The 55221-nt window shown below is 65.7% G+C and carries 55 protein-coding genes (1 of these 55 only partly in view); 18 read left to right on the plus strand and 37 right to left on the minus strand.

What is annotated here, in order from left to right:
- The 11 genes from AC07Z7_RS11895 to AC07Z7_RS11945 form a co-directional block, all read right to left on the minus strand.
- Nucleotides 1–1297: phosphoethanolamine transferase (locus AC07Z7_RS11895; protein ID WP_494766353.1), on the minus strand; the 1297-nt coding region annotated here is incomplete at its 3' end.
- Between the two features lie 35 nt (nucleotides 1298–1332).
- Nucleotides 1333–2250, minus strand: coding sequence for an S-formylglutathione hydrolase (gene fghA / locus AC07Z7_RS11900; protein ID WP_494766354.1), 918 nt, complete (start codon nucleotides 2248–2250; stop codon nucleotides 1333–1335).
- A 202-nt stretch (nucleotides 2251–2452) separates the two neighbouring features.
- Nucleotides 2453–3568 carry an S-(hydroxymethyl)glutathione dehydrogenase/class III alcohol dehydrogenase gene (locus tag AC07Z7_RS11905; RefSeq protein ID WP_494766355.1) on the minus strand — a complete coding sequence of 372 codons (1116 nt, stop codon included), beginning with the start codon at nucleotides 3566–3568 and terminating at the stop codon, nucleotides 2453–2455.
- Between the two features lie 47 nt (nucleotides 3569–3615).
- The gene (locus tag AC07Z7_RS11910; protein WP_063462852.1) at nucleotides 3616–3882 is read right to left on the minus strand and encodes a metal/formaldehyde-sensitive transcriptional repressor; all 267 of its coding nucleotides are present in this window, start codon (nucleotides 3880–3882) and stop codon (nucleotides 3616–3618) included.
- A 227-nt stretch (nucleotides 3883–4109) separates the two neighbouring features.
- Nucleotides 4110–5420 carry a citrate synthase gene (locus tag AC07Z7_RS11915; RefSeq protein ID WP_094287176.1) on the minus strand — a complete coding sequence of 437 codons (1311 nt, stop codon included), beginning with the start codon at nucleotides 5418–5420 and terminating at the stop codon, nucleotides 4110–4112.
- Nucleotides 5421–5482: 62 nt separating this feature from the next.
- Nucleotides 5483–5809 (minus strand): FAD assembly factor SdhE, encoded by a 327-nt coding sequence (locus tag AC07Z7_RS11920; RefSeq protein WP_094287178.1) that lies wholly within the window; start codon nucleotides 5807–5809, stop codon nucleotides 5483–5485.
- A 29-nt stretch (nucleotides 5810–5838) separates the two neighbouring features.
- Nucleotides 5839–6543: a succinate dehydrogenase iron-sulfur subunit gene (locus tag AC07Z7_RS11925; RefSeq protein ID WP_094287180.1), complete on the minus strand. Its 705-nt coding sequence runs from the start codon at nucleotides 6541–6543 to the stop codon at nucleotides 5839–5841.
- Nucleotides 6544–6568: 25 nt separating this feature from the next.
- Entirely contained in the window at nucleotides 6569–8374 is a 1806-nt protein-coding gene (sdhA, locus tag AC07Z7_RS11930; protein ID WP_094287182.1) for a succinate dehydrogenase flavoprotein subunit, read from the minus strand.
- Nucleotides 8375–8403: 29 nt separating this feature from the next.
- On the minus strand, nucleotides 8404–8769 hold the full coding sequence (sdhD, locus tag AC07Z7_RS11935; RefSeq protein ID WP_094287184.1) for a succinate dehydrogenase, hydrophobic membrane anchor protein: 366 nt from the start codon (nucleotides 8767–8769) through the stop codon (nucleotides 8404–8406).
- A gap of 65 nt (nucleotides 8770–8834) precedes the next feature.
- On the minus strand, nucleotides 8835–9269 hold the full coding sequence (sdhC, locus tag AC07Z7_RS11940) for a succinate dehydrogenase, cytochrome b556 subunit (protein WP_094287186.1): 435 nt from the start codon (nucleotides 9267–9269) through the stop codon (nucleotides 8835–8837).
- Nucleotides 9270–9403: 134 nt separating this feature from the next.
- On the minus strand, nucleotides 9404–10192 hold the full coding sequence (locus AC07Z7_RS11945; RefSeq protein WP_094288033.1) for a GntR family transcriptional regulator: 789 nt from the start codon (nucleotides 10190–10192) through the stop codon (nucleotides 9404–9406).
- 226 nt (nucleotides 10193–10418) lie between these two features.
- Here AC07Z7_RS11945 and AC07Z7_RS11950 point away from each other — a divergent pair, with 226 nt between their 5' ends.
- The 6 genes from AC07Z7_RS11950 (at nucleotide 10419) to sbmA (ending at nucleotide 19984) form a co-directional block, all read left to right on the plus strand.
- Nucleotides 10419–11405: a malate dehydrogenase gene (locus AC07Z7_RS11950; RefSeq protein WP_252658449.1), complete on the plus strand. Its 987-nt coding sequence runs from the start codon at nucleotides 10419–10421 to the stop codon at nucleotides 11403–11405.
- Between the two features lie 33 nt (nucleotides 11406–11438).
- Complete coding sequence (locus AC07Z7_RS11955) at nucleotides 11439–12515, plus strand: HpcH/HpaI aldolase/citrate lyase family protein (RefSeq protein ID WP_494766356.1); 1077 nt, start codon at nucleotides 11439–11441, stop codon at nucleotides 12513–12515.
- A gap of 35 nt (nucleotides 12516–12550) precedes the next feature.
- Nucleotides 12551–13207 carry a hypothetical protein gene (locus AC07Z7_RS11960; protein WP_094287192.1) on the plus strand — a complete coding sequence of 219 codons (657 nt, stop codon included), beginning with the start codon at nucleotides 12551–12553 and terminating at the stop codon, nucleotides 13205–13207.
- Between the two features lie 129 nt (nucleotides 13208–13336).
- On the plus strand, nucleotides 13337–15937 hold the full coding sequence (gene acnB / locus AC07Z7_RS11965; protein ID WP_252658448.1) for a bifunctional aconitate hydratase 2/2-methylisocitrate dehydratase: 2601 nt from the start codon (nucleotides 13337–13339) through the stop codon (nucleotides 15935–15937).
- Between the two features lie 195 nt (nucleotides 15938–16132).
- The gene (locus AC07Z7_RS11970) at nucleotides 16133–18685 is read left to right on the plus strand and encodes an ankyrin repeat domain-containing protein (protein WP_494766357.1); all 2553 of its coding nucleotides are present in this window, start codon (nucleotides 16133–16135) and stop codon (nucleotides 18683–18685) included.
- A gap of 309 nt (nucleotides 18686–18994) precedes the next feature.
- Complete coding sequence (gene sbmA / locus AC07Z7_RS11975; protein WP_494766358.1) at nucleotides 18995–19984, plus strand: peptide antibiotic transporter SbmA; 990 nt, start codon at nucleotides 18995–18997, stop codon at nucleotides 19982–19984.
- 13 nt (nucleotides 19985–19997) lie between these two features.
- Here the strand turns inward: sbmA and AC07Z7_RS11980 are convergent, their stop codons facing one another.
- The 7 genes from AC07Z7_RS11980 to cyoA are packed head-to-tail and all read right to left on the minus strand — an operon-like array spanning nucleotide 19998 to nucleotide 26926.
- The gene (locus AC07Z7_RS11980; RefSeq protein WP_494766359.1) at nucleotides 19998–20558 is read right to left on the minus strand and encodes a response regulator transcription factor; all 561 of its coding nucleotides are present in this window, start codon (nucleotides 20556–20558) and stop codon (nucleotides 19998–20000) included.
- Between the two features lie 30 nt (nucleotides 20559–20588).
- On the minus strand, nucleotides 20589–21929 hold the full coding sequence (locus AC07Z7_RS11985) for an ATP-binding protein (RefSeq protein WP_296021966.1): 1341 nt from the start codon (nucleotides 21927–21929) through the stop codon (nucleotides 20589–20591).
- Between the two features lie 17 nt (nucleotides 21930–21946).
- Nucleotides 21947–22744 carry an SURF1 family protein gene (locus tag AC07Z7_RS11990; RefSeq protein ID WP_494766360.1) on the minus strand — a complete coding sequence of 266 codons (798 nt, stop codon included), beginning with the start codon at nucleotides 22742–22744 and terminating at the stop codon, nucleotides 21947–21949.
- A complete protein-coding gene (gene cyoD, locus AC07Z7_RS11995) occupies nucleotides 22744–23190 on the minus strand; it encodes a cytochrome o ubiquinol oxidase subunit IV (protein ID WP_494766361.1) in 447 nt (148 codons plus the stop codon). Before cyoD ends, AC07Z7_RS11990 begins: the two co-directional genes overlap by 1 nt.
- Complete coding sequence (gene cyoC / locus AC07Z7_RS12000; protein WP_063462836.1) at nucleotides 23191–23835, minus strand: cytochrome o ubiquinol oxidase subunit III; 645 nt, start codon at nucleotides 23833–23835, stop codon at nucleotides 23191–23193. It abuts the gene before it with no gap.
- The gene (cyoB, locus tag AC07Z7_RS12005; protein WP_094287205.1) at nucleotides 23828–25837 is read right to left on the minus strand and encodes a cytochrome o ubiquinol oxidase subunit I; all 2010 of its coding nucleotides are present in this window, start codon (nucleotides 25835–25837) and stop codon (nucleotides 23828–23830) included. The genes cyoC and cyoB overlap by 8 nt, the downstream gene beginning before the upstream one ends.
- A gap of 24 nt (nucleotides 25838–25861) precedes the next feature.
- Nucleotides 25862–26926 (minus strand): ubiquinol oxidase subunit II, encoded by a 1065-nt coding sequence (gene cyoA, locus AC07Z7_RS12010; protein ID WP_494766362.1) that lies wholly within the window; start codon nucleotides 26924–26926, stop codon nucleotides 25862–25864.
- Nucleotides 26927–27168: 242 nt separating this feature from the next.
- Between cyoA and AC07Z7_RS12015 the strand changes: the two genes are divergently transcribed.
- The gene (locus AC07Z7_RS12015) at nucleotides 27169–28509 is read left to right on the plus strand and encodes an MFS transporter (RefSeq protein WP_094288037.1); all 1341 of its coding nucleotides are present in this window, start codon (nucleotides 27169–27171) and stop codon (nucleotides 28507–28509) included.
- 216 nt (nucleotides 28510–28725) lie between these two features.
- Here the strand turns inward: AC07Z7_RS12015 and tolA are convergent, their stop codons facing one another.
- The 11 genes from tolA to AC07Z7_RS12070 all read right to left on the minus strand — a co-directional run bounded on the left by tolA (nucleotide 28726) and on the right by AC07Z7_RS12070 (nucleotide 36723).
- Entirely contained in the window at nucleotides 28726–29694 is a 969-nt protein-coding gene (tolA, locus tag AC07Z7_RS12020; protein WP_494766363.1) for a cell envelope integrity protein TolA, read from the minus strand.
- Between the two features lie 30 nt (nucleotides 29695–29724).
- Nucleotides 29725–30153 carry an ExbD/TolR family protein gene (locus AC07Z7_RS12025; RefSeq protein WP_063462831.1) on the minus strand — a complete coding sequence of 143 codons (429 nt, stop codon included), beginning with the start codon at nucleotides 30151–30153 and terminating at the stop codon, nucleotides 29725–29727.
- Nucleotides 30154–30168: 15 nt separating this feature from the next.
- Complete coding sequence (tolQ, locus tag AC07Z7_RS12030; protein WP_494766364.1) at nucleotides 30169–30882, minus strand: protein TolQ; 714 nt, start codon at nucleotides 30880–30882, stop codon at nucleotides 30169–30171.
- Complete coding sequence (gene ybgC / locus AC07Z7_RS12035; protein ID WP_494766365.1) at nucleotides 30879–31298, minus strand: tol-pal system-associated acyl-CoA thioesterase; 420 nt, start codon at nucleotides 31296–31298, stop codon at nucleotides 30879–30881. Before ybgC ends, tolQ begins: the two co-directional genes overlap by 4 nt.
- Nucleotides 31299–31302: 4 nt before the next feature.
- A complete protein-coding gene (locus AC07Z7_RS12040) occupies nucleotides 31303–32487 on the minus strand; it encodes a pyridoxal phosphate-dependent aminotransferase (RefSeq protein WP_494766366.1) in 1185 nt (394 codons plus the stop codon).
- Nucleotides 32488–32578: 91 nt separating this feature from the next.
- Nucleotides 32579–33121 (minus strand): transcription antitermination factor NusB, encoded by a 543-nt coding sequence (gene nusB / locus AC07Z7_RS12045; RefSeq protein ID WP_494766367.1) that lies wholly within the window; start codon nucleotides 33119–33121, stop codon nucleotides 32579–32581.
- Nucleotides 33118–33582 (minus strand): 6,7-dimethyl-8-ribityllumazine synthase, encoded by a 465-nt coding sequence (ribH, locus tag AC07Z7_RS12050; protein ID WP_063462826.1) that lies wholly within the window; start codon nucleotides 33580–33582, stop codon nucleotides 33118–33120. Before ribH ends, nusB begins: the two co-directional genes overlap by 4 nt.
- 18 nt (nucleotides 33583–33600) lie before the next feature.
- Nucleotides 33601–34722: a bifunctional 3,4-dihydroxy-2-butanone-4-phosphate synthase/GTP cyclohydrolase II gene (gene ribBA, locus AC07Z7_RS12055; protein WP_252658435.1), complete on the minus strand. Its 1122-nt coding sequence runs from the start codon at nucleotides 34720–34722 to the stop codon at nucleotides 33601–33603.
- Between the two features lie 226 nt (nucleotides 34723–34948).
- Nucleotides 34949–35245, minus strand: coding sequence for a 2Fe-2S iron-sulfur cluster-binding protein (locus AC07Z7_RS12060; RefSeq protein ID WP_056064834.1), 297 nt, complete (start codon nucleotides 35243–35245; stop codon nucleotides 34949–34951).
- Between the two features lie 12 nt (nucleotides 35246–35257).
- On the minus strand, nucleotides 35258–35896 hold the full coding sequence (locus tag AC07Z7_RS12065; protein WP_494766368.1) for a DUF938 domain-containing protein: 639 nt from the start codon (nucleotides 35894–35896) through the stop codon (nucleotides 35258–35260).
- Nucleotides 35897–36441: 545 nt separating this feature from the next.
- A complete protein-coding gene (locus tag AC07Z7_RS12070) occupies nucleotides 36442–36723 on the minus strand; it encodes a DUF427 domain-containing protein (RefSeq protein WP_094287224.1) in 282 nt (93 codons plus the stop codon).
- Nucleotides 36724–37016: 293 nt separating this feature from the next.
- On the opposite strand from AC07Z7_RS12070, the gene AC07Z7_RS12075 reads away from it, so the two are divergent.
- Nucleotides 37017–37925, plus strand: coding sequence for an SDR family NAD(P)-dependent oxidoreductase (locus tag AC07Z7_RS12075; protein ID WP_494766369.1), 909 nt, complete (start codon nucleotides 37017–37019; stop codon nucleotides 37923–37925).
- 71 nt (nucleotides 37926–37996) lie between these two features.
- Complete coding sequence (gshA, locus tag AC07Z7_RS12080; protein ID WP_494766370.1) at nucleotides 37997–39523, plus strand: glutamate--cysteine ligase; 1527 nt, start codon at nucleotides 37997–37999, stop codon at nucleotides 39521–39523.
- A gap of 115 nt (nucleotides 39524–39638) precedes the next feature.
- Here gshA and AC07Z7_RS12085 read toward each other — a convergent pair whose 3' ends face one another.
- Nucleotides 39639–39869 (minus strand): oxidoreductase-like domain-containing protein, encoded by a 231-nt coding sequence (locus AC07Z7_RS12085; RefSeq protein WP_494766371.1) that lies wholly within the window; start codon nucleotides 39867–39869, stop codon nucleotides 39639–39641.
- Between the two features lie 8 nt (nucleotides 39870–39877).
- The gene (locus tag AC07Z7_RS12090) at nucleotides 39878–40129 is read right to left on the minus strand and encodes a hypothetical protein (RefSeq protein ID WP_494766372.1); all 252 of its coding nucleotides are present in this window, start codon (nucleotides 40127–40129) and stop codon (nucleotides 39878–39880) included.
- 95 nt (nucleotides 40130–40224) lie between these two features.
- Between AC07Z7_RS12090 and ylqF the strand changes: the two genes are divergently transcribed.
- Together ylqF and AC07Z7_RS12100 are read left to right on the plus strand one after the other, a co-directional pair.
- Nucleotides 40225–41202 (plus strand): ribosome biogenesis GTPase YlqF, encoded by a 978-nt coding sequence (gene ylqF / locus AC07Z7_RS12095; protein WP_494766373.1) that lies wholly within the window; start codon nucleotides 40225–40227, stop codon nucleotides 41200–41202.
- Between the two features lie 127 nt (nucleotides 41203–41329).
- A complete protein-coding gene (locus AC07Z7_RS12100; protein WP_252658429.1) occupies nucleotides 41330–43615 on the plus strand; it encodes a putative bifunctional diguanylate cyclase/phosphodiesterase in 2286 nt (761 codons plus the stop codon).
- A gap of 131 nt (nucleotides 43616–43746) precedes the next feature.
- Here AC07Z7_RS12100 and AC07Z7_RS12105 read toward each other — a convergent pair whose 3' ends face one another.
- Both AC07Z7_RS12105 and AC07Z7_RS12110 read right to left on the minus strand, forming a co-directional pair.
- Entirely contained in the window at nucleotides 43747–43890 is a 144-nt protein-coding gene (locus tag AC07Z7_RS12105; protein WP_494766374.1) for a hypothetical protein, read from the minus strand.
- 97 nt (nucleotides 43891–43987) lie between these two features.
- On the minus strand, nucleotides 43988–44425 hold the full coding sequence (locus AC07Z7_RS12110) for a RidA family protein (RefSeq protein WP_494766375.1): 438 nt from the start codon (nucleotides 44423–44425) through the stop codon (nucleotides 43988–43990).
- A gap of 156 nt (nucleotides 44426–44581) precedes the next feature.
- On the opposite strand from AC07Z7_RS12110, the gene soxR reads away from it, so the two are divergent.
- The gene (gene soxR / locus AC07Z7_RS12115) at nucleotides 44582–45088 is read left to right on the plus strand and encodes a redox-sensitive transcriptional activator SoxR (protein WP_494766376.1); all 507 of its coding nucleotides are present in this window, start codon (nucleotides 44582–44584) and stop codon (nucleotides 45086–45088) included.
- Nucleotides 45089–45249: 161 nt separating this feature from the next.
- Entirely contained in the window at nucleotides 45250–46272 is a 1023-nt protein-coding gene (locus AC07Z7_RS12120; protein ID WP_494766377.1) for an OmpA family protein, read from the plus strand.
- A 767-nt stretch (nucleotides 46273–47039) separates the two neighbouring features.
- On the opposite strand, the gene AC07Z7_RS12125 is transcribed toward AC07Z7_RS12120, so the two are convergent.
- Nucleotides 47040–50213: a WD40 repeat domain-containing protein gene (locus AC07Z7_RS12125; RefSeq protein WP_494766378.1), complete on the minus strand. Its 3174-nt coding sequence runs from the start codon at nucleotides 50211–50213 to the stop codon at nucleotides 47040–47042.
- Between the two features lie 103 nt (nucleotides 50214–50316).
- On the opposite strand from AC07Z7_RS12125, the gene AC07Z7_RS12130 reads away from it, so the two are divergent.
- Nucleotides 50317–51252 (plus strand): M14 family metallopeptidase, encoded by a 936-nt coding sequence (locus tag AC07Z7_RS12130; RefSeq protein ID WP_494766379.1) that lies wholly within the window; start codon nucleotides 50317–50319, stop codon nucleotides 51250–51252.
- Between the two features lie 24 nt (nucleotides 51253–51276).
- Here the strand turns inward: AC07Z7_RS12130 and AC07Z7_RS12135 are convergent, their stop codons facing one another.
- A complete protein-coding gene (locus AC07Z7_RS12135; RefSeq protein WP_494766380.1) occupies nucleotides 51277–51816 on the minus strand; it encodes a DUF924 family protein in 540 nt (179 codons plus the stop codon).
- 119 nt (nucleotides 51817–51935) lie between these two features.
- Complete coding sequence (locus tag AC07Z7_RS12140; RefSeq protein ID WP_494766381.1) at nucleotides 51936–52817, minus strand: DMT family transporter; 882 nt, start codon at nucleotides 52815–52817, stop codon at nucleotides 51936–51938.
- A gap of 265 nt (nucleotides 52818–53082) precedes the next feature.
- Here AC07Z7_RS12140 and AC07Z7_RS12145 point away from each other — a divergent pair, with 265 nt between their 5' ends.
- Both AC07Z7_RS12145 and AC07Z7_RS12150 read left to right on the plus strand, forming a co-directional pair.
- Nucleotides 53083–53406 (plus strand): DUF6916 family protein, encoded by a 324-nt coding sequence (locus tag AC07Z7_RS12145; RefSeq protein ID WP_494766382.1) that lies wholly within the window; start codon nucleotides 53083–53085, stop codon nucleotides 53404–53406.
- A 76-nt stretch (nucleotides 53407–53482) separates the two neighbouring features.
- Nucleotides 53483–53965, plus strand: coding sequence for a GNAT family N-acetyltransferase (locus AC07Z7_RS12150; protein ID WP_494766383.1), 483 nt, complete (start codon nucleotides 53483–53485; stop codon nucleotides 53963–53965).
- A gap of 70 nt (nucleotides 53966–54035) precedes the next feature.
- Here the strand turns inward: AC07Z7_RS12150 and AC07Z7_RS12155 are convergent, their stop codons facing one another.
- On the minus strand, nucleotides 54036–54305 hold the full coding sequence (locus AC07Z7_RS12155; RefSeq protein WP_205734093.1) for a DUF6916 family protein: 270 nt from the start codon (nucleotides 54303–54305) through the stop codon (nucleotides 54036–54038).
- A gap of 371 nt (nucleotides 54306–54676) precedes the next feature.
- On the opposite strand from AC07Z7_RS12155, the gene AC07Z7_RS12160 reads away from it, so the two are divergent.
- Nucleotides 54677–55183: a phage tail protein gene (locus AC07Z7_RS12160; protein ID WP_494766384.1), complete on the plus strand. Its 507-nt coding sequence runs from the start codon at nucleotides 54677–54679 to the stop codon at nucleotides 55181–55183.
- 4 nt (nucleotides 55184–55187) lie between these two features.
- Nucleotides 55188–55221 carry the 5' portion of a phage tail protein gene (locus AC07Z7_RS12165; RefSeq protein ID WP_494766385.1) on the plus strand. Its footprint extends 461 nt past the window's final position, so the window shows 34 of its 495 coding nt (coding positions 1–34); its start codon is at nucleotides 55188–55190; its stop codon lies beyond the right edge, outside the window.

The raw sequence follows: 55221 nt of genomic DNA on the forward strand, positions 1-55221 counted from the left end.
ATTCGGGCAGGAACCGCTTGTGCTCGGGGGCCGAGCGTTTGGAATACGCCGGGCCGTGGCTGCCCATCTGGTGCAGCACGACCACGGTGCCGCGCTGGCGCTGCTCGGCGGGCAGGGCGTCGATGCGTGCGTCCAGGTCTTTCAGCATCACGCGGTCCAGGCATTCGCCCGGGGTGGGGCACAGGGCGGGGTCGCTCCAGCTGGCGGTGCTGGTCTGGCCCGCGCGGTCGCACACGCCTTTGCAGCCGGATTGGTTGTCTACCCACAGCACGGCCAAGCCTGCGTGCTGCAGCACGTCGATCAGGCTTTCGAAATTGGCGGCGCGTGCTTCGTAGCCCGTGCGGCCCAGGTGCGAGAACATGCAGGGCACCGATGCGGCGGTGCTGGTACCGCAGGACCAGGCGTTGCCTGCACTCGCCAGGTCGGTGCGGGCCGAGAGCAGCGGCGTGGTGTTGCGTGCATAGCCGTTGATGCCGAAGTTGCCGCTGCGGCCGGTTTCGCCCAGCACCAGCACCAACAGAGGCGGCTGGGCCTGGCCCGCGTAGCTGGCGCCCAGCTGGGCGTCGCGCCCCACGGGCAGCAGGGTGCGGGTGTTGATGCGCAGGGGCTGGGTGGCGATGTGGCCCAGGGCGTACACGCTGTTGAGCGGGTTGATGAGGTAACGCAGGCGCGTGTGGTTGCGCATGGTGGAGGCAAAGTCCTGGAACACCGCCAGCACACACACCACGATGAGCGCCACCGCGCCCACCAGCAGCAGGCCGTTGTGGGCGGCGTGGCGCCAGGCGCCCAGGCGGCGCACGGGGCGGCGATACAGCCACACCAGCGGCGGCGCGGCCAGGGCCAGCACGGTGGCGGCCATGCGCCAGCTCAGCAGGTCGGTGGCTTCGTGGGCGTCGGTCTGCAGCACGTTGGTGAGCATGCTGGCGTCGATGGCAATGCCGTAGGCGAGCATGAAGTAGGCGCCGAAGGCGGCCATCACCACCATCAGCGCTGCGGCGGGCTTGAGCGTCCAGCGCCAGGCCAGCAGGCTCAGCAGCGCGGCATTGCCTGCGGCCACGATCACGGCAAACGCCATGGCAAACCCCCAGCCGCGCAGGCTGCCGTGGCCGGGCAGTTGGGCCACCTCGCGCCACAACGGCACGTTGCAGGCCGTGGCCAGCCATGTGCTGATGAGCACCACCACCCACACGGGGTGCAAGTGCGCGGGTGGCGCAGGTCGGCGGGCGGTGGACGGGGCTTGCGGCGCTGCGCCTGCAGCCGGGTGGGGGTGCAGCAGGCGCTGCAGGATCAGAGGCATGGGGCGCACTGTGGCGCCCCAGACTTAAGGGCGCATTAACGTGTGGAAGCCCCTGCGGAGGGGGGCGCCATGAGCTGCCGCGCGTGGTGCTGCAGATGGTCGGCCATGAAGCTCTGCACAAAGTAGTAGCCGTGGTCGTAGCCCGCATGGCGGCGCAGCTTAAGCGGCTGGCCGATGGCGGCGCAGGCGGCTTCAAGCAGGTGGGGGTGCAGCTGGTCGGGCAGGAACTTGTCGGCCAGGCCCTGGTCGATGAGGATGCCCGCCGGGTAGGGGGCGACGGGCTGGTGCTGCATGAGCACGGTTGCGTCGTGTTCGATCCAGGTGCTGCGGTCCGGGCCCAGGTAGCCGGTGAAGGCCTTGTCGCCCCAGGGGCACTGGGTGGGGGCACAGATGGGCGCAAAGGCCGACAGCGACTGGAACCGGCCCGGGTGGCGCAGCGCCAGCGTGAGCGCTCCATGCCCGCCCATCGAGTGGCCGGTGATGCCCAGGCGGCTGCCGTCGATGGGCAACTGGGCGGCCACCTGGGGCAGCAGCTCGTCCAGCAGATAGCTTTCCATGCGCCAGTGGGTGCGCCAGGGCGCCTGGGTGGCGTCCAGGTAGAAGCCTGCGCCCACGCCAAAGTCCCAGCTGTCGGCCTCTCCCGGCACATTGGCGCCGCGCGGGCTGGTGTCGGGCGCGATCAGGGCCAGGCCCAGCTCGGCGGCCAGGCGCTGGGCTCCGGCTTTGACCATAAAGGTCTCTTCGGTGCAGGTGAGGCCCGCCAGGTACACCACGGCGGGCACGGGGCCCTGCTGCGCCTGGGGCGGCAGGTAGACCGCAAACTTCATCGGCAGGCCGATGGTGGTGGAGGCGTGCTGGTAGAAGCGCTGTTCGCCGCCGAAGCAGGCGTGGCTGCTGAGTAGTTCCAAAGAGGTGGTGGAAGGGCTCGTCATGATGTCCGGTGTCTTTGTCATGGGGCAGCGCGTTGCACTGCCATCTTGGAACTGAGCGCTGGCCTTCGAAACTGGCACGCACGAAGCCAGCGTCCCCGTGCAAGGGCCGCCAAGCCGCTCTGACGGCGCTTCACTTGCGTGCACCGGGGGCGTCCCCCTCCCGCCTTGCGCAGCAAGGCGAGAGAGGGGGAAGGCGCGAAGCGACTCAGGGGGGGGCTTCATTTCAAGTTGCGTATTTGACGACTGAGCGGATGGATTTGCCTTCGTGCATCAGGTCAAACGCCTCGTTGATGTCCTTCAGGCCCATGGTGTGGGTCACGAAGGGTTCGAGCTGGATCTTGCCGGCCATCGCGTCTTCGACCATGCCGGGCAGCTCGCTGCGGCCCTTGACGCCGCCGAACGCCGTGCCCATCCATTTGCGGCCGGTGACGAGCTGGAAGGGGCGGGTGCTGATCTCTTGCCCGGCTCCGGCCACGCCGATGATCACGCTCTGGCCCCAGCCCCGGTGCGCGCACTCGAGTGCGGCGCGCATCACGTTGACGTTGCCGATGCACTCAAAGCTGTGGTCCACGCCCCAGGTGGTCATCTCCACAATGACCTGCTGGATCGGTTTGTCGAAATCCTTGGGGTTGATGCAGTCGGTAGCGCCAAAGGTGCGGGCCAGGTCGAATTTGCTGGGGTTGGTGTCGATGGCGATGATGCGCCCCGCCTTGGCTATTTTTGCCCCCTGGATCACGGCCAGGCCAATGCCACCCAGGCCAAACACGGCCACGGTGTCGCCCTCCTGCACCTTGGCGGTGTTCTTGACGGCGCCCAGGCCTGTGGTCACGCCGCAGCCCAGCAGGCAGACCTGCTCGGGGTTGGCTTGGGGGTTGACCTTGGCGAGCGAGACCTCGGCCACTACGGTGTATTCGCTGAAGGTGCTGCAGCCCATGTAGTGGTAGATGGGCTGGCCGTTATAGCTGAAGCGCGTGGTGCCGTCGGGCATCACGCCCTTGCCCTGCGTGGCGCGCACGCTCACGCACAGGTTGGTCTTGCCGCTCTTGCAGAACAGGCATTCGCCGCATTCAGCGGTGTAAAGCGGGATCACATGGTCGCCGGGCTTCACGCTGGTCACGCCTTCGCCCACTTCCACCACGATGCCCGCGCCTTCATGGCCCAGCACGACGGGAAACAGGCCCTCGGGGTCGTCACCGCTCAGGGTGAAGGCGTCGGTGTGGCACACGCCGGTGTCGGTGATGCGGATGAGCACTTCGCCCTTTTTGGGCGGGGCTACGTCGATCTCGACGATCTGCAGGGGTTCTCCGGCTTTGAAGGCGACGGCGGCGCGGGATTTCATGGGGTGGTCCTTTTGGTCAATCGGGTGAATGGGAGTGGGCGGTCTGTCTATTTGAGGTACGAGCGCAGCAGGGCCAGGGTTTCGTCGATCGCTGCCTGGGATGGCGCGGGTTTCTCGGCCAGCGTCTCGCGCACATGGCTGTCGAGCAGGTCGGCCATCAGCCCGTGCACGGCGCCGCGCATGGCGGCCAGCTGCTGCAGGATGGGAGCGCAGTCGCTGCCTGCCTCCACGGCGCGCTCCAGTGCCTCGGCCTGGCCCTTGATGCGGCGCAGGCGGGTGATGGCGCGTTGCTTGTCTTCGGGGGTGTGGGGCATGGGCTGCGGGTGTGGGGCGGGGGTGCTGTCTGTGTACTGGGTGGCAGTATAAAAGATGGCTCCATGCTGGTCGCGCGGTAGGCCGTTAAAAAACCTTTTAACTAGGGGGGAGTATGTGCATCCAGCAGATGGTTGGCCTGTGTGGGGCGCCCATGAAAAAAGCCCGCAGGCACAAGGCCTGCGGGCTTGGGGAGGGGCGGACGGCGCGCTGGGCGCCGTGCCAGCGGTCAGCGGCTGGCCAGTGGGGGCACGTCGCGGCGCACGGAGCCGGTGAACAGCTGGCGGGGGCGGCCGATCTTGTACTCGGGGTCGCCAATCATTTCGTTCAGCTGGGCGATCCAGCCGACGGTGCGGGCCAGGCTGAAGATGCCGGTGAACAGGTTCACGGGGATGCCGATGGCGCGCTGCACGATACCGGAGTAGAAGTCCACGTTCGGGTAGAGCTTGCGCTGCACGAAGTAGTCGTCTTCCAGGGCGATCTTTTCCAGTTCCTTGGCCAGCTTGAACAACGGGTCGTTTTCCAGGCCCAGCTCGGCCAGCACTTCGTTGCAGGTTTCCTGCATGAGCTTGGCGCGCGGGTCGTAGTTCTTGTACACGCGGTGGCCAAAGCCCATGAGCTTGACGCCGGAGTTCTTGTCCTTGACCTGCTTGATGAAGTCGCCGATCTTTTCCACGCCGCCTTGGGCCTGGATGTCGTACAGCATGTTCAGGGCAGCTTCGTTGGCGCCGCCGTGGGCAGGGCCCCAGAGGCAGGCCACGCCCGCAGCGATGGCAGCGAACGGGTTGGTGCCCGACGAGCCGCACAGGCGCACGGTGGAGGTCGAGGCGTTCTGCTCGTGGTCGGCGTGCAGGATGAAGATGCGGTCGAGTGCGCGTTCCAGCACGGGGTTGACCTTGTACTCTTCGCAGGGCGTGCCGAACATCATGCGCAGGAAGTTGCCTGCGTAGGACAGGTTGTTCTGCGGGTACATGTAGGGCTGGCCCATGCCGTACTTGTAGGCCATGGCGACGAGGGTGGGCATCTTGGCGATCAGGCGGATCGCGGCGATCTCACGGTGCTGCGGATTGTTGATGTCGGTGCTGTCGTGGTAGAAGGCCGACAGGGCGCCCACCAGGCCGGTCAGCACGGCCATGGGGTGCGCGTCGCGGCGGAAGCCACGCAGGAAGAACTGCATCTGCTCGTTGACCATGGTGTGGTTGGTCACGCGGCTGGTGAAGTCGGCTTTTTGTGCCACGTTCGGCAGGTCACCGTACAGCAGCAGGTGGCAGGTTTCCAGGAAGTCGCAGTTTTCAGCCAGCTGCTCAATGGGGTAGCCGCGGTACAGCAGCTCGCCCTTGTCGCCGTCGATGTAGGTGATGGCGGACTGGGTGGCTGCCGTAGACAGGAAGCCGGGGTCATAGGTGAACATGCCCGTCTGCGCGTACAGCTTGCGGATGTCGATGACATCCGGGCCAATGCTGCCCTGGTAGACCGGCAGGTCCACGCTGGGGCTGCCATTGCTGAAGGACAGGGTGGCTTTGTTGTCAGCTAGCTTCATTGTTACTTTCCTTGGGTAGGTTGCCGATAGTGATCCGGTCTTGGGCGTGCTTGTGTGTGGTGTCAGGCCTGCAGGGCCGTGGGGGTGCCACCACTTTGTCTCAGCATGCCGAGCACTTCGCGTGCTTCTTCTGTGTCTTGCTCGCCTGCTGGCTCGCGCCGCTGCAGCAGCAGGTCCAGGAGGTCGTTGTCCGCCAGGTCCATCAGTGCGCGCATGCCCTGTGCGTGGCGCTGGGTCAGCGACGACTCGTAGCGGGTGAAGAACTGTTCGATGAACAGGTCGTTCTCCAGCAGGCCGCGCCGGCAGCGCCAGTGCAGCTTGCTCAGTTCACGCGCGTCCAGCAGCGGCGAAGCCGCCGCTGGCGTGGTGGTGGTGGACGTGGATTCCATGGCCTGGTGCTCAGCAGGAGTGGGCTGGCTCAGACGGCGCGGCGCACCATCAGTTCCTTGATCTTGCCAATGGCCTTCGTGGGGTTCAAGCCCTTGGGGCACACGTCCACGCAGTTCATGATGGTGTGGCAGCGGAACAGGCGGTACGGATCTTCCAGGTTGTCGAGGCGCGCACCGGTGGCGTCGTCGCGGCTGTCGGCGATGAAGCGGTAGGCCTGCAGCAGACCGGCCGGGCCCACGAACTTGTCGGGGTTCCACCAGAAGCTGGGGCAGCTGGTGGAGCAGCTGGCGCACAGGATGCACTCATACAGGCCGTTGAGTTCTTCGCGCTCTTCGGGGCTTTGCAGGCGTTCCTTCTCGGGCAGCAGGCCTTCGTTGATCAGGTAGGGCTTGATCGAGTTGTACTGCTTGAAGAACTGCGTCATGTCCACGATCAGGTCGCGGATCACCGGCAGGCCGGGCAGGGGCTTCAGAACAATCGTGCCCTTGAGGGTGTTCATGTTCGTGAGGCAGGCCAGGCCATTCTTGCCGTTGATGTTCATGGCGTCGGAGCCACACACGCCTTCGCGGCAGGAGCGGCGGAACGACAGCGTGGGGTCTTGTTCCTTGAGCTTGACCAGGGCGTCCAGCAGCATGCGTTCGTGGCCGTCGAGTTCGATCTCGATGGTCTGCATGTAGGGCTTGGCGTCCTTGTCCGGATCGTAGCGGTAGATTTGGAATGTGCGCTTTTGCATGGTTCTGCTCTCGTGGGGCTACTGTTTAGAACGTCCGGACCTTGGGCGGCACGCTGTCCACCGTCAGGGGCTTGAGGTTCACTGGCTTGTAGGTCAGGCTGTTGTCGGCGCTGTGCCAGAGGGTGTGCTTCATCCACTCGGCGTCGTTGCGGCCCAGCGGTGCCGTGGGGTGGTCGGCAGGCTGTTCGTAGTCGTACACCGTGTGGGCGCCACGGCATTCCTTGCGGGCAGCGGCCGACACCATCGTGGCCTGGGCCACTTCGATCAGGTTGTCCACTTCCAGCGCTTCGATGCGCGCGGTGTTGAACACCTTGGACTTGTCCTGCAGCGTGACACCGGCCACGCGGGTGCGCAGCTCGGCAATCTTCTTGACGCCTTCGTCCATGCTGGCCTGGGTGCGAAACACGCCAGCGTGTTGCTGCATGGTGGAGCGAATGTCACCTGCCAGGGCCTGCGAATAGGTGCCGCCGGTAGATTTGTCGAGCTGGTTCAGGCGCTCCAGCGTGCGGTCGGCCGCATCGGCTGGCAGGGGCTTGTGCTCCTTGTTCTTGTTGTTGAACTCGACGATGTGGCGGCCAGCGGCCTTGCCGAACACCAGCAGGTCCAGCAGCGAGTTGGTGCCCAGGCGGTTGGCGCCGTGCACACTCACGCAGGAGCATTCGCCCACCGCGTACAGGCCGTTGACGACCTGATTGCTGGTGCCGTCGTGCGTGACGACCTGGCCGTTGATGTTGGTGGGCACGCCACCCATCTGGTAGTGGATGGTGGGCACCACAGGGATCGGTTCCTTGGTGATGTCCACGTTGGCGAAGTTGACGCCGATCTCATACACCGAGGGCAGGCGCTTGTGGATGGTGTCGGCGCCCAGGTGGTCGAGCTTGAGCAGCACGTAGTCCTTGTTGGGGCCGCAGCCACGGCCTTCCTTGATTTCCTGGTCCATCGAGCGGGACACGAAATCGCGGGGGGCCAGGTCCTTCAGCGTGGGCGCGTAGCGCTCCATGAAGCGTTCGCCGTTGCTGTTGAGCAGGATTGCGCCTTCGCCACGGCAGCCTTCGGTCAGCAGCACGCCCGCGCCGGCCACGCCGGTGGGGTGGAACTGCCAGAACTCCATGTCCTGCAGCGGGATGCCGGCGCGCGCTGCCATGCCCAGGCCGTCACCGGTGTTGATGAAGGCGTTGGTCGAGGCGGCGAAGATGCGGCCTGCACCACCAGTGGCCAGCAGCACGGTCTTGGCTTCCAGGATGTACAGGTCGCCGGTTTCCATTTCGAGGGCGGTCACGCCCACCACGTCGCCGTCGGCGTCGCGGATCAGGTCCAGGGCCATCCATTCGACGAAGAAGTTCGTCTTGGCCTTCACGTTTTGCTGGTACAGCGTGTGCAGCATGGCGTGGCCGGTGCGGTCGGCTGCAGCGCAGGCGCGTTGCACGGGCTTTTCGCCGTAGTTGGCGGTGTGGCCGCCAAAGGGGCGCTGGTAGATGGTGCCGTCGGGGTTGCGGTCGAACGGCATGCCGAAGTGTTCCAGCTCCACCACCACGTTCGGTGCTTCGCGGCACATGAACTCGATGGCGTCCTGGTCGCCCAGCCAGTCAGAGCCCTTGATGGTGTCGTAGAAGTGGTAGTGCCAGTTGTCCTCGCTCATGTTGCCCAGCGATGCGGACACGCCACCCTGGGCTGCCACGGTGTGCGAGCGGGTGGGGAACACCTTGGACAGCGAGGCCACGTTCAGGCCTGCGCGGGAGAGTTCAAGCGCGGCGCGCATGCCGGAGCCGCCGGCCCCGACGATGACGACGTCGAATTTGCGCTTGGTGATGTTAGCGTTGGTGTAGCTCATTGTTGTTTGCCTTCAGTCGCGGGGATCAATCAGAGACGCCACAGAACCTGGATGCCCCAGCCGGCGCAGCCGACCAGCCAGACGATGGTGAACACCTGCAGTGCCAGGCGCAGACCCACGGGCTTGATGTAGTCCATCAGGATTTCGCGCACGCCGACCCAGGCGTGCCAGGCCAGCGAAATGATCACGGTGAAGGTGAGCACCTTCATCCACTGGGCCGAGAAGATGCCGGCCCATTTGTCATAGCCGATGGGGCCCTTGGAGAAGATCACCTGGGCGAGCAGCGCCAGGGTGAAGAGAGCCATCAGGACTGCCGTGACGCGCTGGCTGAGCCAGTCGCGCAGGCCGTAGTGGGCGCCGACGACGACGCGCTTGGAACCGTAATTGACGGACATGGATGTATTCCTCTTGTTGTGTGGGGCACTGGGAGGCAGCGGCCGCTGCCTTGTATGGAGACCGATCAGTACAGGCCGAACAGCTTGGCGCCCAGCACCAGGGCCAGGGCGATGCTCACCGCAAACACGGAGAGGGCCGAGGTCTTGCCGAACTGCTTGTTCACGGCGCTGTGGCTCACATCCATCCACAGGTGGCGCAGGCCTGCGCAGAAGTGGTGCAGGTACGACCAGATCAGCGCCAGGGCCACGAGCTTGATGAACCAGCCGGGGACGAAGCCGATGCCGATGTTGAAGGCCGCCGAGAATTTGGCGAACGAGATTTCGGACGACACCGAGGTGTCAAACATCCAGATGATGAAAGGCAACAGCAGGAACATGATCAGCCCGCTGGCGCGGTGCAGGATCGAGACCCATGCCGCAGGGGTCATGCGGTAGGTGGTGAGGTCCTTGAAGGCATTGATGTTGCGGAATTCAGGCCGTTTTTTGGCAAGCTCGGTCATGTTGAGTGCTTTCGTGGATGTAACTTCTTTGTAATTCGGAGATGCAAAGAACGCAAAATTCTATTGCAACGCAACAATGGGGCGTCTGACACCTTCGGAATTTTCGACGTGTTTGCTCGGGTGCCAGCCTGCTGTCAGCTCAATTCATTACGGTAGTGGTGGGTATCGGTGAGGTAGAGGCCCCGGCGTAACTCCATCGGAACATCGTTGTAGGTGTAGGCAATCCGCTCCACGCTCAAAAGCGGCGTGGCGGGGGTGATCTGCAGCAGTTGGGCCTGCTCTGCGTCGGGCAGCACGGCACGGATTTTTTCTTCAGCACGCACCATGCGCACCCCGAAATCCAGCTCGAACATGGCGTAGGTGGGGCCCTGGTAGTTGGCCAGCTGCTCGGCCGTGAGGCCCTTGAAGGCCTGCCCGGGCAGCCAGATGTCTTCGAGGATGGTGGGCACCCCGGCAAACGACAGGATGCGCTTGGCCTGCATCACGGGGTCGCCGCTGCGCAGCGCCAGGGTGCGCGCCACGTCTGCGCTGGCGCGCACGCGGCGGCAGTCGATCACGCGGCGCTGGGCCGGGCCCTCGACCCGGGCGTCGCCGGTGTCGGGCAGCAGCTTCAGGAAGCGGTATTGCACATGCTGCTCGGCATGGGTGGCCACGAAGGTGCCCTTGCCCTGGCGGCGCATGACCAGGTTCTCTGCCGCCAGCTCGTCGATGGCCTTGCGCACCGTGCCCTGGCTCACCCGAAAGCGTGCGGCCAGCTCCATTTCGCTGGGGATGGCTTCGCCGGGCTTCCACTCGCCCTGTTGCAGGCTCTGCAGGATCAGGCCCTTGATCTGCTGGTACAGCGGGCTGAACGCCGGCGTGGTGGCGCCCGCAGCGCCCGGGGGCGTGGCGGGGTTGTCGGCGGCGAACGGCAGGGATGACATGGCGGGTGGCGCGTGGTTGGTGGTGTGGCGCACCGGTTGCCACATGACAGCCGGACGACAAACGGGTTGCAATCATATCTTATATAAGACATAAGACAAATTGACCGAGGCGTCCAATCGGGGGTAAACTCCAAGGCTGTTTTGCGGGGCACGGGCTGCTGGTAACAGGCGCTGGTGCTTGCGTTGCACACACACCTGTTTTCCTTACTTCCCTGGAGTTCTCATCATGAGCAAGAAGCCTGTTCGCGTAGCCGTCACCGGTGCCGCTGGTCAAATCGGTTACGCCCTGCTGTTCCGTATCGCCTCCGGCGAAATGCTGGGCAAGGACCAGCCGGTCATTCTTCAGCTGCTCGAAATCCCTGACGAAAAGGCCCAGAACGCGCTCAAGGGCGTGATCATGGAACTGGAAGACTGCGCTTTCCCCCTGCTGGCCGGCATCGAAGCCCACAGCGATCCGCTGCAGGCCTTCAAGGACACCGACTACGCCCTGCTGGTGGGTGCCCGTCCCCGCGGCCCCGGCATGGAACGCGCCGATCTGCTGGCTGCCAACGCCCAGATCTTCACGGCCCAGGGCAAGGCCCTGAACGCTGTGGCTTCGCGCAATGTGAAGGTGCTGGTGGTCGGCAACCCCGCCAACACCAACGCCTACATCGCCATGAAGTCGGCGCCTGACCTGCCAGCCAAGAACTTCACCGCCATGCTGCGCCTGGACCACAACCGCGCTGCCTCGCAACTGGCCGCCAAGACCGGCACCAAGGTCGGCGACATCAAGAAGCTGACCGTGTGGGGTAACCACTCGCCCACCATGTACGCCGACTACCGCTTCGCCACCACGAACGGCCAGTCCATCAAGGCCCTGATCAACGACCAGGTCTGGAACGCTGAAACCTTCCTGCCCACCGTGGGCAAGCGTGGTGCTGCCATCATCGCCGCACGTGGCCTGTCGTCGGCCGCTTCGGCCGCCAACGCCGCCATCGACCACATGCGTGACTGGGCCCTGGGCTCCAACGGCGAATGGGTCACGATGGGCGTGCCCTCGAATGGCGAGTACGGCATTCCTGCCGGCATCGTGTTCGGCTTCCCCGTCACCACGCAAAACGGCGAGTACAAGATCGTCGAAGGCCTGGAGATCGATGCCTTCTCGCAAGAGTGCATCAACAAAACGCTGGCCGAACTGCAAGGCGAGCAAGACGGCGTCAAGCACCTGCTGTAAACAAGCCTGGTGAACCCCATGCAGCCGACGCCCATGGCATCGGGCCTTCGGGCCGCCCCGGTCCCCGCGCAGGGGCAGGGCGCTGCGCTTTCTTCTGCCCCGCCTTCCGGCAGCGCGCATCCTCGGGATGTGCTGCTGGGGGCGCAGGCGCAGACCGGATTTCTGCCCGTGTGCGACCACTACAGTGGTGTGGAAGCACGCATGCGCAAAAGCCTGCAGCTGCAGGCCGAGATGGCGCAGGAGCTGGGCACCTGCGTCTTTGACGTGACCCTGGATTGTGAAGACGGTGCCCCGGTTGGTTTCGAGGCCGACCATGCGCGGCTGGTCGCCAGCTTGGCGCTGGAAGCCGCGCCCACGGCCCGCGTCGCCGCCCGTGTGCATGCGGTGGACCACCCGGCATTTGCCAATGATGTCGCCATGATCGCAGGCGAGGCAGGCCACAGGCTCTGCCACATCATGGTGCCCAAGGTCGAGTCCGTGGACGACGTGCTGCAGGTAGAGCGTGCGCTGGAGCGCGCCTCGGCACCGGGGCTTCCCATCCACGTGCTGATCGAGTCCCCCGCTGCCGTGCACCGGGCCTTCGAGATTGCCGCCCACCCCCGGGTGCAGAGCCTGAGCTTTGGTCTTATGGACTTTGTGTCGGCCCATGGCGGTGCGATCCCGGCTCAGGGCATGACCTCGGCCGGGCAGTTTGCCCACCCGCTGGTGGTGCGCGCCAAGCTGGAGATTGCCGCCGCCTGCCATGCCCACGGCAAGGTGCCTTCGCATTGTGTGGTGACCGAGTTCTCTGACACCGTGGCCATGCAGGGTGCGGCCCGCCGTGCTGCCCAGGAACTGGGCTACACCCGCATGTGGAGCATCCACCCCGCGCAGATACGTCCCATCCTGCAGGCCTTTGCGCCACAGCAGGACGATATCGAAAATGCTTCAAAAATAATAGCGGCTGCCGCTCAGGCTGATTGGGCTCCGATCAGTTTTGAAGGTGTGCTGCATGACCGTGCCAGTTACCGTTTCTACTGGCAGACCCTTGAGCGCGCCCACCACACCGGGCGCGCGCTTCCCCCGTCTGTGCGCCCCTGGTTTGGCGCATCGGCGGTTGTTCCATCGTGAACCACCTTCCTGAACACCCCTACGCAGGACCCTCCATGAAATCCATCATTGCCTCCGCTCTCCTGTTGCTGGCCCCGGCCATCGCCCTGGCGCAAACCGCGTCGGCCCAGCCAGCCGCCAAGTCCGAAAGCAAGGCCGCAGCAGCCAAGCCCGCCGCAAAAACTGCTCCCAAGACGGCAGCCAAGTCCGAGGCCAAGCCTGCCAAGACTGCGGCCAAGGAACCAGCGGCCAAGAAGGCCGCAGTGGCCAAGGCCGAGCCCACCAGCAGCCGCACCCAGCTGAAAAGCGCCACCAACCAGGTGGCAGCGGGCATCATTGCCGCAGAAGCGGCCCTCTCGCCCGCCGAGCTGGCCATCGCCGAACGCGTGCACACGGGCCGCATGCCCTGCGAGCTGGGCGCTTTTGTCACGGTGACGGCCGACCCCGCCACGCCCGGCCACTTCCATGTGGAAGGCAAGGGCTTCAAGTACTTCATGTCCCCCGTGGCCACGACCACCGGCACGGTGCGCCTGGAAGACCAGAAGGGCGGTGCCGTCTGGCTGCAGATCGCCAACAAGTCCATGCTGATGAATCAGAAGCTCGGCCAGCGCCTGGCCGACGAGTGCATGAGCGCCGAGCAGGTGGTGGTGGCCGAAGCCATCAAGAAGAACCCCCCTGTGAGCGTTCTGGAACCCCTGCCTGCGGCCAAGTAGTCCGCTTGGTTTTTTGCGCCAACGCCCCCGAGAAACCCACGAACCCCTTGTGTGTGCTGGCGTGAGGGTCTTTGATGCCCTTGCAGCCCGGCACACCGCCCCACTTTAGAACGCAACCGGAGAAAAATGATGTTGAAAGCCTACCGTGACCATGTGGCCGAGCGTGCCGCCCTGGGCATCCCGCCGCTGCCGCTGGATGCCAAGCAAGTGGCCGAACTGATCGAACTGATCAAGAACCCACCCGCGGGTGAAGACGCCTTCCTGCTGGACCTGCTCACGCACCGCGTGCCTCCGGGTGTGGACGACGCCGCCAAGGTCAAGGCCAGCTTCCTGGCTGCCGTGGCGCATGGCGATGTGAAGGTGGGCCTGATCTCCAAGTCCAAGGCCACCGAATTGCTGGGCACCATGGTGGGCGGCTACAACGTTCACCCTCTGATCGAGCTGCTGGACGATGCCGAAGTGGCGGGTGTGGCCGCCGATGCGCTCAAGAAGACTCTGCTGATGTTTGACTTCTTCAACGACGTCGCCACCAAGGCCAAGGCGGGCAACGCCAAGGCCCAGGAAGTGATGAAGAGCTGGGCCGACGCCGAGTGGTTCACCTCGCGCCCCGAAGTCGAGAAGAAGATCACCGTCACCGTCTTCAAGGTGCCTGGCGAGACCAATACCGACGACCTGTCGCCCGCACCCGATGCCTGGAGCCGCCCTGACATCCCGCTGCACTACCTGGCCATGCTCAAGAACACCCGTCCCGACGCGGCGTTCAAGCCCGAGGAAGACGGCAAGCGAGGCCCCATGCAGTTCATCGACGACCTGAAGAAGAAGGGCCACCTGGTCGCCTACGTGGGCGACGTGGTGGGCACCGGTTCGTCGCGCAAGTCGGCCACCAACTCCATCGTCTGGGCCACCGGCCAGGACATTCCCTTTGTGCCGAACAAGCGCTTTGGTGGCGTCACGCTGGGCGGCAAGATCGCGCCCATCTTCTTCAACACGCAGGAAGACTCCGGTTCGCTGCCGATCGAAGTGGACGTGTCCAAGCTGGAAATGGGTGACGTGATCGACGTGATGCCCTACGACGGCAAGATCGTCAAGAACGGCGAGACCGTGGCCGAGTTCCAGCTCAAGAGCGACGTGCTGTTCGACGAAGTGCGCGCCGGCGGCCGCATCAACCTCATCATCGGCCGCTCGCTGACCGGCAAGGCCCGTGAGTTCCTGGGCCTGCCTGCATCCACCGTGTTCCGCCTGCCTACTGCTCCCGCAGCCAGCAATGCGGGCTTCACCCTGGCGCAGAAGATGGTCGGCCGCGCTGTAGGCCTGCCTGAAGGCCAGGGCGTGCGCCCCGGTACCTACTGCGAACCCAAGATGACCACCGTGGGCTCGCAAGACACCACCGGCCCCATGACCCGCGACGAGCTGAAGGACCTGGCCTGCCTGGGCTTCTCCGCCGACCTCGTGATGCAATCGTTCTGCCACACGGCTGCCTACCCCAAGCCCGTGGACGTGAAGACGCACCGCGAACTGCCTGCGTTCATCTCCAACCGTGGTGGTGTGGCCCTGCGTCCTGGCGATGGCGTGATCCACAGCTGGCTGAACCGCCTGCTGCTGCCCGACACCGTGGGAACCGGCGGCGATTCGCACACGCGTTTCCCCATCGGCATTTCCTTCCCCGCAGGCTCCGGCCTCGTGGCCTTCGGCGCCGCCACGGGCGTGATGCCCCTGGACATGCCTGAGTCCATCCTGGTGCGCTTCAAGGGTGAAATGCAGCCCGGCGTGACCCTGCGCGACCTGGTGCACGCGATTCCGCTGTACGCCATCAAGCAGGGCCTGCTGACAGTGGCCAAGGCTGGCAAGATCAACGCCTTCTCCGGCCGCATCCTGGAAATCGAAGGCCTGCCAGACCTGAAGGTCGAGCAGGCGTTCGAGCTGTCCGATGCGTCGGCCGAGCGCTCGGCCGCTGGCTGCACGATCAAGCTCAACCCCGAGCCGATCAAGGAGTACCTGACCTCGAACATCGTTCTGATGAAGAACATGATCGCCGATGGCTATGCCGACGCCAAGACGCTGCAGCGCCGCATCGAGAAGGTCGAAGCCTGGCTGGCCAAGCCCGATCTGCTCGAAGCCGACAAGAACGCTGAATACGCCGCCGTGATCGAGATCGACCTGGCCGACATCAAGGAACCCATCGTCTGCTGCCCCAACGACCCGGACGACGCCAAGTTCCTGTCCGAAGTGGCTGGCACCAAGATCGATGAAGCCTTCATCGGCTCGTGCATGACCAACATCGGCCACTTCCGCGCAGCCGCCAAGCTGCTGGGTGGCCAGCGCGACATCCCCGTCAAGCTGTGGGTGGCACCCCCCACCAAGATGGACGAGAGCGAACTGATCAAGGAAGGCCACTACGCAGCTTTCGGCACGGCCGGTGCACGCACCGAAATGCCCGGCTGCTCGCTGTGCATGGGCAACCAGGCACAGGTGCGCGAAGGCGCGACGGTGATCTCCACCTCCACCCGCAACTTCCCCAACCGCCTGGGCAAGAACACCAACGTGTTCCTGGGCTCGGCCGAACTGGCCGCCATCGCCTCGCGCCTGGGCTACCTGCCTTCGCGGGAGGAGTACCTCAAGGAAATGGGCGTGATCGATGCCGACAAGGCGAGCGTGTACCGCTACATGAACTTCGACCAGATCGAAGAGTACGCAGAAGCCGCCAAGGGGACGGCGGTCGCGTCCTGCTGACGCACTGCGGATGCCCGGACGGCGGTGCAGACCGCCTCCAGCCTCAAAAAACGGCCCTTCGGGGCCGTTTTTTTTTGCTTCTTGGGTCGTGTTCGTCTCTTGGCCCTGAAGGCAAAAATGTGACAGTCACGGTTTTGTCATGAAACCGTTCCTATGCTGCGGCCACAACAACAATAAAAAGAAAGAGAGGCTGGCATGGCATCCATGGTGGGTCGGGCGGGGGCGCTGCTTTTCAGTGCCGTGTTTGCGATCGGCTTTGGCCTCGGGGGTTACTGGGCGGGCTTGCGACCGCTGGCGCAGACCCTGCAGGCGGCGTGGCAGGTGCGCAGCTGGGTGGCCGTGCCAGCGCAGGTGCTCCAGGCGGACCTGCGGCAGCGGCGGGGCAGTGAAGGGGGCATCACCTACGAGCTGCAGGCACGCTACCGCTATGAATTCGACGGTGCCCGCTACGAGGGCACGCAGGTGGGGCTCGACGCGCAAGGCGGAGCCGACAACCTGGGCGACTGGCAGCAGCAATGGCACCGGCGGCTGCAGGAGGCTCAATCGCGCAAGCAGGCCATCACGGTCTGGGTGAGCCCGGCCCAGCCGTCCCGCGCCCTGATCGACCCGCACATCCGCTGGCCGCTGTTGATGGTGCGGCTGCCGTTTGCATTTGTTTTCACCGGGGTGGGGTTGGTGGCAGCCTGGGCCTTTGTGTGGGTGCTGCTCGGGCGTGGTGGGGTGGCTGCGGCCCAGCAGCCGCCGGAGAGTGGCACCGCGCAGGGGCCGAGCCTGGATACCGGTGCGCGCAGCTCCTTGCAGGGCACGGCCGCCACCGCCTGGTTTTTTGCCTTGTTCTGGGGGGGCATCGCGTTCCCCATGGCGGGGGCTCTCTGGTCCGACCGGGGCGCGTCGGGGTGGGCCAAGGCCTTCATGGGGGTGTTTGTGGGGGTGGGGCTGATGCTGCTGTGCCTGGCCGCAGCCCAGACGCGCAAGGTGTGGCGCTACCGGGGCTCGGCGTTCACGGCGCTGCCGCACCGGCCCCTCGCGGGGCGGGCGGTGGCCGTCACCCTGCGGTTGCCCGGCCGGGCGGCGAGGCAAGACGGTGCGCAAGCCCTGCGCCTGCGTCTGGCGCAGTACCGGGTGGACGAGTCCAGCTCGGGATCGCCCGAGCGGCTGGTGGAAGTGGTGGCGGCCAGCACCTCCCTGCAACCCACCCCTGAAGGGGGCCTGCGCCTGTCGGCCCGTTTTGAACTGCCGGAGGACGCGCCCACCCACGGCGCGCAGCGGTCGGGTGAGCGTGTGTACTGGCGGGTGGAGCTGCAGCGGCCCGACGGCACCCTGGAGCTTTCGTACGACCTGCAGGTGCAGGCCGATGCATCAGCCCTGGCAGTATCTGCCCCCGATCGGTTTGATCGCCGCACGGCTTGGGGGCAGGAATTGCCTGTGGTGCCGCCGGACAGGGCCCCCGCCGGAGGTGACCACGGCACCGCGCTGTGGCCGCAGGGTGTGCGGGTGCACGAGACGCCCGATGCCTGGCAACTGCACTTTGCGCAGACAGGATGGCGCTGGGCCGCCGGGGTCGCACTGGTTTTGCTGGGGCTGGAATGGGTCCTGCAGGGCCGTGTGGGCATGCAGGGCCTGGTGTTGCCACGCTCCCCCGGGGGGCTGGGCGTGATGGTGGTGCTGGTGGCGTTTGCGCTGCATGCCGCCACCCGCCGCTGGACGCTGTGGGTGCAGTACGATGGTGTGCGTGTGCAGCGCTGTTCCTGGCTGTGGTCCTCGGTGCAGTCCGTTCCGGGAGAGGCCAGCCAGGCGCTGCTGCACAAGTTGCTGTATTCGACAGGCAGCGGGAGCAGCGAGCAGCGCTACCACGCGGTGTATGCGCGGCATGCCGGTGGGGGGCGGGTGCGGCTCACGCCGGGGCTTCGTGGCGCCGATGCTGCCGACATGGTAGGGCGCGCCATCGCGCAGGCTTGGCAGGACCGGCGCGGCCGCTTTGCGCCCGGGGTGCTGCGGCACACCGCCAGCGACCACGCACGCCCCGCCTGGGGCTGGCTCGTGGTGGCGGCCCTGCTGGCGGCGGCGCTGTGGGCGCCACAGGGTGCGCTGGAGGTGGGTGGCCCCCGCAGGGGCGCAGCGCCAGCGCGGGTCTGGGCCCCAGCGGATGCACAGCTGCTGGATGCGCAGAACGCGGGCGATGCCACCGCGCTGGAGCAGGCCCTGCGCGCTGGCGCCAACCCCAACCTGCTGGCCGACAACGGCTCGTCGGTGCTCATGCTCGCCGCGCACCGGGGGCAGATGGCGCACGTGGAGCTGCTTTTGCAGGCGGGCGCCACGCCAGACCTGCGCCAGACCCAGAAAGACAGCGAGCGCGGCGACACGGCCCTGCTGCGGGCCTTCTATGGCGGCCACCTGGCCGTGGCACAGCGGCTGGTGCAGGCCGGGGCCAGTCTGCAGGTGCGCAACCGCTGGGACTGGGGGCCCGTGCACATGGCGGCGCAAAGCGGCTGTGTGCCGTGCCTGCAATGGCTGGTCGAACAGGGGCAGGCCCTGGACGACCCTGCGCCCGCAAGCCGGGGCGAAACCCCGGCCATGCTGGCGGCGGCCAAGGGCCGGGTGGAGGTGCTGCAGTGGATGCAGGTGCGTGGCCTGGACTTTGCCCGGCGGGACCAGCATGGCAAGAACGCGCAGGACTGGGCACAGTGGCGTGGGCAGGCTGAAGCCGAGCGCTGGCTGGCGCGGCGGCACCTGGGGCCCCAGCCGTAGCAGGCCGGGGCGCCCCGCACGAATGAAGCCCCCCTCTGCACGAGCCTGGTTGCCCTGCGATGGCTGGGGGAAGACCCGGGGGCATTGGCACCTCCTGGGTACCATTTGCTATTATTTTTGAAGTAATGCTTGAGGACCAACGCGCGGTAGCGGCCATTTTGCTCTATTTTTTCTTTGGTGTGCCGTGCAGAACCAGGCCGCCACGCGTGTGCTCTTCGCTCCACCTGGCGGTGAGCGGCTGCGGAACGTTCAGACTCGGCGGCTGTCAGAGCCGGGCGATCCCTTTCACCACAACAACACCCTTCCGCGATGTTCAAGTCCTTCTTTTTTGCCCGCCGCTGGTGGGCCTGGTCTGTTCTGGGTTCTGCCGTGATCCTGCTGGCCACGGCCTACCGCGTGCAGCTGGATGTGCAGATCAACGAGTGGTTTGGCAGCTTCTACGACCTGATCCAGGAGGCGCTGGGCAAGCCCGGCAGCATCACGGCCGAGCAGTTCTGGGGCCAGCTCTCCACCTTTGCACGCATCGCCATGATTTACGTGACGACGGCGGTGCTGGTGGACTTCTTCAGCAAGCACTACATCTTCCGCTGGCGGCAGGCGATGAACGAGCACTACATGGCTGCCTGGCCCCGGCTGCGCCACATCGAGGGTGCGGCCCAGCGTGTGCAGGAAGACACCATGCGCTTTGCCCGCACCATGGAAGACCTGGGCCTGAGCTTCATGCGCAGCCTCATGACGCTGGCGGCCTTTTTGCCCGTGTTGTGGACGCTGTCAGACAAGGTCACGGCCTTGCCGCTGATCGGTGCCGTGCCCCACGCGCTGGTGTGGGTGGCGCTGGCCTGGTCGCTGGGTGGCACGCTGCTGCTGGCCTGTGTGGGGGTGAAGCTCCCGGGGTTGGAGTTTCACAACCAGCGCGTGGAGGCGGCCTATCGCAAGGAACTGGTGCTGGGCGAGGACGACCCTGCGCGCGCCGCGCCGCCCACGGCGGCTGAACTGTTTGCGGCCGTGCGGCGCAACTACTTCCGGCTGTTCTTCCACTACCTGTATTTCGACGTGGTGAAGTGGTCGTACCTGCAGGTGAGCGTGCTGGTGCCGCTGATCGCACTCGGCCCCACGCTGATCGCAGGTGCCATCACGCTGGGGGTGATGCAGCAGATTGCGCGGGCGTTCGACAAGGTGCTGGAGTCGTTCCAGTTCCTGGTGCTCAACTGGAGCACGGTGGTGGAGCAGATATCGATCTACAAGCGCCTGCGGGCGTTTGAGCGGCAGATGCAGGAGGCCGCACCGGCCTCTGCCTAGGGCCGGTGGCGCGCTACCGCACCTGCTTCTTTTCGAGCTTGCGGGTGAGCGTGCGCCGGTGCATGCCCAGGCGCCGGGCTGCTTCGGACAGGTTGAAGCCCGTCTCGGCCAGCACCTCGTTGATGCGTTCCCACTCCAGCGTCTTGATGGAGCTGGAGCGGTTCGTCAGCTCCACCTCGGTGTTGCCTTCCTTGAGCCCGAAGGCCGCCTCAATGTCGTCGGTGTTGGAGGGCTTGGCCAGGTAGTGGCAGGCGCCCAGCTTCACGGCCTCGACCGCCGTGGCGATGCTGGCAAACCCCGTGAGCACCACGATGAGCATGTCGGCATCGGCCGCGTGCAGCCGCTGCACGCAGGCCAGGCCCGAGGCATCGCCCTTGAGTTTCAGGTCCACCACCGCATAGCCCGGCGTGTGGTCGGCCAGCAGGGCTTCCACCTCGGGCAGGCTGGTGGCCTGCAGCACGCGGTAGCCGCGCCGCTCAAACGAGCGGGTGAGCGTGCGCGCAAAGGCCTCGTCGTCTTCCACGATCAGCAGCAGGCGCCCATCGTCATCGTGTGCGTTGTCTTCGGTGTGCATGGCGGGTTGGAGCAAAAGACTCTCAGCCTCTCAGGTCTTGGTGCCGGGCAGGGCAACGGCTGCCAGCGGCAGCTCTATGGTCACTTGCGCCCCGCCCTCGGGCAGGTTGCGTGCCGCCACGCTGCCGCCCAGCGTGCGGGCCACATTGAGCACCAGGTACAGGCCCAGCCCGTGGCCGGGGCGGTTCTTGGTGGACTGGTACGGGGTTCCCAATTTGGCCAGCATGTCGGGTGCAAAACCAGGGCCCCGGTCCGTCACGGTGATGTTCAGCACATCGGCATTGCGCGTGACGGCCAAGCGCACCCAGTCGGGCGAGGCGTCGCGGGCATTGTCCAGCACGTTGAAAACCATCTGCTGCAGTGTGGTGTCCGACACCATGGGCGTGTCGGCGCCGAACTGGTTGTCGTATTCGAACGTGGGCATCGAGCGTGTGCCGCGCCATTCGCGTGCCAGCGCATCGACAAAGGTGCACACGGTGGTCTGCACCGACTCCTCGCCACGCGCCTCGCCCGCCGACAGCAGGATGCCGCTCACGATGCTCTTGCAGCGCTGCACCTGGGCCTGCATCTCGCGGATGTCCTCTTGCAGCGGGGTGTTGTCGGCTAGGCGCTTGTCGTGCTGCCAGTCGCCCAGGATCACGGCCAAGGTGGACAGCGGCGTGCCCAGCTCGTGCGCTGCGCCCGAGGCCAGCAGCCCCATGCGCACGATGTGTTCTTCTTCCACGCGGCGGCGGCGTGCGGCGGCCAGGCGCGCGTCGCGCTCGCGCAGGTTCAGGTTGATGCGGGTAATGAACACCACCACCAGTGTGGCGTTGAGCACAAAACACACCAGCAGGCCCAGCACATACAGGCTGGAAAGCCCCTGGTGCAGGTCCTGCGGCAGATCCAGCGGCAGGTGGTGCGTGGCCAGCACTGCAAAACACAGCAGCGTGATGACGACGATGGACCAGATGTAGGCCCCGCGCAGCAGCACGGCGCCGATGGTGATCTGCAGCAGGTACAGGAACACAAAGGGGTTGGTGGTGCCGCCGCTCAGGTACAGCTGCACGGTGAGCACGGCCACGTCGATCAGCAGGGCCAGGAACAGCTCGATGGTCCGCACCATGACCCCCGTGCGCAGCCGCAGCAGGCTCACCACGTTGAACATGGCCAGGCAGCCCACCACCAGCAGCATCTCGCGCAGCGGCAGGGTCAGGTTCAGGCTGTAGTGCGCCATCTCGATGGTGAACACCTGGCCCACCACGGCAATCCAGCGCAGCTCGATGAGCTGCTGCAGGTTCTTGATGCCCGCTGCTGCGTCGGCCGCACGCGGGCTGCGCTGCTGTTGCTGCGGCGGCGTGGCGGTGGGTTCTGCGCGCGGGGTGGGGGTCATGGGTGGTGGCTGGCGGGCTATGGGGCGCTGCGGGCATCGCGCAGGCGGCGCTCGTAGCGTGCCACATACCAGCCTGCGCCCGCAACCATGAGGGCCAGGCCATACCAGGTCAGTGCATAGACCAGATGGCTGTTGGAGAAGCGGACCACCGTCATGCCCGCGCGCGGCCAAGTGGACTCAGTCACCGGGGTGGGAGCGCTGCCCGGCGGTGGTGGCAACCCTGCATCGATGAAGAACGGGGCGGCCTGGGGCAGCTGCAGCGCGCGGCCCATGGCGGCAATATCGCGCGAATACCAGCGCTGCTCCGCCGGGGCATTGGTGCGCAGGAAGCCGCCGTCCGGCTCGCTCATGCGCAGCAGGCCCTGAATGGTTGCTGTGGTGGGAGCGGAGGCGGACAGGGGCGTGGCCAGCCACTTTGCGCGCTGCTCCTGCGGCACAAACCCCCGGTTCACCAGCACCTGGGTGCCATCGGCCAGCTGCAGGGGCGTCATCACCCAGAAGCCCGAGCCCAGATCGGTCAGGGCCTGGGCGAGCACGGTTTTCTCGGGCAGCCACTGGCCCTGTGCGGTGACGGGCAGGTATTCGTGGCTGGCTGCGCTGACCTGGGGCCACTCGGGGCTGGGGGGCATGGCCACGGGGGCCGCATGCACGCGCTGCTCCACGCGCTCGATCAGTGCAAGCTTCCAGGCGCGGCGCTGCACCTGCCAGGTGCCCAGCGCGGTGAAACCCAAAAACAAGGCGATGCCCACAACCGCGAGCACCGCCTGGCGAAGCCGCCGGGCCTGGGGCTTCGGGGCTGTGGGGTGGGACGGCATCAGGGCGTCGAGTGGCCCGGCGCCTCGTGCGTCGGTGGTGTGGGGGTGGGGTGCTCGGGCATCATGTTGGCGTTCATGTGGAACATCACCCACAGCGTGCCAGCGATGGCGATGGCCACGAACACCACGGTGAAGATGGTGGACAGCATGGTCCAGCCGCCTTCGACCTTGCCGTTCATGTGCAGGAAGTACACCATGTGCACCAGGATCTGCACCACGGCAAAGGCGCCCAGCACCAGCACGGCGGTGTTGCGGTCGGCAATCACCTTGGCCATGACCAGCCAGAAGGGGATGGCGGTGAGGATGACCGACAGCACAAAGCCGATCGTGTAGTCGCGCAGGCTGCTGTGGGGGCCCACGTCGCCATGTTGGTCGCCGTGGTCGCCATGGCCGTGGTGGTGGTGGTGGTCATGTCCGGCATGTGCCGTGTGTTGTGCGGCGCTCATTTACAGCACTCCCATCAGGTAGACAAAGGTAAAGACGCCAATCCAGACCACGTCCAGAAAGTGCCAGAACATCGACAGGCACATCAGGCGGCGCTTGTTTTCGTGGATCAGGCCGTGTTTGCCGATCTGCACCATCAGCACTACCAGCCAGATCAGGCCAAAGGTCACGTGCAGACCGTGGGTGCCCACCAGCGTGAAGAAGGCTGACAGGAAGGCGCTGCGCTGGGGCGTGGCGCCCTGGTGGATCAGGTGGGCGAATTCATAGAGTTCGAGGCCCAGGAAGCACAGGCCAAAAAAGCCCGTCACGGCCAGCCACACCAGCGTGCCCTTCACGTCGTTCTGCTGCTTGCGCAGCATGGCAAAGCCGAAGGTGATGGACGACAGCAGCAGGAAGGCCGTGTTGATGGCCACCAGCGTCAGGTCGAACAGCTGCGCACCGGTGGGGCCCGCCGCATAGCTGCGGCCCAGCACGCCATAGGTGGCAAACAGGGCGGCAAAGATGAGGCAGTCGCTCATCAGGTAGAGCCAGAAGCCCAGGGCCGTGCCGTTTTCGGGGTGAGGCTCGTGCGCGGGGTGGTACTGGCGCAGCGGCAGGGCTGCGCTTGCGGCGCCTGCCGCGCCAGGGGTGTAACGGATATCAGACATGGCTGGCGCGCAGTTGTTGGGTGCGGAGGTTTTCCGTCTCTGTCACTTCAGAGGCGGGAATGTAGAAGTCGCGCTTGTAGTTGAAGGTGTGGATGATGGACGCCAGGATCACGCCGACGAACGACACACCGGCCAGCAGCCACATGTGCCAGATCAGCGCAAAACCCAGCACCAGCGACAGCGCCGAGATGACCGCACCCGAGCCGGTGTTGGCGGGCATGTGGATGGGCGCAAAGCCGGTGAGCGGGCGCTGGTAGCCGTGTTTCTTCATGTCCCACCAGGCGTCGATTTCATGCACCACGGGTGTGAAGGCGAAGTTGTAGTTGGGCGGGGGCGACGAGGTGGCCCATTCCAGCGTGCGGGCGTCCCAGGGGTCGCCAGTCACGTCGCGCAGCTGGTCGCGTTTGAGGTAGCTCACCACCAGCTGGATCAGGAAGCAGGCGATGCCCGCAGCAATCATCGCGGCGCCGATGGCGGCGATCACGAACCAGATCTGCAGCGACGGGTCTTCAAAGTGGTTGGCACGGCGCGTGACGCCCATGAGGCCCAGCACATACAGCGGACCGAACGCCACCCAGAAGCCCACCACCCACAGCCAGAAGGAGCGCAGGCCCCAGGTGCGGTCGAGCTTGTAGCCGAAGGCCTTGGGATACCAGTAGTTGATGCCCGCGAACAGGCCGAACAACACACCGCCAATGATCACGTTGTGGAAGTGGGCGATCAGGAACAGGCTGTTGTGCAGCACGAAGTCGGCCGGGGGTACGGCCAGCAGCACGCCGGTCATGCCGCCGATGGCAAAGGTCACCATGAAGGCCACGGTCCACATCATGGGCAGCTCGAAGCGGATGCGGCCCTTGTACATGGTGAACAGCCAGTTGAAGATCTTCGCGCCCGTGGGGATCGAGATGATCATCGTGGTGATGCCGAAGAACGTGTTCACGCTCGCACCCGAGCCCATGGTGAAGAAGTGGTGCAGCCACACCAGATACGACAGGATGGTGATCACCACCGTGGCATAGACCATGGAGGTATAGCCGAACAGGCGCTTGCGGCAGAACGTGGCCACCACTTCAGAGAAGATGCCGAAGCAAGGCAGGATCAGGATGTAGACCTCGGGGTGGCCCCAGATCCAGATCAGGTTCACGTACAGCATGGGGTTGCCGCCCAGGTCGTTCGTGAAGAAGTTGGTGCCCGCGTAGCGGTCCAGCGACATCAGCACCAGGGCAGCCGTCAGCACGGGGAAGGACGCCACGATCAGCGCGTTGGTGCACAGGGCCGTCCAGGTGAACACGGGCATGCGCATCAGGTTCATGCCGGGGGCGCGCATCTTGATGATGGTGACGATCAGGTTGATGCCCGACAGCGTCGTGCCCACCCCTGCGATCTGCAGCGCCCAGATGTAGTAGTCCAGCCCCACGCCCGGGTTCTGCGCCCCCAGGTTCGACAGCGCCAGCCAGCCCGCGGTGGAGAACTCGCCCAGGAACAGCGACACCATCACCAGCACGGCACCGGCCGTGGTCATCCAGAAGCTGAAGTTGTTCAGGAACGGGAAGGACACGTCGCGCGCGCCGATCTGCAGCGGCACGAGGTAGTTCATCAGGCCCGTGACCAGTGGCATCGCCACGAAGAAGATCATGATCACGCCGTGGGCCGTGAAGATCTGGTCGTAGTGGTGCGGCGGCAGGTAGCCCATGTTGTCGCCAAAGGCCATGGCCTGTTGCAGGCGCATCATCACGGCGTCGGCAAAGCCGCGCAGCAGCATCACCAGGCCCAGGATCATGTACATGATGCCGATGCGCTTGTGGTCGATGCTGCAGATCCAGTCACGCCAGAGCGGGCCCCAGAGCTTGAATTTGGTGATGGCGGCCATCACGGCCAGGCCACCCAGCATGGTGGCGATGAAGGTCCACAGCACGATGGGCTCATGCGCCATCGGTATGGAGTCCCAGGTGATTCGGCCCAGGGCCCAATGCGGTTCGGTTACAACGGGTGAGGTGGACATGTTCGTCAGTCTCTTATGCGCGGATCATTGGCGGGAGAGGGTGCGGTCGTAGACCGTGGCGTGGCGCGCTTCGAGGGCAGCCACCACCTGGGCGGCGTTGTCCACGGTGCAGACGTCCTGGGGCAGGTTCAGGCCCTGGGCCTTCATGAAGGCCTCGCCGCCGCGCTCGTCGATGGACATCATGTGGTGCATGCACATCTTGCCGTCCTCGACGCAGCGGTTCAGCACCTTGTCGTACAGGCCGTCTTCCACGCTGGCAAAACGCTGCACGGGGTCGCGCTCGCTGGGCTTGACCAGGTCCAGGTAGGTCTGGCGCGTGAGCGGCTTGCCTTCGGACTTGTTCCGGGCCACCCACTGGTCGAAGTCGCCCTGGCTCAGGCCATGGAACTTGAACGTCATGCCCGAGAAGCCCGAGCCGCTGTAGTGCGATGACATGCCCTTGTACACGCCGGGCTGGTTGATCACGGCGTTCAGTTCGGTCTGCATGCCGGGCATGGCGTAGATCATGCCGGCCAGGTCGGGCACGTAGAACGCGTTCATGGTGGACGTGGCCGTGAGCTTGAACAGAATGGGGCGGTCTACCGGCGCGGCCAGTTCGTTCACCGTGGCAATGCCCAGTTCGGGGTAGAAGAACAGCCACTTCCAGTCCATGGCCACCACCTGCACCTCCAGCGGCGTGGACTGCGCATCCAGCGGCTTGGTGGCCGAGATGCGGTCCAGCGGGCGGTAGGGGTCGAGCTTGTGGGTGCCGATCCAGGTCAGCGCGCCCAGGGCGATGATGATCAGGAGGGGCACCGTCCAGATCACCAGCTCCAGCGAGGTGGAGTGGTGCCAGTCGGGGTCGTAGTCGTCTTCGGTGTTGGCGGTGTTGTTCTGGCGGTACTTCCAGGCAAACCACAGGGTCAGGGCAATCACCGGCACGATGATGATCAGCATCAGCAGCGTGGCCTGGATGACCATATGGCCTTGCTGCGCAGCGATGTCGCCTGCGGGGTTGAGGACGACCGCCTTGCTGCAGCCAGCCAGGCTGCCCAGGGCAGCGATGGCGGCCAGCCAGGTGGGCACGCGGGAGAGGGATAGTTTGGGCATGTGGAAGCGCAATCGGGGCGTTTAATTACGGGTAAACGCGGATAACGAAGTGCCGCTGAATGTAATAGCCCTAGCGAATTTGTACATTGGACATTTTGTCCAAGGTCAACGAGGCTTGCCCCAATTTGGTGCGTCGAGGGGCGTTGTCCCGCAGTCAGATCAGTAAAACCGCACTTGTGGGCGGTTCGACTTGCGTGTAGAACGGTGTTGTCTTATTCACACAACGACAAGGAGCCTTGTTCATGAGCAGCCCCGCCTCTGCCACCTACCCTGCGGCCGGTTTTGAAGAAAGCCCCGCCTCTCTCTCGCGGGCTGATACGCATGAAGACGTCACCCCCAGCGAAATCGCTGTGGGCGTGATCATTGGACGTTCGTCCGAGTACTTCGACTTTTTCGTTTTCGGGATCGCCTGCGTTCTCGTCTTCCCGTCCTTTCTGTTCCCCTTCCTGTCGCGCCTGGACGGCACGCTGATGGGCTTTGCGCTGCTGGCGGTCGCTTTTGTCGTGCGCCCGGTGGGCACGGCCATCTCCATGGCCATCCAGCGACGCTGGGGCCGGGGCACCAAGCTGACTGTGGCGCTCTTCCTGCTGGGCGTGTGCACGGTGGGCATGGCGTTTTTGCCCGGCTACAAGGACGTGGGCCTGACGGCCGTGGTGGCGCTGCTGATCCTGCGCGTTGGCCAGGGGCTGGCGCTTGGCGGTTCGTGGGACGGCTTGCCATCGCTGCTGGCCATGTCGGCCCCCAAGGAGCGCCGGGGCTGGTACGCCATGATCGGCCAGCTGGGCGCCCCGCTGGGGTTTGTGCTGGCGGCGAGCCTGTTTGCCTACCTGTACAGCAGCCTCTCCGTGCAGGAGTTCCTGGCCTGGGGCTGGCGATATCCCTTCTTTGTGGCCTTTGCCGTGAACGTGGTGGCCCTGTTTGCGCGCCTGCGCCTAGTGGTGGGGCAGTCGTACTCTGAACTGCTCAAGGACCGGGAACTGCAGCCCGTGCCCGTGAGCCGTGTCATGCGCGATGAAGGCAGCAATGTGCTGCTGGGCGCGTTTGCGGCGCTGGCCAGCTTTGCGCTGTTCCACCTGGTCACGGTGTTCCCGCTGTCGTGGATCACGCTGTATTCCGAGCAGCCCGTCACCCAGATCCTGGGCGTACAGATCGTGGGTGCCTTCCTGGCTGCGGGCGCCATCATGGTGTCCGGCTGGCTGTCGGACCACCTGGGCCGCCGCAAGCTGCTGGGCGGCATGGCGGTGCTGATTGGCGTGTTCAGCTTCATGGCACCCGTTCTGCTCAACTCCGGCGAGGTGGGCAGCACCATGTTCCTGCTGCTGGGCTTTGTGCTGCTGGGCCTGTCGTATGGCCAGGCCTCCGGCACCGTGACGGCCAATTTCTCGCCCCAGTACCGCTACACCGGCGCCGCCTTGTCTGCCGACCTGGCCTGGATCATCGGCGCCGCTTTTGCGCCCCTGGTAGCCCTGTACCTCTCGGCCCAGTTTGGCCTGCTGGCCGTGACGGTGTACCTGCTGTCGGGCGTGGCCTGCACGTTGGGGGCGCTGAACCTGAACCGGCGCATGGAGCGGCGGGATCGGTAAAAGCCTGATGAAGGCCGTCCAAGTGATTTGCTACTCTATTGATAGCTGCTTGGGCTTGCCCATCAGGCGGTAGAGGCCAAAAAAGGCTTGTAAAAACGCCCGGTAACTGCCGGGCGTTTTGGTTTCTGGATGGGGCGACGCGCGATGCGGTGTCAGGGCTTTGCCAAAAAAAACCAGCCCGAACGGCTGAGGCGGTGGAGGGCAATCCCGCCTGCGTCAGTCCTGGGGCCTGAAACCGATGGTCAGCGAAGACGGCACCCGCCCATCCACATCGCGTGGCAGGGTCTCTGTCTTGTCCAGCGCGCGCAGCACGGCGTCGTCCCAGGCCTTGTTGCCGCTGGGCTGCACCAGGCGCTTGCCCACAATGGTGCCGTCGGGCGACAGGCGCACCTCGACCTCGGCGCGTGGGTTGCCGGAGATGGCGTCCGGGTACACGATGTTGGGCTTGACCTTGGCCGCGACCTTGCCACCGTAGCTGCCCGAGGGGCCCGCGCTGCGCTGGGCCGTGCCTGTGGCGTTTTCGGCTCCAGTGGCACCTGCCATGCCCTGGATGCGGCGCATGTTGTCTTCGCGCATCTTGGCCAGCTGCTTTTCTTCCGCTTCTGCCTTGCGCTTGGCGGCCTCTTCGGCCTTGCGCTTGTCTTCGGCCAGTTTTTTCTGCTTGTCCTGCTCGGCCTTCTTCTGCTCGGCCAGTTGCTTTTCGCGCTGTTCCTTGTCTTTTTCCTTCTGCAGGCGTTCCTTCTTTTCCTGCTCCAGGCGGTCGCGGCGTTCTTCTTCCTTGCGTTCGCGTTCGCGCTTCTCACGCTCCTGCTGCTGTTCGCGGGCTTTCTTTTCCTGCTCCAGGCGTTTCTTCTCGCGTTCGATGGCGATGTCGGCCTCGCGCGTGTCGGGCGGCTGCACGGCGCGCACGGGCGGCGGTGGAGGCGGGGGCGGAACAACCGGTTCTGGCGTGGGGGGCGGTGGTGGGGGCGCCGGGGGCTCCACCGCACGCGCTGCGGCCTGGGTGGGCACGGCGGCCCACAGTTCAGCCTCGACGGCGGGCTGGTCGGCCGTGTTCTTCCAGTTCACGCCCCAGGTCAGCGCACCGATCAGCACCGCGTGCACCAGCACCGCCAGCGTGATGGCGCGCAGGCGCGCCGGAGGGCGGGGCGGGGCAAACTGGTCGCGGTCGGTATGGGCTTGCATGGGCGTGAGAGCGGCGCGCGGGGACGAGGTTCAACCGCCTTGTTTGACGGAAAGGCCCACGCGCTGCACGCCTGCCTTCTGCAAGGCATCCATGGCCTTCACCACGGTTTCGTATTGCACGCCCTTGTCGGCGCTGATGACCACCGCGCTGGCGCTGTCGGCACCCTGGGCCTTCTGCCAGCGGCTCGCGGCGTCACCGATCTCGCGCTGGTTCAGGCTGCGGGTGGCTTCAGGTGTCTTGAACTGCAGCGTGCCGTCCTTGTTCACGATGACCTGCGCGACGACCTTGGGCATGTTCTTGCCCTTGCCGACGCTGGGTACATCGACCACGCCCGGCGTGAGCATGGGCGCCGTCACCATGAAGATGATGAGCAGCACCAGCATCACGTCGATGAAGGGCACCATGTTGATCTCGTTGATGGTGCGGCGGCCTCGGCCGCGGGATGCCATGGCGGGCATGGGGCGCCTCCCGGATCAGTGGCCCGAGGCCGTGTGGCCCGAGGACACGGGCTGCGCGCCCAGGTTGCGCTGCAGGATGTTGGAGAACTCCTCGATGAAGGTCTCCTGATGCGTGGCCACGCGGTCGATGTCGCGTGCAAAGCGGTTGTAGGCGATAACAGCAGGGATGGCGGCAAACAAGCCGATGGCGGTGGCCACCAGCGCTTCGGCAATACCGGGTGCCACGGTGGCCAGCGTGACCTGCTCCATGCCCGCAAAGCCGGTGAACGCATGCATGATGCCCCACACCGTGCCGAACAGGCCCACGTAGGGCGACACGGAGCCGACGGAGGCCAGGAACGAAAGGCTGGACTCGACCACGTCCATCTCGCGCTGGAAGCTCGCACGCATCGCGCGGCGGGCGCCATCGAGCAAGGTGCCGGGGTCCACGATGCGGCGCTCGCGCAGCTTCTGGTACTCGCGCATGCCGCTGGCAAAAATGCGTTCCATAGGGCCGGCCTGCTTGGCGTTTTGCGCGGCAGCGGCATACAGGTCGTTCAGGCTGGTGCCCGACCAGAACTCGCGCTCGAAATCCTCGTTCAGGGTCTTCACGCGCTTCAAGGCAAACAGCTTGCGGAAGATGGCCGCCCAGCTGGCCACCGACACGCCCAGTAGCAGCAGCATCACGAGTTGCACCACCCAGCTGGCGTGCAGCACCAGGGAGATGATGGACATGTTTTGGGAGTTCATGGTGTGAGTTGTTCCAGAAGGGTGCTGGGGATTCTTGCAGGGCGCATCGTGGCGGCATCGACCCATCCGATACGGATGGTGGCTTCGGACAGCAAGGTGGGGGGCTGGTCAGTCATCTGCTCTTGTTTCAGGAGCGCCTGCTGCACTATTGTCAACGATGCCCGGCCTGCGTCCTGCAGGGCGGCGGTAACAATGAGTTCGTCGTCCAGCCGCGCGGGGCGGTGGTAGCGCAGCTGCGCATCGGTTACGACAAACATGCCGCCGGTTTGTTCCCGCAAGCTTTGCTGGCCCACGCCCAGCGAGCGCAGCCACTCGGTGCGCGCGCGCTCGAAGAACTTGAGGTAGTTGGCGTAGAACACGATGCCACCGGCATCGGTGTCCTCCCAGTAGATGCGGATGGGGAACTCGAACGCCATCGTGTCAGCCGAGCAGCGTGCGCAACCGCGCCACGGACTCTTCCAGCTGTGCCATTGAGTTGGCGGTGGAGAAACGGATGAAACGCTCGGGCTCGGCCGTGCCGAAGTCGCGGCCTGGCGTGACGGCGATGTGGGCGCGGCGCATGAGCTCGAACGCAAAGTCCCAGCTGCCGGTCACGCCCAGACGCTGCGCTGCCTGCGTGCAGTCGGCCCACGCGTAGAAGGCGCCATCGGGCATCACGGGCACGGTCAGGCCCAGCGACTGCAGCGCGGGGATGAAGAAGTCGCGCCGCGCCTTGAACTCGGCGCGGCGACGTTCGTATTCGGCAATGCTCTCGGCCTCGAAGCAAGCCAGGGCAGCGTGCTGCGACACGGTGCTGGCGCAGATGAAAAGGTTCTGCGCCAGGCGTTCCACCACGGGCACCATGGCCTCGGGCACCACCATCCAGCCCAGGCGCCAGCCGGTCATGTTGAAGTACTTGCTGAAGCTGTTGATGCTGATGATGTTGTCGTCAATCGCCAAGGCCGTGTGGCCGAATTCTTCTTCGTACGACAGGCCCAGGTAGATCTCGTCGATCATCGTGATGCCGTCGTGCGATCGCACCACGTCATGGATGCGGCGCAGCTCATCGGGCGCAATCGAGGTGCCGGTGGGGTTGGAGGGCGAGGCCAGCAGCACGCCGCGCGTTTTGTCATTCCACGCCGCACGCACCTTGTCGGCGCTCAGCTGGTAGCGCTCGGCCGCCGTGGTGGGCAGCAGCACGGCCTTGCCTTCTGCGGCGCTCACAAAGTGGCGGTTGCAGGGGTAGCTCGGGTCCGGCATCAGGATCTCGTCGCCCGACTCGATGAGCGCAAGGCACGCGAGTTGCAGCGCGGCCGAAGCGCCGGCCGTGACCACGATGCGGCGCGCAGGCACGTTGACCCCAAAGCGGCTCTGGTACCAGCCGCTGATGCGCTCGCGCAGCGCATCCAGCCCCAGCGCGTTGGTGTACTGCGTGGCGCCGCTGTGCACGGCGCGCGCGGCAGCCTCCTGCACCAGGGGCGGCGCGGTGAAGTCCGGTTCGCCGATGTTCAGGAAGATCATCGGCTCGCGCGTGCCAGCCACCTCGCGGGCCAGGGCCTGCGCGGCCTTGGCCACTTCCATCACATAGAACGGTTCAATGCGCTCGGCGCGCGTGGAAAACTTCATGGCAAAGGCATCCTGCCCAGACTGGGCGTGGGGGCGTGGAGAGAGAAAACAGTGGAGCGGCCCCGACCGCACCGGTGGGGCCGGTGCGGGGTCAGGCAGCGCCTGCGCCTGCAGCCTTGTCGGCCGCCACTTCCACGGCGCGCAGCTTCGGTGCCAGGCCGTTGAGCACGGCGTTCACGTACTTGTGGCCATCGGTACCGCCGAACTCCTTGGCGAGTTCGATGCACTCGTTGAGGACCACACGCCACGGCACATCGAGGCAATGCTGAAACTCGTACACCCCGATCCACATCGTGGCGTGCTCGATGGGCGAAATCTCGACCATCTTGCGGTCCAGCAGCGGGGTGATGAGTGCGTCCATCTCGGCCGCGTTGGCGATGCAGCCGTGCAGCAGCGCGTCGTAGTGCACCGAGTCGGCCTTGTGAAAGCCTGCCAGGTCGCGCGTGAACGCGTCGATGGCATGGGCGTCGTTGCCGCCCACCAGGTGCTGGTAGAGCGCCTGCAGCGCAAATTCGCGCGCGCGGCTGCGGTTGGATTTGGAGGCCGCCTTGCGCGTGCCCGTGCTCTTCAGGCCGGTGCGGCTCTGCTTGGGCGGGCGGGGCGACGAAGGCGTGGTGGGGGTGTTTTCGCTCATGACAGCTCGTCCAGCAGGTTGGCCATTTCCACTGCCACGCGGGCAGCGTCGGTGCCCTTCTCGGTCTGGCGGGCAATCGCCTGTTCGAGGTTTTCGGTGGTGATGATGGCGTTGGCAATCGGGATCTGGTAGTCCAGCGACAGGCGGGTGACGCCTGCACCGGACTCGTTGGCGACCAACTCGAAGTGGTAGGTCTCGCCACGGATGATGCAGCCCAGCGCGATCAGCGCGTCGAACTCATCGCTTTCAGCCATGGCCTGCAGGGCCACGGGCACTTCGAGTGCGCCGGGAACCAGCACATGCTTGATGTGTTTTTCTTGCACACCCAGGGCCAGCAGCTCTGCGCGGCAGGCGGCGGCCAGGGTGTTGGTGATGCCTTCATTGAAGCGGGCCTGCACGATGCCGATGTGCAGCTTCTTGCCGTCCAATTTGTCTGCGGTGCCTTTGTCTGCGCCAAACATAGTCGTAGTCCTGTTCTTTTATTCTTTGGGGATAAAACCGGTGATTTCGAGGCCGTAGCCCGCCATGCTGGGCATGCGGCGCGGCTGGCCCATGAGGGCCATCTTGTGCACGCCACATTCGCGCAGGATCTGCGCGCCTACGCCGTAGGTGCGCAGGTCCATGCGGCCGCGCTCGGGGGCCTGCGCTGCACGGGCCGTGCCTTCGAACTGGGCCAGCAGCTGGGCGGCGGTTTCGCCGCAGTTCAGCAGCACCGCCACGCCCTTGCCTTGTTTGGCGAGGTATTGCAGGCTGGTGTCCAGCCCCCACGAGTGCATGGAGCGGTTGATTTCGAGCGCGTCGAACACCGACAGCGGCTCGTGCACACGCACGGGTACCACGTCGTCGGCGCTCCACTGGCCCTTGACCAGCGCCAGGTGCACGGCCTGGCTGGGCTTGTCGCGAAACGCGTGGGCGGTGAATTCGCCGTATGCGGTCTGCAGCGTGCGCGTGCCGACCTTTTCCACCAGCGACTCGTTGCGGCTGCGGTATTCGATCAGGTCGGCGATGGTGCCGATCTTGAGGCCATGCTCTGCCGCAAACAGCTGCAGATCGGGCAGGCGGGCCATGGTGCCGTCGTCCTTCATGATCTCGCAGATCACCGATGCGGGGCTGCAGCCCGCCATGGCGGCCAGGTCGCAGCCGGCTTCGGTATGGCCTGCGCGCATCAGCACGCCGCCGTCCACTGCCTGCAGGGGGAAGATGTGGCCGGGTTGGACCAGGTCGGTGGGCTTGGAGTTGCGGTCCACCGCCACCTGCACGGTGCGGGCACGGTCGGCTGCCGAGATGCCGGTGGTCACGCCCTCTGCCGCCTCGATGGAGACCGTGAACGCGGTGCTGTACACGGTGCCGTTGCGCGCGGCCATGGGCGGCAGCTTGAGGAACTCACAGCGCTCGCGCGAGAGCGTCAGGCAGATCAGGCCCCGGCCGAAGCGGGCCATGAAGTTGATCGCCTCCGGCGTGACATGGTCGGCGGCCAGGACGAGGTCGCCTTCGTTTTCGCGGTCTTCTTCATCCACCAGGATGACGATGCGCCCGGCGCGCATCTCGGCCACGATGTCCTCGACGGGCGAGATCGGCACGGGGGTGAGGGGGGTGTTCATGGAAGGTTGGGGCTTTCTGTGGGAGCCTCTGGCGGCTTGCCAGCTGGCGGTGTGCTGCAGCACAGGTTCCCGTGGCCGGGGGCAGCTGCTGTGCCCCCAAGAAACCGCCCCAAAGAACATGCGATGCGGCGCTGCCGCACGTCAAAGGGGCATCGTGCCCCAAAACCTTGGATTTTAGTGCACCGGGGCTGGTTGCGTGCCTGAAAGGCGCGGCCCCTGACGCAGATCAGATGGCGCTGCCCTGCAACACCACGTCCGACGTGGGGTAGGCCACGCAGGGCAGCACGCAGCCTTCTTCCTTTTCTTCGGCCGTGAGGCCCGGCCATTCGATGGCGTAGCGCACGGTGCCTTCGACCAGCTGGCCCAGGCAGGTGCGGCAGGTGCCGTTGCGGCAGGAGCTGGGCCAGTCGATGCCGCCTTGCTCCATGGACAGCAGCAGCGGCTGCTCGGGCCAGGCGTCGCACTGGGTGCCATCGGGCTCGACCTTGGCGATGAAGAAAGGGGCGGCGGTGGGTGTCGTCATGGGCGTGTCTTTTCAGGGTTGGTGGGCGGCGTGGGTCCACACCAGCAGCAGGTTGTTGGCGGGCATGGCGTGCCGCGCGGCCAGTTGCAGGCCGGCCTGGGCGGCCACGGTTGTTACGTCTTCGATGCGTCGAATGCCCCAGGCGGCGTCTTGGGCACGCAGGCTGGCGTCAAAGGCCAGGTTGCCCGGTGCGGTAGGGATACCGTCTTCGAGGTAGGGGCCATACGTGACGAGGCGGCCGCCCGGTGCCAGGTGCCGCGCCGCGCCCTGCATCAGCCCGGCGCAGCAGGCCCAGGGGGCGATGTGCAGCATGTTGGCGCAGTAGACCAGGTCAAACGATGCGGCTACGAATGCCGGGCCCTCGCTGGGCCAGCGGTCGTGCAGTACGTCCAGCCGCCGGGGCTCCCGCACGTTGCGGGCACCGGCCTGCGCGGCCCACCCGGTGATGGAGCCAAAGTGGGTGTCCTGCAAGTCGGTGGGCTGCCAGGTCCAGCCGGGCAGGGCGGCGGCAAAGTGCGCGGCATGTTGGCCGGTGCCACTGGCGATCTCCAGCGCCGCCCCCGCTGGCGCAAGCAGGGCCAGCAGCTGCGCCAGGATGGGTCCCTGGTTGCGTTCTGCGGCAGGGCTGTGCTGGAGGAGGGCGTTGGACATGGATATTTTTGGCCGTTTGCGCTCGTCTATCAAGCGCCTTTAGCTATCAAATGAGGAGCGTTTGTGGTTGTGCCGGAGTGCAATGTACTGCAGATACCCTGCCCGGCGGAGTGCCTGTTTTTTAAGCGGTGCAAGGATATTCCTTGCAAATCAAGCACTTAAGCTTGTCATACAAGGCTTGTTCACAGTTATCCACAAGATTGTCCAGCGCCGGGTGGGATAACCGGGGTGCGGCGGGGCATGGCTGTGGGTGGCTGGCCCGAGACTGGAGAGTGTCTGCTGGGTGCCTGTTTTTTGATCAATGCAAGGATATTCCTTTTAAATCAATCACTTATCCACTTCATACAGGGCTTGTCCAACGTTATCCACATGATTGTCCAGTGCAGAAAGGGATAACCGCTGCTGGCTTTTGAGGGGTTGCTTAAAAAATATGCAATGCGGGGTGTGTCCTTACAAATCAAGCACTTGGAGTTGTCATACAGGACTTGCCAAAACTTATCCACATGATTGTCCAGCGGCAGCAGGGATAACCCACAAGCGGTGGTTCAGGCCGTGACCTTGACGTCTTTCCAGAACGCCACGCGGCCCCGGATTTCTTCGGCCTCGGGTTTGGGGTCGGGGTAGAACCAGGCGGCATCGGGGTGCATTTCGCCGTTGATCAGCAGCGACAGGTAGCTGGCCTGGCCTTTCCAGGCGCACATGGTCTTGTGGTTGCTGAAGGTGAAAAACTCGCGCTTGAGTGCGCTTTCGGGGAAGTAGTGGTTGCCTTCGACCACCACGGTGTCATCGCTCTCGGCGATGACGACGCCGTTCCAGGTTGCTTTCATGGGGTTTCTTTTCCTTTTCTTCGGGGCTTGTTTGCGGGGAGATACCTTACTCGATTGGCTTCTTTTGGGGAGGACTTGGTTGGCTGCTTGCTTGTGTTGATGGCGGAGACCCGGCCTCCGTCCGTCAAACAAGCACGTCGCCACAACCAGCACACAAAGCAAGCCCCCCAGTCACCTGCGCAACCCCCGCTACCCCCCATCTCGCTTAAAGTCCCACGCGCAGCGTGCCCTCCCGGCACCCAGTCCCCTCTTTGCACAACACAACCAACTAACTAACAACAGGAGAAGCTCACATGGGTATCGACTTCCAAGGCCGCGTGGCCATCGTCACAGGCGCAGGCGGGGGCCTGGGCCGCCAGCACGCACTGGCGCTGGCCGCGCGCGGCGCCAAGGTGCTGGTCAATGACCTGGGCGGCGCGGTGGACGGCAGCGGCGGCACGGTGACGGCCGCGCAGGCTGTGGTCGACGAGATCCGCGCTGCGGGCGGCGAAGCGCTGGCCAATGGCGCGTCCGTCACCGACTTTGCCGCCGTCGAAGCCATGGTGCAGCAGGCCATCGACGCCTGGGGCCGGGTGGACATCCTGGTCAACAACGCCGGCATCCTGCGCGACAAGTCGTTTGCCAAGATGGACATGGCCGACTTCCGCCTGGTGGTGGATGTGCACCTGATGGGCGCGGCCCACTGCTGCAAGGCAGTGTGGCCGCACATGGTCGCGCAGCAGTACGGCCGGATCGTGATGACAACCTCGTCCACCGGGCTGTACGGCAATTTCGGCCAGGCCAACTACGGTGCGGCCAAGCTGGCGCAGGTGGGGCTGATGCAGACGCTGTCCATCGAAGGTGCCAAGAACAACATCCGTGTGAATGCGCTGGCGCCCACGGCCGCCACGCGGATGACCGAAGACCTGTTCCCCAAGGACATGCTCGACGCCCTGCGCCCCGAGTCCGTGGTGCCCGCCATGCTGGTGCTGGCGCACGAAAGCGCGCCCACGCGCACCGTCCTGTGCGCGGGCGGTGGCAGCTTCGAGGCGGCCCACATCACGCTCACGCAGGGCATCCACCTGGGGACTGGCGCTGACGTGCCCGAGCAACTTGCGGCCCGCCTGGCCGAGGCGACCGAGCGCGCGGGCGAACAGGTACCACAAAGTGGCGCTGCACAGGGAACCAGCGAAATAGGAAAGGCCATGGCCGCAAGGGCTTGATTTCCCCAAAGGCGGGCCAGCGCTCAACGTGCTAAGTTCCGGGCCGACAGAAGTTGGATCGGTATAAACATATGAGCAAACTGCACGAGAGACTGGCCGCCTATCCGGCGGATGCCCTGGGGGGGATTCGCCGCGGCATTGAAAAGGAAGGGCTGCGCGTGCTGCCCACGGGCGGCCTGGCGCTTACGCCCCACCCGCTGGCGCTGGGCTCTGCGCTCACGCACCCGCTGATCACTACCGACTACAGCGAATCGCAGCTCGAACTCATCACTGGCGCCCACAAGGGTGTGCAGCAGTGCCTGGATGAGCTGACCGAGGTGCACCAGTTCGTGCACCGCACCCTCAAGGACAGCGGCGGCGAGCTGCTCTGGGCCTCCAGCATGCCTTGCGGCCTGCCCACGGACGAGACGATCCCGATCGGCCGCTACGGCAGCTCCAACGTGGGCCGCGCCAAAAGCGTGTACCGCATGGGCCTGGGCCACCGATATGGGCGGCGCATGCAGACCATTTCAGGCATCCACTACAACTGGTCGCTGTCCGGCGTGACGAGCGAGCAGTATTTCTCGCTCATCCGCAACTTCCGCCGCCACGCGTTTGTGCTGCTGTACCTGTTTGGCGCCTCGCCCGCGCTGTGCCCCTGTTTTGTGGAAGGGCGCCAGCATGGCCTGCAGCAGATGGAGGGCGGCAGCGCGCTGTACCTGCCCCACGCCACCTCGCTGCGCATGGGCCGCCTGGGCTACCAGAGCGATGCCCAGGCCACGCTGGCCGTGAGCTACAACGGCCTGACCGGCTACGCCAACTCGCTGCACGAGGCGCTGACCAAACCCTACCCGGCTTATGAAACCGTGGGGGTGCGCAACCCGGGGGGCGACTACAACCAGCTGGGCACCAGCCTGCTGCAGATCGAGAACGAGTTCTACGGCACCATCCGCCCCAAGCGCACCGTGCGCACGGGCGAGCGCCCGCTGCACGCCTTGCGCGAGCGCGGCGTGGAGTATGTGGAGGTGCGCCTGATGGATCTGGACCCCTTCGTGCCCGTGGGCATCACGGCATCCACCATGCGCCTGCTGGACGTGTTTTTGCTGCACTGCCTGCTGTCCGACAGCCCGCCGGACACGCCCGCCGAAATCGCCGAGCTCAAGCAGAACCAGCACCTTACTGCCGAGCGCGGCCGCGAAAGTGGCCTGCACCTGACGCGCAACGGCCAGAGCGTGCTGCTGACCGACTGGGGCAGCGAGGTGCTGGCCGCCTGCGAGCCCCTGGCCGCTGCGCTGGATGCCACCCATGGCACGGGCGACTACAGTGCCGCGCTGCGCGATGCCCGCGCGCTCATGGCCGCGCCCGAGCGCACCCCGTCGGCCCGCGTGCTGGACCACATCACGCAGCACCACCACCACAGCTTCGAGTCCTTTGCGCGCCAGCAGTCCATCGCTGCGCGGGACGCGCTGCTGGGTCTGCCCTGGTCGGACGCGCAACAGGCCCGCTACATGGCCATGGCCGCAGAGTCCATCGCTGCGCAGAAAGCCATCGAGGCGGCGGACACGCTGCCGTTCGAGGAATGGCGCGAGCAGTACATGGCGGTGAAGGAACTGGGCTGACGCAAGAAGCTGCAGGCGTCAACTTCTGCAGGCGCTCTGCAGATGCATTTGCTGCAAATTTAATAGCTTGAACCGCTTGCCCATCAGGCGGTAGAGGCTAATTTGGCTTGATTTTTTAGCCTTGCAACTGCAGCAGGGCCTCCTGGCGCCAGTATTCCGCCGCGTCCAGAAACCCCTCCCACACGCAGCCATTGCAGCCCCGGCCGCAGCAGGTGGTGGGCTCGGGCGGCGGGGTGCGCAGGGTGATCCCGAGTTCTTCGGCGCGCTGTTGCAAGGCGACAAACAGGGCCTGGGCCGAGGCGCCGTCCACGGCGCGGGCCGGGGCGGTGAAGCCATCTGCTGCCATGGTTGGTGTCACGGCTGGTGGCGTCCGGCCTGGGCGCGGCGCACGCCGTACAGCACCCCGAACCCAATGCCCAGCACCAGCGCGAACCAGCCCACCAGGGTGGCTTGCGCCATCAGCTCGCGCACGCTGTCCGAGCGGGCGACGTACGGCGCCAGCAGGATGACCAGGCCAATCAGGGCGCAGGTCACGCCCTTGAACAGCAGCTCCTTGTCGGCCTTGCGGGCGGCGGCGTTGCGGTGTTTGTCGGTGGGTGCGGGCATGGCAGAAAAAGCGCTGTGGCGGGTGGCGGCAAAGAGCGCGATTATCCTTGCCACCCTCCGACAGTCTTAAAAACACAAGAAAGTACCCCCGCATCATGGCCATCCAGTGGTTCCCCGGTCACATGCACCTGACCAAGAAAGCCATCACCGAACGCATCAAGGACATTGATGTGGTGATCGAGGTGCTGGACGCGCGCCTGCCCGGCTCCAGCGACAATCCGCTGCTGGCCGAAATCACGGGCCACAAGCCCACGCTCAAGGTGCTCAACAAGCAGGATGTGGCCGACCCCGAGCGCACAGCCCTGTGGGTGGACTGGTACAACGCCCAGAGCGACACGCGCGCCGTGCCGCTCGATGCGTCCGACGCCGCGCCCGCGCGCAAGCTCATCGACGCCTGCCACCTGCTGTCGCCCAACCGGGGCGGCATGGCCAAGCCCATGCGCGTGCTGATCTGCGGCGTGCCCAACGTGGGCAAGTCCACGCTGATCAACACGCTCAGCAACAAGCGCCAGGCCAAGACGGGCGACGAGGCGGGCATCACCAAGCTGGAGCAGCGCATCACCCTGGCCGACGACTTTTACCTGTGGGACACGCCCGGCATGCTGTGGCCACGCATCATCGTGCCCGAAAGTGGCTACAACCTGGCCGCCAGCGGCGCCGTGGGCCGCAATGCGTATGACGAAGAGCTGGTGGCGCTGGAGCTGCTGCGCCGCCTGCAGCAGCACTATGCCCCGCTGTTGGAGGCGCGCTACAAGCTGGGCCTGCCCGCCGGGGCCATGGCGACCATGCAGGACGACGAACTGCTGGAAGCCATTGGCCGAAAACGCGGCGCCATGCTGGGCGGTGGCCGGGTCAACCTGCAGAAGACGGCCGAGATCGTGATGACCGACTTCCGCTCGGCCATCCTGGGCCGCATCACGCTGGAGACGCCCGCTGAGTTTGAGGCTTGGCGCGCCGCGGGCCTGGCCGAAGACGCCAAACGCCAGGCCAAGAAAGACGCGCGTGCCAAGGCCAAGGGCAAAGGCTCGGGCGTGCGGGAACCGGCCCCGGGCAGCGAAGACAGCGCAGACTGACCTTGCCCCCAAGGGCCCTGGGCAAGGCCCGCAGCCCTGTTGCAGGCGCGCCGCCGCAGGCATTTTGCGGGTAGGCGTTTGCGAAAGCTGCGGTTACGATGGTTCCTTCCCCCCTCTACCCGTTGCCATGGCCGAAGCTTCTGCTGTTCCGTTGCCTGACTACGAAGATGCCATCACGCGCAACCTGGTGCGGGTGGCAGGCTGGGCCGTGATGCTGCTGGCGGGCACCATCGGTGTGCTGCTGATGTTCGACGAACCCATGGCGCCGGTGCGCGTGGGGCTGAACTTTGTGGCGTCCTTGGTGGGGGCTGCAACGCTGTGGCTCGCAAGCCGCCAGCGCTGGAAGCAGGCCACCCATTTGCTGGTGTGGGGCGTGTGGGTGTCGGTGTCGCTGGTGGCGGCCCGCAATGGCGGCGTCAACGGCCCCAACCTGCTCAACTACCCCGTGATCATTGTGCTGGCGGGCTGGCTGCTGGGGGGGCGCGCCACGATCACGCTGGTGGGGCTCACGGCACTGCTGTTCCTGGGTTTTATCTGGGCCGACATCCTGGGCATGTTCAAGCCGGTGCAGGTGGCCAACCGTGTGGCCGGGGCCGTGTACCTGGCGGGCATCCTGGTGCTCACGGCTGCGGCCACGCTGCTTTCGCGCCGCAGCTACATGAGCCGTGTGCAGGAGGCGCAGCGCACGGCCGCCAACCTCGCGGCCAGTGAGGCCTCGTTGCGCAAGCTGCTGCGGGCCGTGGAGCAGAGCCCCGAGGCCATCGTCATCACCGACCTGCGCGAAGACATCGAATACGTGAACGACGCCTTCGTGCGCCGCACGGGCTACGAACGCGAAGAAGTGGTGGGCCGCGCGTCGGCCGAGTATTCAAGCAACGGCCTGGCGCCCGCGCAGCGCGAGGGCCTGCGCACCACCCTGGCCCGGGGCGACAGCTGGGCGGGCGAGCAGGTCAACTACCGCAAGGACGGGCAGGCGCTGATCGAGTCGGTGGTGGTGGCCCCGATCCGCCAGCCCGACGGCCGCGTGAGCCACTACGTGGAACTCAAGCAGGACATCACCGAGCGCAAGCGCGCGGCCGACGAGATCCACCGCCTCGCGCATTTCGACAGCCTCACCGGCCTGCCCAACCGCTCCACGCTGATGGAGCGGCTGCAGACCCTGCACGGCCGCGCGGGCCGCCCGCCCTCCATGCAGCACGCGCTGCTGCTGCTGGACCTGGACCGCTTCACCACCTTCAACGACGCGCGTGGCAGCGAGATGGGCGACCGCCTGCTGTGCGCCGTGGCCCTGCGCCTGTCCGAGATCCTGCCCGCCCAGAGCCTGCTGGTGCGGGTGGCGGGCGACGAGTTTGCCGTGGTGCTGCACGGCCTGGGGGTGGATGTGTCCCTGGCCAGCCGCCACGCGCTGGCCTTTGCCGCCAGGCTGCAGGCCACCCTGCTGCACCCCCTGCGCCTGGAGGGCGATGCGCAGGACGCCCAGCTGGGCGCCAGCGTGGGCATCACGCTGTACCCACAAAGCGCGGGCGACAGCGCACACGACGCCTTGCGGCGTGCCGGCATGGCCCTGCACCGCGCCAAGCAGGCAGGTGGCGGGCGGGCCGCGTTTTTTGAGCAAGGCATGGGCGAGGCCGCCGAGCAACGTTTTCGGCTGGAGCGCGAGCTGCGCCACGCGATTGGCGCGGGCGAGCTGCGTTTGCACCTGCAGTCGCAGGTCAATGTGGAGGGGCGGCTGACCGGGGCCGAGGTGCTGGTGCGCTGGCAGCACCCGCGCGACGGCCTGGTGCCGCCGGGTGTTTTCATCCCCATCGCCGAGGAGTCCGATCTCATCGTGAGCCTGGGCGAGTGGGTGCTGGCCCATGCATGCGGACTGCTGGCGCAGCCTGCGTTCCACGAGCGGCGGCTGCGGCTGTCGGTCAACCTCAGCGCGCGCCAGTTCCGGCAGGCAGGCTTTGTGCCGCAGGTGCGCGCGCTGCTGGCCTCCAGCGGGGCCGACCCCCGGCTGCTGACGCTGGAGGTGACAGAAGGGCTGGTGATCGAAGACTTTGACGACACGGTGGCCAAGATGCGGGAGCTGGCCCAACTGGGGGTGGACATCTCGCTCGACGACTTTGGCACGGGCTATTCATCGCTGGCCTACCTCAAGCGCCTGCCCATTCAGGAGATCAAGATCGATCGTTCGTTCGTGCACGATGCACCCACCGATGCCGACGATGGTGTGCTGGTGGAGGGCATCCTGTCGGTGGCGCGCCACTTTGGCCTGCGAGTGGTGGCTGAAGGGGTCGAGACCCAGGCGCAGGCCGACTTCCTGAGCCAGCGCGCGCCCGACATCGTGTACCAGGGCTATCTCTTCGGCCGACCCGAGCCCGACACCCAGTGGCTGGCCCGCCTGGTGCCTGCCGAGGCATTGCGGTAAGGAGGGCAGGGGAGGCCGATGGGGGCTGGATCCACGAAAAATACAAGAAAAAAAGGCCGTCTGCGCGCAAGGGCAAAAGGGATATTGCTGCTTTTTTGATAGCAAATCCCCTGGTGCGCAATACCCAGCCGCTACTTGTTCTTGTCCTTGCCCTTGGAGATGACGCTGGTGACGGGTGGCATGGGGCGGTCGGAGCCGCTGTACTCCTTGGGTGGCGATGTGTCCTTCTTGGGCTTCTTCGCCATCTTGTTGCTGCGTTGTTCACCTTTGGCCATGGGGTTTCCTTGAGGGGTCTCGGGATGGGACCGTGCCGCATGGTACGGCACAAACCGGCGGGTTCTGTGCGGGTGGTGCCCGCGCCGTGGCGGGGGATCATGCTGGCAGGACCGCAGTGGCGTCCACCTCCACCAGCATGCCATCCAGCGCCAGGCGGGGCACGGGAATCAGCGTACAGGCCGGCGCCGCGCCATCGGGCCATAGGTTGCGCACGGCTTGGCTGAACAATGCAAGTCGCTCTTCGGAGTGGTCCACCACCAGCACGGTAAGCTTGGCCACATCGTGCACGCTGGCGCCTGCAGCCGCCAGCGCCAGACGCAGGTTGGCCAACGCCTGGTGCACTTGTTCGCCAAACGTGGGCGACAACTGACCTGCAACGTTCTCGCCCCCCTGGCCTGCCATATACACCGTGCGACCCTGCGCCGGGGCCACCACCACATGCGTGTAGCCATTGGCGCGCGGGTCGTACAGGCCGGGCGGGTTGATGAAATGGAGGTGAGAGGAGGCCAGGGTTGGGGCGGAATCAAGGGGCATGGTGCAAGGGTCCTGGATCAGGGGGAATCGATATGGCGGGACGCCGGTGTGCCAAGCGAAAGCCTTGCGGGGGCTTTGCGGGGCAGTGGGTGAAAGTATCAAACCTCAAGTTATATTGAGGTCAATACCCCGCCCAATAACCGCAAAGGAACTGATGTGAAACTTGCCAAGACTCCCATCGCCACGGCCAGCGTGGTAGTTGACGGTCAGGCTGACCTGTCGGTAGGCGAGGTCGCCAGCCGCAGCGGTGTGGCCGTGTCGGCTCTGCACTTCTACGAATCGCGCGGACTCATTGCCAGCGTGCGCAACGCGGGCAACCAGCGCCGGTATCCGCGCTCGGTGCTGCGGCGCGTGGCCGTGATCAAGGTGGCGCAGCGCATGGGCGTGCCCCTGGCCGCCATTGCCCAGGCCTTGCAGGCACTGCCCGCAGGCCGCACGCCCACGGTGGCCGACTGGCGGCGCCTGTCTGCCCGCTGGCGCAGCGACCTGGACGAGCGCATCCGCACGCTGACGGCGCTGCGCGACCAGCTCGACGGTTGTATTGGCTGCGGCTGCCTGTCGCTCAAGGTCTGCCCGCTGCGCAATGCGCAGGACACCCTGGCGCAGGAAGGGCCGGGCCCGCACTTTGGCGGGTGCGACAAGGCTTCCTGCGCCAGTCCGTGATGTTTTGCGCGAAAGGCGCGTGTGGCGGCCACGGGATGCGCGCGTGCAGGGTGGTGTGCCGCCAGGGCCTCCCCTATCATGGCTGCGGCCCGCCCTGGCTGCGCCGTGCAGTGCGGTGCACAGGGCCAGTTTGCAACCGTGCCGCCAACCGGAGAGCGTTCATGATCAAGACACTGTTTCGCCAATGGGGCGCATCGCTGTGCCTCGGCTTCCTGGCCCTGGCCAGCCAGGCACTGGCCGCAGCGCAAGACCTGCCCGGCGCCAAGGACCACCCGGCCGTGAAGCGCTTTGGCGGCAGCACCATCGTGGGCTACGAGGTGCGCAACTTCGACGCTGTGGAGTTCCAGACCTCCACCTTCAAGGAGTTTGACCTGCAGGCCTACCGGCGAATCTATGTGCAGCCGCCCCTGGCGCTCGAAGGCAAGCTCACCCGCCTGTGGTACGAAGCGCCGGGCGCCACGCGGTCGCTGGAGCTGTTCCGCAACTACGCGAACGACCTCACGTCCAGCGGTTTTGCGGCGCTGTACGACTCCACCCGCGACAGCGCCGCCGGCAGCTACACCAACTTTCTGGCCAGCCTGAGCAGCGGCCGTCGCGATTTCGTCAAGAACAACCGCAGCGAATACGTGATGTACGCGGCCAGCGCCAGCAGCCTGCGCACCGGCACCTTCCAGAAGGGCAACACCACCGTGCGCCTGATCGCCATCGACTGGCCCAAGGACGAGCCCACCTACAAGGCCAAGCAGGGCGCCTACATTGCCGTGGACATCCTGGAGACCCAGGCCATGGAGCAGAAGATGGTGGTGGTCAGTGCGTCCGACATCAGCAAATCCATCACCGCCAATGGCAAGGTCGCCATCTACGGCATCCTGTTCGACACCGGCAAGGCCGACGTGAAGCCCGAATCCAAGCCCTCGCTGGAGCAGATTGCCGCCTTCCTCAAGGCCGAGCCGACCGTCAAGCTGCACGTGGTGGGCCACACCGACAGCGTGGGTGGGTTTGACAGCAACCTGGCCCTGTCCAAACGCCGGGCTGATGCAGTGGCTGCGGCGCTGGTCAAGGACTATGGCATTGCCGCCAACCGCATGGTGGGCAACGGCGTGGCTTCGTTGGCGCCTGTGGCGAGCAACAGCAGCGATGAGGGGCGGTCGAAGAATCGGCGGGTGGAGTTGGTGCTGCAGTAGGGGCGTGTGCGGTCGTCTGCCGAGCGGCGTTGGTTCCGAGCGTGTTGGGTGAGCGAGGCTTGTTCTACCCGGCAGGAATACTCGGTCGTTGCAGTGAGGGATGCCTCCTTCGCCCAGCGTTAGAGGTCAACCGCAAACTCCGCTTCGCCAGAAGACACAGACACGTATGGTGCGGCTTGTTTAAATGGTGTGCGCAGCTCCACTGTGTGCGCACCATTCACCTGAAGGTACGCGACACCTCTGTCAAACCGGATTCGAACTTTCCAAACCGCATGCAAAGGAATGTTTGCGATTGACTCGACCTTGACTTCCTTGCCACCAACGACCAAGCGGTATCCGATGACAAGCGAGTCGTCCGTTGAGCGGTTTCGGACGGCTAGGACTTGGAGGCTATTGGTTCGATCCGGGCCCTCTTGAATGCCGATGTACGAGGCGGTTGGCCACTGGGGCGAACCAGCGAAGGTAACCAGCTTCGCCGTGCCGCTGAATGTGACTGTCGCTGACGGAGCCGCAAGCGTACGGGCGTCAAATTGACCAGGTTTCGCCACAAGACTGAACGAAGCACTCCATGCGGGGGTTGCACTGATGGCGAGAAGTAAGACGAATGTGCGAAACAGGGGCACGGCATTCACCTCGAAGGTAGCGTTTCTCGCTGCGCCTGCTGGGTAAGCTGGACGGCGATCTAAATGTAAAAAAAGTCCGTGAAACCCCTGAGGGAAGCACCGAGCGAAACTATAGCGAGCGAACCAGTGAGGTGTGAGCACCCCCTACCACCGCACCGGCCCCGCCTCATCCCCCCAGAAAATCCACCGGCTGGTCTCCACATACGGCGAAGTCCCAATCGAATACGGGTCCATCCCCGCCTCGCTGCGCTCCAGTCGCACCAGGTAGCCGCCGTAGCTGGCGGCCCACAGCACGCCGCCGTCGGGGGCCATGTCCATGCCGCTGAGGGTGCTGCCGATGTGGTGGCGCCACAGGGCTTGGCCGTCGTCGCTGATGGCGTGCAGGTAGCCGTCGGCGTCGCCCAGAACGACCAGGCCGGGCTGGGTGGCCGAGGCGTAGACGCGGCAGCGGCCGTCCAGTGTGGGCAGGTCTTCTGCGTCGGATGGGGTGGGCTGCGGCGCGTCTTGCTGCCCCTGCTCAGCGAGCGGCGACAGTGGCGCGAGCGGCACCGACAGCGTGCTGCCCCAGTACAGATGGCAGGAGTTGGCGAACAGGCGTGTGCCGTCGTGCGAGAACACCGCGTGGTGCGGGTAGGACGATTGCGGGTCGTACTCGGCCACCAGGGTGCCCTGGGCGTCGAGCAGGATGTGGCTGCTGTCCTGGTCGCCCACGGCGATGCGGTGTTCGTCGGGCGAGAGGGCCATGTGCAGCATGTCGAGGGCCAGCACGGTGACGGTCTGGCCGCCTGCCTCTTCGTCCATCTGGTTCTTGGGCCAGGTGTAGGGGCCGTCTTCGTCAAAGGTTTGCGGGTGCAGGCGTTGCACGCAGCCACCGCCACTGCGGCCATCGCTGCCGCCGCTCTCCGTGGGGGTGAGCAGGTAGATGCCGGTCGGGTTGCGCAGCAGCACGCGCTGGCCGTCGTTGAAGGGGATGAGTTCGTCGCAGCGCTGCCCCAGCGGGCCGGGCGCCACGGGCACATGGGGTGGCAGGCCTTCGTTGCCACGGGGCAGGGCAAAACGCGCAATCACCGGGCCGCCAAAGCCCTGGTGGGTGGTGATCTGCTGGCCGTCGCTCTGGGCAAAGATGTGCCGGTTGTGGGAGCGGCCCAGGCCGCGCAGCGCGGGCAGCGGCTGGTGGTGCGGACCCTGCACGGCCACCCAGTGCGCGGTGTCGTCGTAGGCCGCGCCAATGCGTGCCACCACACGGCCGTCGTCCAGCGCAAACACCGGGCCGATAAAGCAGCCTGCATTGGCCGCGCGCTGCACAAAGGCATCGGGGGCAAACGCAAAACGCTGGCGAAAGCGCTCGCCCAGGTCGGCATCGGCATGCCGGTGCACCACGCGTGCCAGCTGCAGCACGGTGGGGGCGGCGGCCTTGCGCGGGTCGGGGGGCAGGGGGTTGTCTTCTTCCTCGCCGTCGTCATTCTCGCCGTCAGCCGCCGCCGCTTCGCTCGCCGTGGGCTCGGGGCTGTCTTGCGCCAGCTGGTATGCGCGCACGGCGGCCACATAGGCCTGGCCGTCGGCCTGCCACCGGGCCGAGAGTTCCATCAGCTCCAGCGGAAAGACCGCCACATCGGGCACATCGGCCGCCAGGGGCGGGGTGGCGAGCAGGTGCACGGCTGCCTCGATGCGCTGGGCCTCGGCCTGGCGGGCGGCCTCTTGCTCGGCCTGGGCGCGGACGCGGGCCTCAACAGCGCCATAAATGCGCAGCAGGCGGGCGATGTGGTCGGCCGCGCCCCGGGGCAGGGGGGCGCGGCTGTCGCTCTGGCGCTGCGCGTAGGTGAACTCGACCACCGCAGGCCCTTCGCGGGCCTCGTCGATGTTGATCTGGTAGGCGCTGTGGGCGTTGTCTTCGTCATCGCCCGGTGCGTCGTCGCCGTTGTGCCAGCTGAGCTTGAGCGCGCGGCCCCAGGGCTCGCCGTCGTGCATGCAGGGCTGGCGGGCGCCCACCCAGATGTCGCCCTCCCACCAGCCGTTGCGGTCGCTGTCCCACCAGTCGTTGTACTGGTCGGTGAACACGGGCAGGCTGGTGAAGCGCTCGATGTGCTCCGCCGTCAGCGTGGTCACCAGACGCTGGTGGAGCGGGTAGCGCGCGCGGTGCTGGCCCACGGCCTTGCGCACGTAGTCGAGCACACCGCGCCAGGCGGTCTGGCAGGCCTGCCAGGCGTCGGGGTCGGTGTCCTCGGCCAGCGCCTGCCATTCGCCGGGTTCGCCATGGCTGTAGCGGCGGTACAGCAGCGTGAGCTGCGGCGTGGTGGGCACGCTGCGGCGCAACACCGTGGCCGCCAGCCGCTGCAGCAGGCCCTGGGGCGCAGGCGTCTGCTCGACCGAGAGGTAGAAGTCCCAGGTTTTCCAGACGGTGATGAACACGTTGTCGTCGCGCTGGTCACCGACTTCGTCCACATGCCGCTGGCAGATCGAAAAGTCGGTCTGTTGGAACCAGCCATAGGCCTTGTGCTCCTTGTGCGCGATGACCGGCGTGTGCACCACGGCCAGGATGTTTGGCACGCTGATGCTGTTGTCGGCGCACAGGTCGTGTGCCAGCGGCCAGGCGGCCTGGATGTTTGCGCTGCTGTGCACCGCGCTGTCGCCAGCCCGCACGGCGGCCACCACCTGGGGGCGGTCCAGCATCGCGGCCAGACCCTCTTCGCCCGACGTTGCCCCATGAAGGAACTCGGGGGCAAACACGGCGCCCAGCACCTCGCACGAGAACTCCGCCAGGTGCGGAACGGGGCGCACCTCGTCCAGCAGAAACTCCACTTGCTCGGGTGCTGCGATGTGCAGGTGGTATTCGTCGGTGAACAGCGCCACGCGGGCCTGCAGCCCACCGTGCACGCGCAGCTCGCCATGGTTGTAGTGGCCCCACAACAGATCTTGCACCCGCAGTGCGCCCTGCACATGCACCAGCTGCCCGCCGATCACGGCGTTGTGCGCCTTGGCGTCGCCGGTGACGATGAGGTGGGTCGTGCCGTCGGTGTCGTCGCAGGTGAGCGCGCCGTCGATGCGCAGGTGGCCGTCCACCAGGATGAGAAAAAGCGAGCGGGGGATGGGCGTGTTGTCCGCGCCGGTTTGCAGGCCTTGCCACCAGCGGCGCTGCGGGCTGCCGCTGGCCAGGGGGGCGTCCAGGTGCAGCTCGGGCCATTGCACGTCGCCGGTGATCCACAGCACGGTTTCATCGGACAGCGCGGTGGGGTCCTCCGCCAGGCGCTCGGCCATCCAGCAGTCGGCGGGGATCAGGGCGGCCACATCGGCCAGCGGGCAAAGTCGGGCAGTGGGCATCGGGTGTTGAAGTGGTGGTGCCAGTGGCGGGGCATCGTACACGCAGGCCACGCGGTTTCTGCTTTGCGCAGACAATGATGTGTTGTCTTATCAATTGCTCTCCATGTCCCAGAACCCCCCTGTTTTTGAAGTCCTGCCCCGCGATCTCTCGGCCTACCGTCAGGGCAATGTGGGCATCGACTATGTGCACCGTTTCGAATCCGGCAAGCCCGGCCCCCATGTGCTCATCAACGCCCTCACGCATGGCAACGAGATCTGCGGCATGGTGGCCGCCACGCACCTGCTGGACACGGGCGTGCGCCCCCTCATCGGCACGCTGACCATCAGCTTTGCCAACGTGGCCGCCTACGAGTCGTTTGACCCGAGCCGCCCGTTTGAAAGCCGCCAGCTGGTGCACAACCTCAACCGCGTGTGGTCTGCGGCCGAGCTGGACGGCACCACAGACAGCCCCGAGCTGCAACGCGCCCGCACCCTGCGTCCGGTGGTGGCGGCGGCCGACCACATCCTTGACATCCACTCCACCAGCCAGGATGTGCAGCCGTTCTGGGTCTACCCCGCCTACCCGCGCAACGCCGAGGCCGCGCTGGCCCTGGGCCGCCCGCCCGTGCACCTGGTGATGCCCAGCGGTCTGGGCTCGGGCACGCCGCTCATCCAGCATGGCCGCCACGGCCAGGCTGATGGCTCGGGCGTGGCCCTGGTGGTGGAGTGTGGCCAGCATTTCCTGCAATCGGCCGCCGATGTGGCCACGGCGGTGGCGCAGGATTTTCTGGCGCACTTTGGCCTGATCGCCCCGCTGGCCGACCGGCCCGCGCCCGAGGCACAGCGCCGCTACGAGCTGCTGGAGACCTGCATGGTGCGCACGGCAGACTTCCGCTTCACGCGGCCCGTGCAGGGCTTTGAGGTGTTTGCGCAGGGCGAACTCATCGCCACCGATGGCCCGCACGAGATCCGCGCGCTGTGCGACGACTGCACGGTGATGATGCCCACGCGCGAGCCCATCGTGGGGCGTGAGGCGGTGTACCTGACCCGGCCGATCTGACGGGAGCGCAACGCGCCCGGTGGTTCAGAACGACGAACCGGGCTGCTGCAAGAACGCCAGCTCCTCGGGCGTGGAGCTGCGCCCCAGCACCGCATTGCGGTGCGGGTAGCGCCCAAAGCGCGCAATGATGTCGCGGTGGCGCACCTCGAACTGCAGGTTGTTTTCCAGCCCCGGCTGGTCAAACAGCACCAGGGCCTGCGCGTGGATGGCGGCCGACTCGCTGTGCATGTAGGGCATGTAGGCAAAGGCGCGCTGCGCGGGCGTCAGCGCAGCATCGTGGCCCCCGGCCACCAGCTCCTGGGCCAGCGCCAGGGCCTGGGCGTCCTGCGCAAACGCCAGGGGCGAACCCCGGTGCAGGTTGCGCGAGAACTGGTCCAGCACCAGGATCTCGGCCAAGCGCCCCAGGGGCGTGGCGCGCCAGGCCCACAGCTCGCACTGCCGCGCGGCCTGCCAGGTGGCGCCAAACCGGGTGCGGATCTGCGCGTCCAGCGCGTCGCTTTGGGCAAAGTGCTGCGCGGGCGTGAGTTCTTCAAACCAGAAGTGCAGGATGTCGTGGGCTTGCATGGGCTGGGTGTCCGGTTTTATTGAGAAAATGGGCCGTTTCCGCGCTCTGGTATTCTCTTGTTTGCTATTCAATTTATAGCATTTTGTACGCAGGCAACTGTGCAGCGGCGGCGCCGTTGTCAGGGTGGCACCACGGCCTGCGTGCGCTCCTGGCGCACCAGATACAGGCCGCTGCCGATGATGATCGCGCCCCCGAGCAGCGTGCTGTAGCCCGGCACGGTCTGCCACAGCACCCAGTCCAGCCCCATGCCCCAGGCCAGGGCCGTGTATTCAAACGGCGCCACCACCGACGCCTGCCCGTGGCGGAACGCCTCGGTGATGGCCAACTGGCCCGCAAAACCGGTCACGGCCAGCCCCGCCACCAGCGGCCAGTGCGCCTGGGCCACGTCCACCCACTGCGGCCAGGCCAGCGTGCCCGCGCCCAGCGCCAGCAGGGTGGTGGTCCAGAAGACCAGGCTGGCGCTTGAATCGGTGCGCGTGAGCAGGCGGCCCGTGATGGCCGACACCGCATAGCAGCCCGCCGCCGCCAGCACCGCCAGCGCACCCAGGGTAAAGAACGCCTCCTGGCTGGGCCGCAGCGCCACCAGCACGCCCACCATGCCCAGTGCAATGGCCACCCAGTGGGCGGCGCGCACGCGTTCGCGCAGCACCACGGTAGACAGCGCGGTGATCAGCAGCGGCGCGATGAAGAACAGCGTGTAGGCCTCGGCCAGTGCCAGCTCGCGGATGGCAAACGCAAACAGCGCCAGCATGGCCACGTTGAGTCCGCCGCGCAGCAGGTGCAGCGGCCAGCGCACCTGGAGCAGCCGGGGCACCTCGCCACGCCACAGCGCATAAAGCGCCACCAGCGGCAGCGCGGCCCAGCCCCGCAGTGCGGCGACCTGCATGGCCGGGTAGTGGGCGGTCAGCGTTTTGAGCAGCGCATCCATCAGCGAGAAGAAGCCCACAGCGGCCACCATGGCGACGATGCCGCGCAGGTTGCCGGAGGAGGTGGTCAGCATCGGGGCGGCAGTGGTTGTGGGTGGGGTCATGCTGGAAACAAAAATCGAGGGCCAGACGGGCGCGTCGCGTGGCGTGTTGAGTGGGGACACGGTGCCAGCGCTCGAAAGTGTAGGCGAGGGGCGTGCTCTATGCTTATCGTCAAGAGCTTGGCGACGCTCTGGCACCTGCATGGGCGCCCCCCTCGCTATACTTCTTGGGCTCCACCACAAGGCAATGTGCGGGTGGCTGGGGTGTATTGTTACTGCTGAAAATTGGAGCTTTGCCGTGTTGGAACCCGCCTTGTACGCTCGCCAACTGACGTGGGTTGATGCGCAGCGCTTTGTTGGCCAGCAGATTCTGGCCATTGCGCCAACGGCGGCCGGCCCAGTCGATGTGAAACTGGAAGTCAGTAGTGTCGTCGAGTCTCCCGCTGCACCAGGTGTCCACCAGTTCGCCATCTGTTTTGAAGGCCCGGCAGACAGTTTTCTTGCCCAGGGAACCTATCAACTGCGGCATGCCGAGTTGGGCGATTTTGCTGTGTTCATGACTCCTATTGCACGCTCGCCTGCTGGGTTCGCATACGAGGCATGCTTTTCGCATGTGGTGTGAGTGGGGTCTGTCACCCCTGCCGATGGGGATGCGGCTAAGAGCTGTCGGCGAAGAGGATCTACCTTTTCTACGTGCCTTGTACCGCACCGTGCGGGACCCGGAACTGGCGATGACTGTTTGGACGGAGTCACAGAAGCAGGCGTTTTCTGATTCGCAGTTCGCGCTGCAGGACAAACACTACCGTTCTCACTACCCGGGGGCGCTGTTCCTGGTGGCGGAGTACGAGGGAGAGCGCGTTGGCCGCCTGTACCTGGGAACGGCACCGGGCCCGCTGCGCCTGATGGACATTGCGCTTATGCCCGCCGCGCGCGGACGCGGGTGGGGGGCTGCCCTCGTGCACGCAGTGCTTGAGCGGGCGGACCGAGAAGGCCGAGAAACTCTCTTGTTTGTGGAAGCGAGCAACCCTGCCTATGGCTTGTATGTGCGCGAGGGCTTCGTGCCTGAAGCGGTTGAGGCCATCTATGTGCGCATGCGGCGCCCGGCCAGTCAGGTCTGGTCACAGGGCGATGTGCCCAAGTCCCAATTGCCACCAGAGAACCCATCGAGATTGCCCGGATAGGGCGCTGCAGGGTATGCATGGGCTGTGCGGCTGCGGCACCGAGAGAGATAGCAAGAAATGTGGCGGCGCTCTAGACAGGCTGGTGGCGGTTGAACACAGCTTCCAACTCAAAGCCCGCAGCATCATTGGGGCTTACAAAGATTGCGTGGCTGCCGAGGGCTGGGTGAGAAACATCCCAGGTGTCCTGCTTCAGCGGCTGATGCTCTGTGGCCTGGAAGACCAGCCGAAAGCTGGCTTCACCATCATTCGCCCCTGGTAAAGGGCTGGCCAGTTGCAGTACCGCCGTGGCTCGGAATCCATCGGCTTTGCGAAACTCAAACGTCTCGCCGGTCAGCGGCACGAAGTGGCTACGCAGCAGCGTGGCGGGGTGGGGGGTGTACTGTTGGGGCCGAGAGGTGGTTGCGGCATGGGCCAGTCCCGCAGATGCTGCGGCGTGCGCTAGGCCAGCAGCTTTGAGAAGAGTGCGTCTTTGTGGATTCATATTGAAGAGGCTGACAGCGTCGCGTCGGTTCAGGGCACTGACACGCTGCGGCGATCTTGCCTCAGTTTTTGTTGCGGCGCCACATTTGTCTTGCTCCTGTGCGCGGACCATCCTATATTCGGCGCCGCGCGTTGCGCTTAGATGATCGACGCGCCGGTTCGTTTTGGCGGGCCTATCTCTGACAGTTATCCCCCCTCAATGTCATCGGCCCTTCGGGCCTGCTGCGCTTCATGGCACAACCTTACGTTGGCGAAATACGCATGTTCGCCGGAAATTTTGCTCCTGCTGGCTGGGCTCTGTGTGAAGGGCAGTTGCTGCCAATCTCTGAGAACGATACGTTGTTTCAGTTGATCGGCACCACGTACGGCGGTGACGGGCAAGCCACCTTCGCCGTGCCTGATCTGCGCGGGCGTATTCCGATTCACCAGGGCAACGGCTACATCCTCGCGGAGACGGGCGGTGCGGAAGAAGTCACACTGACCGTGAACCAGATTCCCAACCACAACCATGTGCTGAGAGCATCGACCGGCACGGGTTACGTGGCTTCTCCTGTGGGGGCGTTGCCCGCCCGACACCGCGACTACAAGGCGTTCGTGAATGCAGTCCCCGCAGCGCAGAACATGCATTTTGGAACGCTGCCGCCGGTTGGTGGCAGCCAACCGCATGAGAACAGGCCGCCCTTCCTGTGCGTGAACTTCATCATCTCGCTTTTCGGTATTTTCCCGTCTCCCACCTGACGCTATGGCAGAACCTTTTCTCTCCGAGATTCGCATTG

This window comes from Acidovorax sp. GW101-11A03, from assembly GCF_059424825.1.

Excerpts from the sequence above, each read along its gene's own strand:
- tolQ (WP_494766364.1), bottom strand. The coding sequence starts at position 30,882 with ATGAACTCCCAAAACATGTCCATCATCTCCCTGGTGCTGCACGCCAGC.
- AC07Z7_RS12125 (WP_494766378.1), bottom strand. The coding sequence starts at position 50,213 with ATGCCCACTGCCCGACTTTGCCCGCTGGCCGATGTGGCCGCCCTGATC.
- AC07Z7_RS12160 (WP_494766384.1), top strand. The coding sequence starts at position 54,677 with ATGGCACAACCTTACGTTGGCGAAATACGCATGTTCGCCGGAAATTTT.
- AC07Z7_RS11980 (WP_494766359.1), bottom strand. The coding sequence starts at position 20,558 with ATGCACACCGAAGACAACGCACACGATGACGATGGGCGCCTGCTGCTG.
- AC07Z7_RS12130 (WP_494766379.1), top strand. The coding sequence starts at position 50,317 with ATGTCCCAGAACCCCCCTGTTTTTGAAGTCCTGCCCCGCGATCTCTCG.
- sdhA (WP_094287182.1), bottom strand. The coding sequence starts at position 8,374 with ATGAGCTACACCAACGCTAACATCACCAAGCGCAAATTCGACGTCGTC.
- AC07Z7_RS12085 (WP_494766371.1), bottom strand. The coding sequence starts at position 39,869 with ATGGCAGCAGATGGCTTCACCGCCCCGGCCCGCGCCGTGGACGGCGCC.
- AC07Z7_RS12075 (WP_494766369.1), top strand. The coding sequence starts at position 37,017 with ATGGGTATCGACTTCCAAGGCCGCGTGGCCATCGTCACAGGCGCAGGC.
- AC07Z7_RS12060 (WP_056064834.1), bottom strand. The coding sequence starts at position 35,245 with ATGACGACACCCACCGCCGCCCCTTTCTTCATCGCCAAGGTCGAGCCC.
- AC07Z7_RS12110 (WP_494766375.1), bottom strand. The coding sequence starts at position 44,425 with ATGCCCCTTGATTCCGCCCCAACCCTGGCCTCCTCTCACCTCCATTTC.
- AC07Z7_RS11960 (WP_094287192.1), top strand. The coding sequence starts at position 12,551 with ATGAAATCCATCATTGCCTCCGCTCTCCTGTTGCTGGCCCCGGCCATC.
- AC07Z7_RS11925 (WP_094287180.1), bottom strand. The coding sequence starts at position 6,543 with ATGCAAAAGCGCACATTCCAAATCTACCGCTACGATCCGGACAAGGAC.
- ybgC (WP_494766365.1), bottom strand. The coding sequence starts at position 31,298 with ATGGCGTTCGAGTTCCCCATCCGCATCTACTGGGAGGACACCGATGCC.
- fghA (WP_494766354.1), bottom strand. The coding sequence starts at position 2,250 with ATGACAAAGACACCGGACATCATGACGAGCCCTTCCACCACCTCTTTG.
- AC07Z7_RS11955 (WP_494766356.1), top strand. The coding sequence starts at position 11,439 with ATGGCATCGGGCCTTCGGGCCGCCCCGGTCCCCGCGCAGGGGCAGGGC.
- cyoC (WP_063462836.1), bottom strand. The coding sequence starts at position 23,835 with ATGTCTGATATCCGTTACACCCCTGGCGCGGCAGGCGCCGCAAGCGCA.
- AC07Z7_RS12025 (WP_063462831.1), bottom strand. The coding sequence starts at position 30,153 with ATGCCCGCCATGGCATCCCGCGGCCGAGGCCGCCGCACCATCAACGAG.
- sdhD (WP_094287184.1), bottom strand. The coding sequence starts at position 8,769 with ATGTCCGTCAATTACGGTTCCAAGCGCGTCGTCGTCGGCGCCCACTAC.
- tolA (WP_494766363.1), bottom strand. The coding sequence starts at position 29,694 with ATGCAAGCCCATACCGACCGCGACCAGTTTGCCCCGCCCCGCCCTCCG.
- AC07Z7_RS12040 (WP_494766366.1), bottom strand. The coding sequence starts at position 32,487 with ATGAAGTTTTCCACGCGCGCCGAGCGCATTGAACCGTTCTATGTGATG.
- AC07Z7_RS11920 (WP_094287178.1), bottom strand. The coding sequence starts at position 5,809 with ATGGAATCCACGTCCACCACCACCACGCCAGCGGCGGCTTCGCCGCTG.
- acnB (WP_252658448.1), top strand. The coding sequence starts at position 13,337 with ATGTTGAAAGCCTACCGTGACCATGTGGCCGAGCGTGCCGCCCTGGGC.
- cyoB (WP_094287205.1), bottom strand. The coding sequence starts at position 25,837 with ATGTCCACCTCACCCGTTGTAACCGAACCGCATTGGGCCCTGGGCCGA.
- AC07Z7_RS12120 (WP_494766377.1), top strand. The coding sequence starts at position 45,250 with ATGATCAAGACACTGTTTCGCCAATGGGGCGCATCGCTGTGCCTCGGC.
- ribH (WP_063462826.1), bottom strand. The coding sequence starts at position 33,582 with ATGTTTGGCGCAGACAAAGGCACCGCAGACAAATTGGACGGCAAGAAG.
- AC07Z7_RS11910 (WP_063462852.1), bottom strand. The coding sequence starts at position 3,882 with ATGCCCCACACCCCCGAAGACAAGCAACGCGCCATCACCCGCCTGCGC.
- AC07Z7_RS12135 (WP_494766380.1), bottom strand. The coding sequence starts at position 51,816 with ATGCAAGCCCACGACATCCTGCACTTCTGGTTTGAAGAACTCACGCCC.
- AC07Z7_RS11945 (WP_094288033.1), bottom strand. The coding sequence starts at position 10,192 with ATGTCATCCCTGCCGTTCGCCGCCGACAACCCCGCCACGCCCCCGGGC.
- cyoA (WP_494766362.1), bottom strand. The coding sequence starts at position 26,926 with ATGCCCAAACTATCCCTCTCCCGCGTGCCCACCTGGCTGGCCGCCATC.
- AC07Z7_RS12105 (WP_494766374.1), bottom strand. The coding sequence starts at position 43,890 with ATGGCCAAAGGTGAACAACGCAGCAACAAGATGGCGAAGAAGCCCAAG.
- AC07Z7_RS11985 (WP_296021966.1), bottom strand. The coding sequence starts at position 21,929 with ATGACCCCCACCCCGCGCGCAGAACCCACCGCCACGCCGCCGCAGCAA.
- cyoD (WP_494766361.1), bottom strand. The coding sequence starts at position 23,190 with ATGAGCGCCGCACAACACACGGCACATGCCGGACATGACCACCACCAC.
- AC07Z7_RS11970 (WP_494766357.1), top strand. The coding sequence starts at position 16,133 with ATGGCATCCATGGTGGGTCGGGCGGGGGCGCTGCTTTTCAGTGCCGTG.
- sdhC (WP_094287186.1), bottom strand. The coding sequence starts at position 9,269 with ATGACCGAGCTTGCCAAAAAACGGCCTGAATTCCGCAACATCAATGCC.
- gshA (WP_494766370.1), top strand. The coding sequence starts at position 37,997 with ATGAGCAAACTGCACGAGAGACTGGCCGCCTATCCGGCGGATGCCCTG.
- sbmA (WP_494766358.1), top strand. The coding sequence starts at position 18,995 with ATGTTCAAGTCCTTCTTTTTTGCCCGCCGCTGGTGGGCCTGGTCTGTT.
- AC07Z7_RS11990 (WP_494766360.1), bottom strand. The coding sequence starts at position 22,744 with ATGCCGTCCCACCCCACAGCCCCGAAGCCCCAGGCCCGGCGGCTTCGC.
- AC07Z7_RS12140 (WP_494766381.1), bottom strand. The coding sequence starts at position 52,817 with ATGCTGACCACCTCCTCCGGCAACCTGCGCGGCATCGTCGCCATGGTG.
- AC07Z7_RS12065 (WP_494766368.1), bottom strand. The coding sequence starts at position 35,896 with ATGTCCAACGCCCTCCTCCAGCACAGCCCTGCCGCAGAACGCAACCAG.
- ribBA (WP_252658435.1), bottom strand. The coding sequence starts at position 34,722 with ATGAACACCCCCCTCACCCCCGTGCCGATCTCGCCCGTCGAGGACATC.
- nusB (WP_494766367.1), bottom strand. The coding sequence starts at position 33,121 with ATGAGCGAAAACACCCCCACCACGCCTTCGTCGCCCCGCCCGCCCAAG.
- AC07Z7_RS12015 (WP_094288037.1), top strand. The coding sequence starts at position 27,169 with ATGAGCAGCCCCGCCTCTGCCACCTACCCTGCGGCCGGTTTTGAAGAA.
- ylqF (WP_494766373.1), top strand. The coding sequence starts at position 40,225 with ATGGCCATCCAGTGGTTCCCCGGTCACATGCACCTGACCAAGAAAGCC.
- AC07Z7_RS11915 (WP_094287176.1), bottom strand. The coding sequence starts at position 5,420 with ATGAAGCTAGCTGACAACAAAGCCACCCTGTCCTTCAGCAATGGCAGC.
- AC07Z7_RS12070 (WP_094287224.1), bottom strand. The coding sequence starts at position 36,723 with ATGAAAGCAACCTGGAACGGCGTCGTCATCGCCGAGAGCGATGACACC.
- AC07Z7_RS11905 (WP_494766355.1), bottom strand. The coding sequence starts at position 3,568 with ATGAAATCCCGCGCCGCCGTCGCCTTCAAAGCCGGAGAACCCCTGCAG.
- AC07Z7_RS11950 (WP_252658449.1), top strand. The coding sequence starts at position 10,419 with ATGAGCAAGAAGCCTGTTCGCGTAGCCGTCACCGGTGCCGCTGGTCAA.
- AC07Z7_RS12090 (WP_494766372.1), bottom strand. The coding sequence starts at position 40,129 with ATGCCCGCACCCACCGACAAACACCGCAACGCCGCCGCCCGCAAGGCC.
- AC07Z7_RS12100 (WP_252658429.1), top strand. The coding sequence starts at position 41,330 with ATGGCCGAAGCTTCTGCTGTTCCGTTGCCTGACTACGAAGATGCCATC.